We start from the raw sequence: 54343 nt of genomic DNA, 5'->3' as shown, positions 1-54343 counted from the left end.
CGCCGGGCTCTGGGGGCGGCTGATCGCCGGGATGGCGGGCGAGGATTTGCCGGTCATGCCGATCGACCACCCGTTGACGTTCTTCGGGCCGTACGACGCCTTCGCCGGGACGGGGAAGGAGATCGGCTTCCCGCTCCTGCGCGACCAGGGCAATTCCGCCTACATGCGCGACACCGGCGACCCCAGGACCGCCGAGGGCGGGCAGATCGAATGGGGCTACTACGAGGAGGAGACCCCGCGGCTGGTGCATCCGCGCGAGCTGGTCGAGAAGGAGCAGGCGCGGCTGTCGCCTTCGCAACGCGACCTCGACATGGAGCAGGTGCTGGAGCCGCTCGAGCGGGCGATGGAGCTGACGCCGATCCTCGGCGAACTCGGCTACAACGAGGGCCATTCGTTCAACGGCCTGTTGCAGGTGACGACCGACGGCGGCCCGTCGATCGGCGAGAGCCAGAAGGTGCGCGGCCTGTGGTACGCCGTCGGCATCTGGGTGAAGGACGCTCCCGGCATGGGCAAGCTCGTCGCCGACTGGATGACCGACGGCCGCACAGCCATCGACCACGCCCGCATCGACTACGCCCGCTTCAACCCCTTCGCGCTGACCGAGGACTTCATCGCGGCCCGCTGCACCGAGACGGCGCGCAAGGTCTACAACCCGCCCGTCCACCCGCGCGAGCCCTTCGCCGGCGGCCGTGGCATCCGCCGCTCGCCGTTCTGGGCGCGCGAGAAGGAGCTCGGCGGCTATTTCATGGAGCTCGGCGGCTGGGAGCGCGCCCACGGCTACGCCGCCAACGAGCACCTGCTGGAGAAATACGGCGACCGCGTGCCGGTGCGCGCGAACGAGTGGGACAACCGCCACTTCTGGCGGGTCTCCAACGCCGAACAGCTCGCCATGAGCGAGGATTGCGGCCTCATCAACCTGTCGCACTTCCACATCACCGACGTCGAGGGGCCGGACCATGTCGCGCTGATGGAATGGCTCTGCGCCGCGAAGGTCGGGGGCGACGCCAATATCGGCAAGGGCATCTACACCCATTTCCTCGACGACGAAGGCATGGTGCGGGCCGACTTCACCCTGTTCCGCATGGCCGACCGCATCCGCATGGTGAACGGCGCCGACGCCGGCCCCCGCGATTTCCACTACATGCGCCGCGTGGCGCAGGACCGCGGCCTCGACGTGACGATCACCGACGTCGCCGAGAAATACGTGACGATCGGCATCTGGGGGCCGAATGCGCGGGCGAACCTCGCGAGAGTCGTCGAGAACCCGGACGCGCTCTCGAAGGAGAACTTCCCCTTCGCCGCGCTCCGCCCGGTCCGCATCGCCGGCCGCGACGTCCTCGCCTTCCGCATCTCCTATGTCGGCGAGCAGGGCTGGGAGCTGCACATGGCCTACGAGGACGGCCTCGCGGTCTGGGACGCGCTGCGCGCCGCCGGCGTGATCGCGGTCGGCGTCGAGACCTACGCCAACTCCCGGCGGCTGGAGAAGAGCCTGCGGCTCCAGAACGCCGACCTGCTGACCGAGTACAACCTGCTGGAGGCCGACCTCGCGCGGCCCAAGGTCAAGGAGGCGGAGTTCCGCGGCAAGGCGAAGCACCTCGAGCACCGGGCGCGCGAACACCAGCCGGCGATGCTCTGCACGCTGGTGATGACGGACAACGTCGACGCCAGCGGCGTGGCGCGCTACCCGGTCGGCGTCCTGCCGGTGATGGACCCGGACACCGGCGAGACGCTGGTCGACGAACTCGGGCGGCGGTCCTTCACCACCTCGATCGCCTACGGGCCGAGCGTCGGCAGGAACATCGCCCTCGCCTACCTGCCGTGGGCGTACTGCCAGGAGGGGCGCAGGCTCGCGGTCCAGTATTTCGGCGAGACCTATCCGGTCGAGGTCGCGGCCATCGGCTACAGGCCGCTCTACGATCCGGAGAACGTCAAGCCGAGGAGTTGAGGCAAGCGGCCTCATGAGACGACTCGCGGCGCCCTTGACCGTTAACTCTTTTATCGTATGAGTTCAGTGTGTTACCAGGGAAACACGCGTGTTAGCGTGTTACGATGGGTGGCTTGGCAGACTCGCCGGTATGAGGGTTCAGCCTGCCAGCCGCGCCGGCGCGAGCCCCCGCAGCGAGTTGCCGACGAGGAGTTCGCCCCGCGCCAGATCTTCGGGGCGCAGGACCGCCTCGCGCGCGCCTTCGGCGAGCAGGGCCTCGCGCAGCACGCCCGGCAGCAGCCCCGCCGCGACGGGCGGGGTCAGCAGCGCGCCGTCGCGACGGAGGAACAGGTTGGTGATGGCGCCTTCGCAGAGCTCGCCGCGGGTGTTGAGGAAGAGCCACTCGTCGATCCCCTCGGGCAGTTCCGCCCGCGCCCGGTCGTAGCGCGCCCGCGCCGTGGTCTTGACGCGGAGCCACGGGTCGCCGGGGTCGAGCCGCTCCGGGTGGATCGCGACCCGCCACGTCGCGGGCGACGGGCCGAGCGGCCCGGCCGACACCGTGGCGGCGCCTTCCCGGTCGAGGGTGAGGCGCACCCGCGCGGGGTCGTCGGCGACGGTGGCGAGCTTGGCCTTGATGGCGGCGCGGTCGAAGCCGAAGGCGAGCGCCCGCGCCGTCCGTTCCAGCCGGGCGAGGTGGCGGTCGAGGCGGACGAAGCCGCCGTCGCGCCGGGCGAAGGTCTCGATCAGGAGCAGCCCATCGGGAACGGCAGGGCGAAACGGGCTTTCCACAGCGCCTCCTCGTACTCGGCCTCGGCCGTCGAATCGGCGACGATGCCGCCGCCCACGTTCAGCACCGCCGCGCCGTCGGGAAAGAGCGTCAGCGTGCGGATCGCCACGTTGAAGGCGGCGCGGCCGTCGGGCGCGGCCCAGCCGATCGCGCCGCAATAGGCGTCGCGCGGCCACGGCTCGAGTTCGCGGATTATCTCCATCGCCCGGACCTTCGGCGCTCCGGTGACCGATCCGCAGGGAAAGAGCGCGCCGAAGGCGCGGGCGAGCCCGACGCCGGGGCGCAGGCGGCCGGCGACCCGCGAGACCATCTGGTGCACCGTCGCGTAGGTCTCGACCTCGAAGAGCGCCGGGACCGCGACCGAGCCGATCTCGGCGATCCGGCCGATGTCGTTGCGCAGGAGGTCGACGATCATCAGGTTCTCGGCCCGGTTCTTCGCGTCGCGCCGCAGCGCCGCAGCGAGGTCCGCGTCGCGCGCCGGGTCGGGATCCCGCGGAGCGGTGCCCTTCATCGGGCGCGCCGCGATTCCGCCCGCGCCGTCGAGCGCGAAGAACAGTTCCGGCGAGCGCGACACCAGCGCCGTGTCCCCGAGCGCCACGACCGCGCCGAAGCCGACCGGCTGGCGCCGCGCAAGCGTCGCCGCGATCGCGGCCGGGTCGCCGCTCCACTGCCCGTCGAGCGGCAGGGTCAGGTTCATCTGGTAGATGTCGCCGGCGCGGACGTAGTCGGCCGCCCGCGCGAACGCCGTGGCATACTCCGCCCGGCTCCACCGCGGCCGGAGCGCGCCGAGCGCCCCGCCGGGCGTGACCGGAACCGCAGGCCCGGGGCCGCGGGGGAAGACGCCGAAGTCGACGAGCGGCAGGCGCCGCCCCGCCGGCATCAGCGGGGCAAGCCGGGGCTCGAGCGCGTAGCCGGCCTCGTAGCTCGCGTACCCGGCGACCCAATGCCCCGCCGCCAGCGCCGCATCGAGCGCCGCGAGGGCCTCGGGCGCCTCGGCCACGTCCCGGGCGGTGATGCGACCGGCGGGCGCGGCGAAGCGCGCCGGCCGGTCCCCGGGGCCGAAGTCGATCTCGACATGCGTGTCCATCGCGCCCTGCATCGGTGGTGGCGGCGACAATGTCGAGGGCGCGACGCGGCGAGCCTCTGCGGGGCCTTCGGCCAGCCGCTGCGGCAATGCGTCGCGACCGACGCTCCAGAATTGCTCTAGCGGTAGCCGGTGGCGTCGGCCGGCTTGCCTGCATCCTGCACCTCCGAGATATAGCGCCAGGCGTCGGGGCGGGAGCCGTCGAGGTCGGTGAAACCATAGACCTGCGCGAGTCCGCCGCTGGAAAGCGACTGTCCGTTCCAGCGAGCGCGATCCGGGTCTGCGGCGAGCGCGGCCACCGCGCGGCCGACAAGGCGCGGGGTCTCGGAGATCACGAAATGCGGCTCCGTCTTCGTCGCGTTGCGCCAGTTTTCCTCCGTCACGCCGTAGTGATCCAGCATCATCTCGGAGCGCATCCAGCCCGGCGTGATGCAGACGGCGGTTGCGCCGTGCTTTTCCAGGTCCTTTGCGTGCGCCCAGGCCATGCGGTTCGCCGCCACCTTGGCGAGGTCGTAGAACGGCGACACCCGGTAGTGGTCGGCGTTGTATTCGGCCGTGCCGTCCGTCACCTCGACCAGCAGGCCGCCCGGCCGTTCGATCAGCAGCGGGAGCGCGAAATGCGCCGTGATCAGATGCGTGTCGATGCCGAGGCGAAGAAGTCGCAGGCCGTTGTCGAGATCATGGTCCCAGACCGGCTTGTCCCATTCGAACAGCTTCTCGCCGCCCCAGATGTCGTTGACGAGGATATCGAGGCGGCCTTGCTCGGCCCGGATGCGTTCGACGAGCCCGCGCACCTCCTCGGGGACGAGATGGTCGACGCGGACCGCCACGCCCTTGCCGCCCGCGGCCGATACGAGTTCCGCCGTCTCCTCGATCGTCTCGGGCCGGCGGTATTCGGACTGCCGCTCCCGCGTCGTGCGACCGGTGACGTAGACCGTCGCGCCGGCTGCCCCCAGCTCGACTGCGATGCCGCGGCCCGCGCCGCGGGTGGCGCCAGCCACCAGAGCTATGCGTCCCGCCAGCGTCATCCGGCGGGCCGGACGCTGGCGGTGACGTAGTTGACCGAGAGGTCGCGGTCGGAGATGCGCCAGGACCAGCCGAGCGGGTCGAAGACGAAGCCCTTGCGGTCGACCGGGTCGAGGCCGGCGCCGCGGAGCAGGGTGAAAAGCTCGTCGGGGGTGATGAACTTCCGCCAGTCGTGGGTGCCCTTCGGCAGCCAGCGCATGACGTGCTCGGCCCCGACGATCGCCATCAGCCAGGATTTCGGATTGCGGTTGAGGGTGGAGCAGATCATCAGCCCGCCGGGACGGAGCAGGGCGGCGCAGGCGGCGAGGTAGGCGGGCGGGTCGGCGACGTGCTCGACCACCTCCATGTTGAGCACCACGTCGAAGCTCTCGCCCGCCTCGGCCAGCGCCTCGGCGGTCGTGTGGCGGTAGTCGATCGCGAGGCCGGACTGTTCGGCGTGGACGCGGGCCACGGGAATGTTGCGCGCGGCGGCGTCGGCGCCGACGACCTCGGCCCCGAGGCGGGCCATCGGCTCGCACAGGAGTCCCCCCCCGCAGCCGATGTCGAGCAGGCGCAGGCCGGCGAACGGGCGATCGACCTTCGGGTCGCGGGCGAACTCGGCGGCGATCTGGGCGATCACGTAGTCGAGCCGGCAGGGCTGGAGCATGTGCAGCGGCTTGAACTTGCCGTTCGGATCCCACCATTCGGCGGCCATCGCCTCGAACTTGGCGACCTCGGCGGGGTCGACGCTGTCGGCGGTTCGCGTTGCGCTCATCTGTCCAACCTGCGATGCTCTGCCCCGATGTTCTACCCGGCGCGCAGATGAAGGAAAACCTCGGTCAGGTCGGGTCCGGCCCGCGGAGCGCTCTCTATCCGCCGATCGAGCCGTTCCGCCAGCAGCTGCTCGACATGCCGGGCGGCCACCGGGTCTATGTCGAGCAATGCGGCCGGCCCGACGGCGCGCCGGTCGTGGTGCTGCATGGCGGGCCGGGGGGCGGCTGCTCGCCGGGGATGCGGCGGTTCTTCGACCCGAAGCGGTATCGCTCGGTCCTGTTCGACCAGCGCGGCTGCGGGCGGTCGAGCCCGCTTGCGTGCGTCGAGAACAACACGACCTGGGATCTCGTCGCAGATATCGAGCGGATCCGGGTCGATCTCGGGATCGAGCGCTGGGCGGTGTTCGGCGGATCCTGGGGCGCCTGTCTCGCGCTGCTCTATGCGCAGGCCCACCCGGAGCGGGTCGAGGCGCTGGTGCTGCGCGGGGTCTTCACCATGACCCGGGCGGAGCTGGACTGGTTCTATGCCGGCGGCGCCGGGCGGTTCTGGCCGGCGCAGTGGCGCGCCTTCGAGGGCATGGTCCCGGAGGCGGAGCGGGGCGACCTGATCGGGGCCTATCACCGGCGGCTGTTCGGGGACGATCCCGGCGAGCAGGCGCGTTTCGCCCGGGCCTGGGCGGGATGGGAAAGCGCGCTGGCGGTGCTCGACCCGGGCGAGGGGCGGGGGCATCCGCCCTCAGCCTATTCGCTCGCGTTCGCCCGGCTGGAGAATCACTATTTCAGCAACGGCGGCTTCCTCGAGGAGGATGGCCAGGTCATGCGCGACATGGGCCGGATCGCCGGCATACCGGGGCGCATCGTGCAGGGACGCTACGACATGATCTGTCCGCCGCATACCGCGATGGCACTGCACGAGGCCTGGCCCGGGTCGCAGCTGGAAATGGCGCCGACGTCCGGGCACGCGCTGTCGGAGCCGGAGATCAGCGCGGCGCTGGTCGCGGCCATCGACGGGCTGGCCCTTTAGGCGGGATCGTCCCGGGATTGCTGCGGACGACCGGGAAGGGTGACTCATACCGGCGAGTCTGCCAAGCCACCCGTCGCAACACGGGCTAACACGCGTGATAGCAGGGTATCTATCTGAATACACACGATAAAAGTGTTGGAGGTCAAAAAAGGCCCGCGAGTCGTTTCATGAGCCCGCCAGTATCAGGCGCCGCGGGCGGCGAGGGCGGCCTCGCGCATGCCGGTGAGAGTCTGGCGCGGGGTCAGGGCTTCGGGCGAGATGTCTAGGGCGAGGACGGCGCCGGTCCGCGAGGCGCGGGCGCGGGCGAAGGCGGCGGGGAAGTCCTCGGTCCGCGCCACCCGTTCCCCGTGGAAGCCGTAGGCGCGGGCGAGTGCGGCGAAGTCGGGGTTCTGCATCGTGGTGCCGGAGACGCGCCCCGGATAGCGGCGCTCCTGGTGGGCGCGGATCGTTCCGTAGATGCCGTTGTCGAGGACGAGGACGATCGGCTGCGCGCCGGCCTGCATCGCCGTCGCCAGTTCCTGGCAGGTCATCTGGAAGTCCCCGTCGCCGGCGAAGCAGACCACCACGCGGCCGGGACAGGCGATCCGCGCGGCGATGGCCGCCGGCAGGCCGTAGCCCATGGCGCCCGACTGCGGCGCGAGCAGGCGGTTGCCGCGGCCGAAGGGGAAGAACTTGTTCGGCCAGACGGCGAAATTGCCGGCGCCGTTGGTCAGGATCGCGTCGGCGGGAAGGACGTCGCGCAGATGCGCCGTCACCGCGCCCATGTCGACGGGCGAGGGCTGGGGCGGCGCCACGATGCTCGCCTCCCAGGCCGCCCGGCCGCGGGCGCGCCAGTCGGCCCAGCCGCCGCGGACCGGGCGCAGCGCGCGGGCGAAGGCGTTCGGGCCGGCGTGGATCCCGAGCCGGGGCTGGTAGACCTTGCCGATCTCGCGGTCGGAAGGGTGGACGTGGACTAGGGTCTGGCGCGGGACCGGCACGTTCAGCAGCGTGTAGCCGTCGGTGATCATCTCGCCGAAGCGGACGTTGACGGCGAGGATCACGTCCGCCTCGCGGATCAGCGCCGCGACATGCGGCGGCATCCCGACGCCCGCCTCGCCGCACCAGACCGGCGAGTGGTTGTCGAACTGGTCCTGATAGCGGAAGCCCGCGACGACCGGGATGTCGGACGCCTCGGCGAAGGCGCGCAGCGCATCGGCGCCGGCCTCGCTCCAGTTCGTGCCGGCGAGCAGGATCACGGGCCGCTCGGCGGCGGCGAGGAGGGCGAGGGTCTCGTCGACCGCCGCGGCGTCGGGCGCGGCCTCGGCGATGCGCGCGGGGCCGGCGAGCGGCGGCGCGTCCGTCGTGGCGGCGAGCATGTCCTCGGGAAGCGCGATGACCACGGGCCCCGGCCGTCCGGTCGTGGCGGTGGTCCAGGCGCGGGACAGAATCTCCGGCAGGCGCGCGACGTCGTCGATCTCGACCGCCCATTTCGCCATTGTCCCGAACACGGCGCGATAGTCGATCTCCTGAAAGGCCTCGCGCCCGCGCATGTCCGTCCCGACCTGGCCTACCAGCAGCAGCATCGGCGCGCTGTCCTGCATGGCCGTGTGGACGCCGATCGAGGCGTTGGTGACGCCGGGGCCGCGCGTGACGAGGCAGATGCCCGGCTGGCCGGTCAGCTTGCCCCAGGCGGCCGCCATGAAGGCCGCGCCACCCTCCTGCCGGCAGAGCACGAAGTCGAGCCGGCCCCGCGCGTCGTGGAGCGCGTCGAGGACGGGCAGATAGCTCTCGCCGGGGATGCCGAAGGCCCGGGTCGCCCCGAGCGCGATCAGGCTCTCCACCAGCAGTTCGCCGCCGTTGCGCATGCGCCTTCCTCCTCGCCCGGGCCGCGTTGCGGCGCCGCTACCGGCTGATGCCCGCCTGCAACGTCGGCACGTCCAGCGCGGCGAAGCCGTAGTGGCGGAGCCAGCGCAGGTCGCTGTCGAAGAAGGCGCGCAGGTCGGGGATGCCGTATTTCAGCATGGCGATGCGGTCGACGCCGAGGCCGAAGGCGAAGCCCTGCCAGACGTCCGGATCGACGCCGGCCGATGCCAGCACCTTGGGGTGGACCATGCCGGAGCCAAGGATCTCCAGCCAGTCGTCGCCCTCGCCGATCCTGAGCTGGCCATCCTTCCACGAACAGCGGATGTCGACCTCGGCCGAGGGCTCGGTGAAGGGGAAGTGCGAGGCGCGGAACTTGAGCTCGACGCCGTCGACCTCGAACATCGCGCGGCAGAACTCCTCGAGCACCCACTTGAGGTTGGCCATGGTGACGTCCCGGTCGATGGCGAGGCCCTCGAGCTGGTGGAACATCGGCGTGTGGGTCTGGTCGTAGTCGGCGCGGTAGACCCGGCCCGGGGCGATGACGCGGATCGGCACGCCGCCGGCCTGCATGGCGCGGATCTGCACCGGCGAGGTATGGGTGCGCAGCACGTGGGGCGGGCGGTTGTCGCCGCCGGCGCGCGCCATGTAGAAGGTGTCGTGCTCCTGCCGCGCCGGGTGCTCCGGCGCGATGTTGAGCGCGTCGAAGTTGTGCCAGTCGTCCTCGACCTGCGGGCCCTCGGCGACGGCGAAGCCGAGGTCGGCGAAGATCGCCGCCATCTCGTCCATCACCTGGCTGACCGGGTGGATCGTCCCCTGCGCCGCGGGGCGCGGCGGCAGGCTGACGTCGAGCCATTCGGCGGCGAGGCGGGCCGAGAGCGCGGCGTCGGAGAGCGCGGCCCTGGCCGCGGCGAGCGCCGAGACGATCTCGTCGCGAAGCGCATTGAGCGCCGGTCCGGCGACCTGGCGCTCCTCCGGGCTCATGGCCCCGAGCCCGCGCAACGCCAGCGCCACCTCGCCCTTCTTGCCGATCGCGGCGAGGCGGACCTCTTCCAGCGCGGCCTCGTCCCCTGCCGCGGCGATGGCGGCGAGGTGTTTCGCGCGCAGATCGGCGACGTCGTTCATGGGCTCCCTCCGGTGCGGCGGCGAGCCCTACCACACGCCCGACGGATTGCAAGCGGAGGCCCCAACTCAGCCCCGTCTCTGCCCCGCTCGGCCGGGGCTCACGCCCCGATAGGCACGTGCCCCGGCCGGGCCAGCGGGCCGCGCAGGAGGCCGAGCGCGGCGTTGAACGCGCCGGCGTCGCGGATGGATGCGATCTTCGCCGCCAGCGGGCTCCAGTCGTCGTCGCGGGCGATCGCCTCCCACAGAGCCTCGACTTCCTCGATGGTCAGGGTCTCGGGCGGGGTCTCGCCGCGCGGGTGCGCCAGCGCCGCGGCGAGGCCGGGCGCGGGCGGCAGGCGGCGCAGGTCCTCGATCACCTCCGCCCATGCGGCGGTCTCGAACGTCGCGCGGATCGGGCTCGCCCGCAGCCGCGCCGGCTCGCCGCCGCCGAGGAGGTCGTGGAACGCCTGCTGGAACGGCGGCGCGGTCTCCTGCATCGCCTGCCAGAAGCGGTGCATCAGCGGCTGGTCGGCGACCGGATCGGGCGCGAGCCCGAGCCGGCCGAAGGTCTGCGCGGTCATTGCGGCCTGGAACCGGGCCGCAAAGCTCTCGAACGCCGGTTCGATCGCCGGCCGCGCCGAGATCGGGATCAGGCATTCCCCGAGCCGCGCGAGGTTCCAGTTCAGCGCCTCCGGCTGGCGCGCGAAGCAGTAGAGCCCGGTCTGGTCGAAATAGGCGGCGGTGAAGGCCGGGTCGAAGCGATCGAGGAAGCGCCACGGCCCGTAGTCGAAGCTCTCGCCGGTGACGTTGATGTTGTCGGTGTTGAGCACGCCATGGACGAATCCCGCCGCGAACCACTCCGCCCCGAGCCGGGCGCAGGCCCCGACCACCGCGTCGTAGAGCGCCGCTGCCGGGTCCGGGCCTTCCGCGCCCGGCCAGTAGAACTCCAGGCAGTGCGCGACGAGCCGGCGCATCTCGTCCCATTGCCCGAGCGCCGCGAGCCGCTGGAAGGTGCCGATCCGCACATGGCTGTGGCTGAGCCGCACGAGGACCGAGGACCGCGTCGGCGAGGGCTCGTCGCCGCGGGTCAGCGCCTCGCCGGTCTCGACCAGCGAGAAGGTCTTGGAGGTGTAGACCCCGAGCGCCTCGAGCATCTCGGTGGCGAGGATCTCGCGCACGCCGCCCTTCAGCGTCAGCCGTCCGTCCGCCGTGCGCGACCACGGCGTCTTGCCCGAGCCCTTGGTGCCGAGGTCGAGCAGCCGCGCGTCGACGAGATCGCGCAGCTGCGCGAACAGGAACCCCCGCCCGTCGCCGAGTTCGGGGTTGTAGACCCGGAACTGGTGCCCGTGGTAGCGCAGCGCCAGCGGCGGATCGTATCCCCCGGGCAGCGGTTCGAAGCGGCCGAAATGCGCGATCCAGCCCGCGTCGTCGTGCCCGTCGAGCCCGACCCGCGCCGCCCAGCGGTCGTTGCGGAACCGCAGTTCGGTCCGCGGGAACGCCGCCGGCGCGACCTCGTCGTAGAAGGCGGCCCCGAGACCGGCATGGGCCGTCTCCGGCCGATGGGCGAGCGGAGCCATGCGCCGCCCGCCCTCCGCCCTCAGACCGCCGGCTGGCCGGTCATCTGGTGGAGCTGCGCCACGGTCGCGGCGTCGAGCCCGAGCGCCTGGGCCAGCGCGCGCAGATGCGCCCGCTCGGCGTCGGAATCGACCGAGACCGAGACGAGCGAGGCGGCGTAGACCTGCGCCGCCACCGCCGGCGAGGTCGCCTCGCGGGCGAGGGCGGCCACGTCGACCGGCGTCGAGAGCTCGCTCATCACGAAGGCCTTCTCCGCGTCGGTGACGCCGCCCTCGCCGATCTTGCCGATGATCTTCTCCATCTCGGCCTGGTCAATGCTGCCGTCGGCCTTCGCCGCCGCGATCATCGCCCGTACGAGGAGCTTCTCCACGTCGGGATTGGCGACCGCCTGCACGTCGTTCGGATCGAGGTCGATCACGTCGCCCCGCCCGGCAGCGGCGCCGCCGGCCGCCTTCGCCGCATTGGCGTTCTTCAGCGCGCTCAGCGCCATCGTGCCAAGGATGGCGAGCATCCCGCCGCGCGCCGCGCCGCCGACGCCGCCGCCGAGGATGGCGCCCGCGAGCGCGCCGATCCCGCCGATCTGCCCGCCGCTCATCCCGCCGACCTGGTCCTTGGTCATGAAGTCGCGGGCGCGGTCGCCGATCCCGCCGGGCCGCTGCGCCCCGGCGAGCGCGCCCTGCACCTGCGCGAGGATGCCGTCGAGCGGGCCGCCGCCGCCCGAGCCTGCGCCGCCGAGCCCGCCCAGGCTCTGCTGCAACCGCCCGCCCGCCTGGCCGCCAAGCCCCTGCTGGAGCATCTGCCCGAGGATGTTCCCGAAGCTCATGTCCTTCTCCCCCCTTTGGTTTGCGGGCCCGGCGCATTTCGAGCGCGCGACTTCGCCCTGTGGCGAGTATGCGCCGCTTTTTCCTTCGAACAAGGGCGGACATGCTCGCGGGGCCGGCGGCGCCGTGGCCCGACGCACTGCCGAAGCTCCTTCCCGACCGGGTTCAGACGTCCTGCCGGGCGATCTCCGTGATCAACACGTCGCTGACCGGCGTTTCGCCGAAGACCTGGCGCGCAGCGGCGAGCAGCGCGGCGCGCAGGTCCTCCATCTTGCGCCCGGTGGTGAAAGCGCCGTCGAAGCCGCCGGTGTTGGCGTGGCGGAACATCGCGGCGAGGAGCGCGTCGCGCAGCCGCGGCGTCACCTCCTCGACCGCGGTTTCGTGCGCCGCCTGCACTTCGACCGCCACCGAGGCGACGACCATCGCCGTCACCTTCTCGCCCTTGAAGATCGGCACGACGAAGGGCTTCTCGACCGCGACGACGCTCGCTTCCGCATGCTTCGCCTCGTCCGCGTGCTTGGCCGCCGCATGCGGCTCCGGGGCCGCCAGCGGGTCGGGGGCGGGGCAATCCTCGCCCTCGTGGCACTCCGGCGCCGCGGCCACCGCCTCGGGCGCGGGCTTCAGCACCAGACCCGCCCCGACCCCGGCGGCGAGGCCGAGGAGCGCGAGTACGACCGGCATCAGCTTCATCGCCCCACCCTCAGAACGGCAGCACCTTGTCGACCGCCTGCTGTCCCCAGCGCGGCTGCTGCGCCGTGGAGACGGTGCCGCGGCCGCCATACGAGATGCGCGCGCCGGCAATCCGGTCGTAGGAGATCACGTTGTAGCGGCTGATGTCCTCGGGCTGGACGATGCCCACGATCTGCAGATCGCGCAGCTCGTTGTTCACCCGCACCTCCTGATCGCCCTGCACCACCAGATGCCCGTTCGGCAGCACGTCGATCACCGTCGCGGCGATCCTCAGCGTCAGCTTCTCGTTCCGCTTCACGTTGCCGTTGCCGCGGAAGCTCGACTCGCCGCCGACCTCGAGGGTGCCGGTCAGCCCGCCGAGTTCGCGCGGCATCAGCTTGGTGCCCGAGATCCCGAACACTTCGCCGATCTCCAGACCCTCGGAGCCCCGGCGATTGCGCTGCGTCGAGTTCTTCATCTCGGCCTCGTCGTCGATCTCGATCACGATCGTCAGGAGATCGCCGAGGTTCCGCGCCCGCCGGTCGCCGAGCAGGTTGTCCTGCCCCGTGCCCCAGAGCGAGGCCTGCTGGTAGGAGTGCCGCGCCGCCTGCGGCGGCGGCACCGCGATCGCGGCGCGCTCGGCGGTCATGATCGCCGGGGCGCCGGGAACCGCCGAGCCGATCGTCGTCATCGGCGGGGGCTGCCCGATCGGGTTGTCGCCGCCGCAGGCGGCCAGCAGGGCGAGGCCGCCCAGTCCCGCGATCCACGCCTTCATCGTCCGACCTCCACGCTGCCGTTCTCGGCGACCGCCCCGGTCACGATCTGCTTCGAGGCGAGGTTCATAACGCGCACCCGCTCGCCCGGTCCGCCCCGGTCGAGCGCGCGGCCCTCCGCCTCGATGGCGAGGGGGCCGCGCAGATAGGTCATCCGCACCAGCTGGTTGCGCTCCACAAGCGCCGGCGGTCCGAGCTGGCTCGGCAGGATCGGCCGCCCGGTATAGAGCGTCACCTTCGCCTCGAGCCCGGCCGCCTCGTCGATGCTGGCGATCGCGCCCGGGGTGTCCTCGTCGAGGAGCGTCAGGTCCGCGGCGGCGATCACCGTCTGCGCCCGGATCGCGCGCACCGGCGCCACGCTCCCCGCCTGCGCGGGCGCGCCGAGGACCAGCGCGAGGGCCAGGAGCCGCAGCATCAGCGGATCTGCGTCGTCGCGGCGAGCATCTGGTCGGCCGCGGTGATCACCTTGGCGTTGAGCTCGTAGCCGCGCTGCGCCTCGATGAGCCCGGTCAGCTCGCGCACCGCGTCGACGCTGGAATTCTCCAGATAGCCCTGCCGGAACGTGCCGCGCCCGTCCTCGCCGGCCCCGCCGACGTTCGGCGCGCCCGAGGCCTCGGTCTCGCGAAAGAGGTTCGAGCCCATCGCCTCGAGCCCCTTCTCGTTGGTGAAGGTGGCGAGCTGAAACTGCCCGAGGAGCTGCGCTTCCACCTCGCCGTCGAAATAGGCGTAGACCTCGCCGTCGGCGTTGATCGTCACCTGCCGCGCGTCCTCGGGGATGGTGATGTCCGGCACGACCGCGAACCCGTCCGAGGTCACGATCAGCCCCTCGCCGTTGCGCTTCAGCGCGCCGTCGCGGGTATAGGCCGGCTCGCCCGAGGGCAGGGTGATCTCCAGGTAGCCCTGGCCCTCGATCGCGATGTCGAGCGCTCCGCCGGTTTCGGCGAGCGTCCCCTGCTCGACCTGCACCGCGACCGCCGTCGAGCGCACCCCGAGCCCGAGCTGCACGCCGGCGGGCAGCACCGAGCCGTCGGCGGAGTTGATCGTGCCGGGCCGGTCCACCTGCTGATAGTGCAGGTCGGCGAACTCCGCCCGCCGGGCGCTGTAGGCCGTGGTGTTCATGTTGGCGAGGTTGTGCGAGATGACCTCGACCCGGGTCTGCTGGGCCGCCATCCCGGTCGCCGCGATGTTGAGCGCGCGCATGACTTACTCCTTCAGGGCCGGGCGCCGAGCGTGCGCACCACGAGGCGGATGCGCTCGTCCTCGCCGTCGGAGAGCTTCTGGCCGTATTCGTAGGCGCGCTGCACCTCGATCATCCGCGCCATCTCGGCGACGGGGTTGACGTTGGACTGTTCGAGGAAGCCCTGCACGATCCGCCCGTCGAAGAGCGGCACGGCCCCGTCGGCCGAGAAGAGCGTGCCGCCCTCGCGCGTCAGTTTGGTCCGGTCCTCGACGGTGACGAGCCCGATCTTCGCCGCGGGTTCGCCGTTGACGCTCAGCGTCCCGTCCGAGGCGACGCCGACGTGCCTGGCCTCGAACGGGATCACGATCGGCCCGCCGCCCTCGTCGAGCAGCCGGTTGCCCGCCGGATCGACCACCTCGCCGTCGGCGTTGCGGGTGAACGCCCCGGCGCGGGTCAGCCGCTCGCCGGCGGGCGTCATCACGGTGAAGAACCCCTCTCCCTCGATGGCGAGGTCGAGCGTGCCGCCGGTCTCGACCAGCGCGCCCTGCAACTCGTCGGTGAAGCGCCCCCGCGCCGCCGTCATGGCGACCGACCCGCCCTCGGCGGGCAGCGCCTGCACCATCTCGGCGAAGACGACGCCCTCGCGGCGGTATCCGGTGGTGGAGACGTTGGCGATGTTGTTGGCGACGGACTGCATCTCCTTGAGCAGCCCCGACGCCCGCGTCAGCGCCACATAGCCGGGAAGATCCATCGCCGCTCCTCGCATCCTGCGATCGGCGCCCGATGGCGCCCGTCGCCGCGAGCCTTGGCGGGGGTTGGTAAAGATTCGGTCAAGGGCGGGAGGGGCTGCCTCCGGGCCAGTCCGACCCGGTGGACGTGACGCCGAATATGATATACATAGCCGATAACAGACATCAGGTAGACAGGCGATGCGCACGCTGGTGGATCTCGTGGATACTCAGGTCCGGGCGCTCGACCGACTGGCGAAGCGGCAGGAGCGGTCGCGGGCGGCGGTCATTCGCGAGGCTGTGGACGCCTATCTCGATCGTCACGGCCTCGCCGACGGCGACGAGGCCTTCGGGCTCTGGGGAAGGGACGTGGACGGGCTGGCCTACCAGGAGCGGGCCCGCAGCGAATGGTGAGGCCGCTCTTCGACACCAACGTCCTGATCGACTACCTCGCCGGCGTCGTCGCCGCGCGTGACGAACTGGCCCGCTACGAGGATCCCGCGATCAGCGTCATCTCATGGATGGAGGTGCTGGTCGGCGCGCACCCCGAGGTCGAGCCCGCCACCCGCCGCTTCCTCTCCCGCTTCGCCCTCGTCGAGATCGACGCGGCCATCGCCGAGCGCGCCGTCACGATCCGCCGGGGCCGGCGCATCCGTCTCCCGGACGCGATCATCCAGGCTTCGGCCGAGACCCGTTCCCTGTTGCTCGTCACCCGAAACACCCGCGACTTCGACCCGGCCTCGCCCTCGGTGCGCGTTCCCTATGTGCTCTGACTGTCGAGGACTTGGCCAAGGCGTGGACTCGAGAAGGGTAGCCACCAAGAGGACTGCATCCGATGCATGATAGCGATATAGTGCGCGACCTCAAACAGAAGCGCCTCCACATTGATTTCATCAGCATGTCACTAGAGCAGAATAAGGACAGTGACGATAAGGTAGTATATAAAGGTCCTGGCTATATAGAGCAATCAGACTCGGATACTATTTCATTCAAGTTGTATGCAATAGAAGCGCATACCAACATCGAGTTCTTTGATAGGCTAAATGCCAACTGGCGAATAAAGAAAGGCGAAATCTACCCAGAGCAGTCATACTATACTCTAACTGGAACTAGCCTGGATGGAAGCAAGTGGAAATCAGAGCGCATAATTCCATACATAAACTTGAATATCTCCCAAAAAAACTCTGTCGTCCATGGCGAGATATCTTCGATAACGTGCGTTGACATGCACGATAGCTCTACAAGAACTAAGATTCATTTCTTTGAAAAAAAATTAGACTTCCAATGTCTGGTCAAGAGATGCAGGTTTCCACATCCGGGTACGACTTTCATATAGAGCAGCTAGTGGACGGTTTTACCGTCAACGTGTCGTCGAACTCACCGCTTCCAGACGACCTTACCATGCGGGTCGAAGAGGCGCTTTGCTTCATGCTTGCGCAACCCGTCTTGCCCCGCGTCATCGCTCAAGCGACCGGTACCCGGCTCAAATCAACTACATTGAGATCGAAGGAGGTGCGTTTGCAGCCACCGATCTCAGGGAAGTGCTCGGAAGACCATTCTTGGAAGATGTTTGAAAAGTACTTTTCCTATGTGACGGAGAACGCCACGACGGGGCTATGGCATTTGTGATCAGCGCATTTACACATGGCGCAAGCGGCCAGTGCAAACTCCCTAGACGCATGGAGTATAGGCCTCAGTGTAGCTGTAGAGGGATTGGCTAGTCTCATTAAAATTGAGCAGGATGAGGCGGAAAGGCGGAGGCTCAAGGATCTCCAAAGGCACGTTCTGAGCGAAGTTCGCTCCCACGAAGAGTTTAGAGGGTTTGCCAATAGAGTGCAAGGTTGCCTCAGCGGACTTGATAAAGTGAGGCCCGCCGACAGACTTAACTGGCTCGTGAAATTGGGTATCACAGAGCAGAGACTTGTTAGAACTTGGAGAACGCTTCGCAACAGCAGCGTACACCCCGTCGATGCCGGCGACATGGACCTAGCGTCAGCTAGTTTCCAAAATAAAATAGACGAGATACATTCTGTAGTTACATTAATGTACCAAATAGTATTCTACTTGATTGGATACGAAGGGCCATATACGGACTACTCCCAAAGAGGCTATGCAACGAAAGATTTTCACGGCGCCACTAAACTAGCGTAAAAGGTGTTGGCATGGATGGCCCTACCTCGTCCCCACCATAGCGATGATCTGGTCCTGATAGAAACGCACCAGCGTCTGCCCCGAGAAGCTCATGGTGATCCAGAACACCACGAGGATCGCCCCGAGCTTGGGGACGAAGGTCAGGGTCATCTCCTGAACCGAGGTCAGCGCCTGCACGAGGCCGATGGCGAGGCCGACGACCAGCGCGACGGCGAGGATCGGGGTCGAGACCACCAGCGCCACCCACAGCGCCTGGCGCAGGATGTCGAGGACTGCGGCCTCGGTCATCGGAGCGACCCTGTGGATAACTCTGATGGCACGGAATATCCTAGCAAAAACAATTGCATGATCCGCGTACCACTGTGATACGGGATCAGACGGGCATCCGCAGGATCTCCTGGTAGGCCTCCACCACCTTGTCGCGGACCGCGACGGCGGTCTGCACGGCGAGCTCGGTCGCGGCCAGCGCCTCGACCACCGCCTGCGGGTCGGCGCGGCCGGCGAGCCCGGCCTTCACCGTCTCCTCGCTCGCCCGCATCGTGGCCATGAAGTCCTGGGCCGCGGCGGCGAAGGCCTCGCCCGGCCCCTTTGCGGCCACCGGCTCCGGCCGGGCGGCGACCTGCGCCGCTCCGTAGACCTGCGCCGCCAGCGTCGATCGAATATCCATTCCCGCGCCCTCCGTCAGCGCCGCAGCAGATCAATGAGCGAGCCCGCCATCTGCCGGGCCTGCTCGAACATCTTCAGGTTCGCCTCGTAGGAGCGGTTCGCCTCCCGTGCGTCGGCGATCTCGATCATCATGTTGACGTTGGACGCCTCGCGATAGCCGTCGTCGCCGGCGAGCGGGTGGTTCGGGTCGTGGATGCGCTGGACCTCGGTCCGGTCGAGCCGCACCGGCCCGGTCGCCACCGCCCGCGTGTCGCCGGCGATGACCTCCTCGAAGCTGACGAGCTTGCGGTGGTAGCCGGGCGTGTCGGCGTTGGCGATGTTCTCGCTCGAGAGCCGCAGCCGCGCCGCCTGCGCCGCCATCCCGCTCGCCGAGGCCTGCATCGTTCTCGCGATGTCGTTCATGGCGCTCAGCCCTTGCCGATCGAGGTGCGCAGGATGTCCATCGTCTTGCGATAGACACCGAGCGCCAGATCGTGGCTCTGCCGCACCTCGGCGCCGCGGACCATCTGGTCCTCGAGGCTCACCGAGTTGCCGTTCGGCGTCTCCGCCCCGAAGGCCGCCGCCTCGCGCGCCTCGAACCGCGGGTCACCGTCGACGAGGTCCATGTGCCCCGCCCGCGTCGTCTTCGCCGCAAAGCCCGCGCCCTCCTCCAGCGTCGTGGCGAAGTCGACCACGTCGCGGGTGCGGTAGCCCGGGGTGTCGGCGTTGGCGATGTTCTCGGCGACGAGACCCTGCCGGGCGGTGGCGTGGGCGGCAAGCGAACTCGCCAGCCGCAGGAGCGTCAGGTTGTGGTCCATGCTCGGGCTTCTCCCGTGATGTCTCGCAACCCGGCCTTAACGATCGTTGGTTGAGAAAGCGTAATCGAGAAAGCCGGCAGGAACTGCGAAATGCTCAACGACTTTTCCGCGCTTCGCCAGGAGATCGGCCGCATCCGCAACCATGTCCGCGTCGGCCGCGTCGTCGCGATCGGCCAGGCGTCGCTCGAGATCGCGGGGCTGACCCATCAGGCGCGGATCGGCGACCAGGTCTCGATCGCCGCCAGGGGCGGCGGTGTCCTCGGCGGCGAGATCGTGGCGCTCTCGGGCGACACGGCGCGGGCGATGACCTACCAGCCCCTCGACGGCGCGGCGGTGGGCGACGCGGCGACGCTGCTCGGCGCCGCCGAGGCGCATCCCTCGACCGACTGGACGGGCCGCATCGTCGACGCCTTCGGCGCGCCGCTCGACGGCCGGCCGCTCAAGCCCGGCCCGGTCGCCGCGCCGCTGCGGCGCGCGTCGCCGGCAGCGGCGTCGCGCAAGGGGCTGGGGGCCCGGCTCGCCAGCGGCCAGCGCGTCTTCGACACCATGCTGCCGATCGCGCGGGCGCAGCGGATCGGCATCTTCGCGGGTTCCGGCGTCGGCAAGTCGATGCTGCTGGCCGGCCTCGCCCGCGGCATCGAGGCCGACATCGTCGTGCTCGGGCTGATCGGCGAGCGCGGACGCGAGCTTCGCGACTTCACCGAGCACGCCCTCGGCCCCGAGGGCATGGCGCGCGCGGTGGTGATCGCGGCGACCTCGGACCAGGCCCCGCTGATCAAGCGCCGCGCCGCCTGGATGGCGATGGCGACGGCGGAGGTGTTCCGCGACCAGGGCCGCCACGTGCTGCTGATGCTCGACAGCCTGACCCGGTTCGCCGAGGCGCATCGCGAGATCGCGCTGACGGCGGGAGAGGCGCCGAGCCTGCGCGCCTACCCGCCCTCGACCGCCAACATGATCGCGGCGCTCTGCGAACGCGCCGGGCCCGGGCCATGGGGCAAGGGCGACATCACCGCGATCTTTAGCGTGCTGGTCGCCGGGTCGGACATGGACGAGCCGGTCGCCGACATCACCCGCGGCGTCCTCGACGGCCACGTCGTTCTCGACCGCGGCATCGCCGAGCGCGGCCGGTTCCCGGCCGTGGACGTGCGCCGGTCGGTCTCGCGCAGCCTGCCCGGCGTGGCCAGCGAGGCGGAGAACGCGCTCCTCGCCCGGGCGCGGCGGGTGCTCACCACATACGAGAACGCGGCGCTGATGATCCAGACCGGGCTCTATGCCGCCGGTTCCGACGGGGCGATCGACGAAGCGATCGCGCTTTGGCCCGGCCTCGACGCCTTCTTCGCCGAGACCGCTCCGGACGGACCGGAGGCGAGCTTCGCGCGCCTGCGCGCCGTGCTCGGCGGCTGACGGGCGCTCGGGAACCAACCGCCGGTTGCGGGGTTTATCCTGCACGAGGCGCGAAAAGCCGCCTTGCCCGAATTCCGGAGGCAATCCCGATGAAACGCTACCTCGCAGCCGCATCCGCGGCGATGATCTCGCTTGCCCTCGCGGCGCCCGTCGCCGCCGAGGACCTGGCTCTCAAGCAACTCCAGGACAGCGCCATGACGTCGATGGCGCAGCTGAACATGGACACGTCGATGGTTGACGTCCTGACGCTGGAAGAACTGACCCGCATCCAGGGCCTAACCTCGGGCGCCCTCTCGCCGTCCGAGAAGGTGGCCCAGATCGAGGCCGTCCTGCGCGACGCCGATGAGCGCATCGCGACAGGTGGCGCCGTGATCCCGTCCGGCCCCCCGGGCGACATCACCACGGGCGATCTCGATGGCATCACCGACATCCGGCACGGCGTCCGCGCCGAGATCGCCAAACTCGGCATGAACTCCGAGGTCGACGTCGACACGCTGACCGACGACCAGCTCATGCGCATCCATCTGGTCACGCAGAGCGTGTCCAATGAGGGGGCGCAGAAGATGCAGATAGAGAAGATCGTCACGGACTGACGAACTCTCGCCCGCACCCGGAGGCCGCCCCCTCGCCGGGGGGCGGCTTTCCGGGTTCCAGGACACCTTTATACCGGCGAGTCTGCCAGGCCACCCGGCGCAACACTGGCTAACACGCGTGATAGGTAGGATAACTACCTGAATACACACGATAAAAGTGTTAAGGCTCAAAAAGGTCCGCGAGTCGTTTCAGGAGCCCGCCGGTATTACCTCAGCGACGAGAGCAGGTTCACCAGGCCCGAAGAGCCGCGCGCGTTTTGCAGCAGCGTCAGCGCCGCCGCCCCCGGCGCGGTAAGGGAGGGCCCGGCCTCGATCTGCGCGCGAGCTAGAAACCGGGTGATGACCTTTTCCACGTTCTCCGCCTCGGCGAAGGCCGAGAGGTTCGACGTGCCGAAGAGCGCCGAGGTCTTGTCGCGCAGGATCTCGCGTTGCCGGTCGACGTCGAGCTTGCCGAAGGACGACGGCAGGCCATAGGCTTTCTCGAACACCTCGCGCAGCGGCGAGGAACCGATCACGCTGTACCAGCTGCCGCCGTCGGCGCCTGCCGACAGGTCGGCGATCTCGCGGCGGAAGTTCATCGCCAGCCGCAGGTCGTTGTTAGTCTCGCCCACGGCGGCCTCGAAGGCGCGGGTCTTGTAGGCCTCGACGATCCTGTCGGCGAAGCCGGCCGCGGCCGTCTGCGCGCCCGTGGCATTGCCGAAGCCGAAAGCGCCGGCGAGCTTCTTGAACCCGGGCGCGGTCAGCCGGCTCGCCAGCGCCTCGGGGTTCTCGGTTCCGCCCTCGAGCACCTTGCGCACGAAGGCCTTCTTGTCGATCTCGCCCCCGAGACCGAAGGCGCCGAGCGCGACCTTGAGCAGGCGCCGGTCGGCGACCAGAGCCTCGGCCGTCGTCGCCTTGCCGATGTTCTCGCGGAAGTAGTCGAGCTCGCGCTGGAGCGCCGGCCCCTTCTCGAAGGCCGCCTTCTGCGCGCTCTCGGTGCGTTCGAGGAAGCGCCATCCGGCGAGGCCGGCGAGCGGGATCTGGGGCGTGAAGGCCATGGCGCTGCGCTCCCGGTCAGTCCGGCGTGCTGCCGAGCAACCGCATCTCGCGCGGCATCAGGTTTCGGAGCGCCCGCATCGCCTGGTAGAAGCGGCCCTCCGACGTCGCTGCGGTCGCGGCGGTCAGGTGGGCGCGGCTCTCCGGGTCGGTGAAGACCTGGGAGAGCTGTTCGATCCCGCGCAGCACCTGGCGGCGCCCCTCCTCGGGATCGGCCTCTCCGGCGAGGACGAGCTGGGCGACGTATGCTACCCGACGAACCGGCGTGTTCGCCTCGGAGGGATGGATCGCATCGCGCAGCCGCAGGACGTTCGCCTCGGGCGTCAGGATGTTCAGGCGCGCCCGGCGCTCGCCGTTCTGCATGACGACGCCGTTGATCATGATGCGCTCGTGCGGTCCGAGCTTGAGGACGAGGCCGCTCATGACGTGGCCTCCGCCTGGCCGCGCAGGCCCCGCATGATCGAGGTGTTGATGTCGACGAGCGGCGCGACCGAGGCCTTGCCGGCGAGCACGCGCAGCGTGTGCTTGCGGACGAACTCGGCGAGGCCGACGAGCTGGCCGCGCAGCGCGGCGGGGAGCGCGTTGCCGGGAGACATAAGATCCTCGGCGAGGGTGCCCCACAGCCGCTGGTTGTCGGCGACGGCCGCGGCGAGGGCAGGGAAGGCCGCCCGGTCGGTCTCGTCCACCGCGCTCATGCGATGGGTGACGCGGGCGAAGACGGCGTATTCCGTGTCGCGCTCGGACCTTACGGGAGCGGCGGCGCTGGCGTAGCCGGTGCGGGCATGGGCGTTCAGGTTCATCGTCAAGCCTCGTGGGGGCCCGGGCCGCGCGGGGCCGGGAGGATCGGGCGATGGAGCGAGGGAGGGCGGGGCGGGCCGTCAGGCCCGCCCCGCCGGGACCGCTATCAGCGGAAGAGCGACAGGATGCTCTGCGGCGCCTGGTTGGCGATCGACAGCGACTGGATGCCGAGTTGCTGCTGCGTCTGCAACGCGGTCAGCCGGGCCGAGGCCTCCTCCATGTCGGCGTCGATCATCGCGCCGGAGGCGTTCTTGATCGCGTCCATCTGCTTGCCGAGGAAGCTGTTCTGCGCGTCGATCCGCGCCTGCGCCGCGCCGAAGGCCGCCGCCGCGTCGATGGCCGCCTGGAGCTGGGTCTCCACCGCATCGAGATCGGATTCGTCGGTGGCGTCGGCGACGAGCGTCACGTCCGCCGCCGCGTCGGTCACGAGGTCGACGCCGTCCACCGCGAGCACCTCGAGGCCCACGCTGCCGGCGCTGGCGCGGGTCAGCGAGACGGTGAAGTTCTGCGTGGTGGTATTGTCGACCATGTTGATGCCGTTGACCTGCGCCGAGGCGCCGATCGACTGCATCGTCGCGGTGTAGGTGTCGACGTCGGCCTGGAGCTTGGCGAGGTCGGCGCCGGGCTTCTTGGCCTCGACGACCTTGGCCTGCACGAGCTTCAGCGTGTCGACCATCTGCTCCGCCGCGTTGCGGGCGACGCCGATGGTCTCGGAGGCCGCGGTCAGCGACTCCGACATCTTCTTGTAGGCGCCGACGTCCGAGGTCATCGTCGCGGCGATGGCCCAGGTCGAACTGTTGTCCTTGGCGGTCGCGATCTTCAGGCCGGTCGAGATCTCGTTCTGGACCTTGCCGAGGTTCGAGTTGATCGACTTCAGCGTCTGCAGGGCGACGAGCGAGGAGGAGTTGGTGAGGATCGAGGACATAGGTCGGTTTCCCTTCGAGGCGCGAGGCTTTCGACCCCGCTGGTTGACTGGACGACCCCGGTGCGGGGCCGCTGACCGTCCTTCTGACTCTGCGGCGTCGGGACTGGTTTCGCGCCCTGCCGCGCCGACCGTTTCGGGCCGCGTGGTGGCACATTCCACGAGCATCGCTAAGAAGGGGCTAATGGGGCGAAACTATCTTGGTTGACATATGGTTAGCGTCGTTGCAGCGCGCGCTGGTTCTCGCCGCCGCGCTCCTCGCGCCCGTAGCCGCGCGCGCCGACCCGCCCGCCGCCTATGGTGCGCGCCGCGCCGCCGAGATCACCTTCCGGGACTGGCGGCTCGCCTGCCTCGGCGACGACTGCGTGATCCGCTCGGCCGTTCGCGCCGCCGACGGCGCGCCCGTGCTCGGTCTGGAGGCGGGGCCCGGGGGGCTCGTCCTGTCGACCGCGCTGCCGCTGTTCCTGCCCGACGGGCTGTCGCTGGCGATCGGCGACGAGCCGCTGCGCGAGGTTCCGTGGCGGACGTGTGATCGCGACGGGTGCGAGGCGCTCGCACCCATGGACGCCGATTTCCTCGACGGCCTGAAGCGCGAGCGGGCCGTGGACGTGACGCTGACCCTGCTCGAAGGGGTGCGCGTGCGCCTGCCGGTTTCGCTGCTCGGGTTCACCGCCGCGTGGGACGTGCTCGCCGCGCGGGTTCCGCCTGCGCCTGCGCCGCCGCCTGCGCCCGCGCCGCGGCCTGCGGACGGTCCCGGCTCCGCCGTCACTCCGCCTTGATGCGCCGCCCGTAGAGTTCGAGCCGGTGATGGACGATCTCGTAGCCGAGCCGGGTCGCGATCTCCTGCTGGATCGCCTCGATCCGGCTTGACGCGAACTCGATCACCTCGCCGGTGTCGATGTCGATCAGGTGGTCGTGATGCGCCTCGGGCGCCTGCTCGAAGCGGGCAGGGCCGTGGCCGAAGGCGTGGCGCTGGATCGCGCCGGAGTCTTCCAGCGCCCGCATCGTCCGGTAGACCGTGGCGAGCGAGATGCGGCTGTCCATGGCCACCGCCCGCTCGAAGATCTCGGCGGCGTCGGGGTGGCCATGGGCGCTGTGCAGGATCTCGAGGATGATCCGGCGCGGCTTCGTGATGCGCAGTCCCGCGTCGCGCAGGATCGCCTCGTAATCCGCCGTCTTGCCCGGGACCGTCATCGGGGCCGACCTTAGCCGAGACGCCATACTCGCGCCAATCGCAGTTTTTGCGAACGATTAGCATTTGCGCTGCTCCGGCGATCCGATATGCTCGCCCGCATCCCGCGCTCCGGAGTGCCCATGTCGCGTCTTGTGCCGAGTGTCGCCCTCGCCTTCCTGCTCGCGCTGCCCGCGAGCGCAGGGGACAGGCTCAAGGTCGCCACCACCTTCACCATCGTCGCCGACATGGCGCAGAACGTGGCCGGAGACGCCGCCGAAGTGGTTTCGCTGATCCCGGCGGGGGCGGAGGTCCACAACTTCCAGCCCACGCCCTCCGACATCCGGGCCGCGTCCGACGCCGACCTGATCCTGTGGAACGGCCTTGGACTCGAGGCCTGGTTCGAGCGGTTCTTCCGCAACCTGCGCGACGTGCCCGCGGTCGTCGTCACCGAGGGGATCGAGCCGATCGAGATCGCCGAGGGGCCCTATGCCGGTCGCCCGAACCCCCACGCCTGGATGTCCGTCTCCGACGCGATGATCTACGTCGAGAACATCCGCGCCGCCCTCGCCGAGGCCGACCCGGAGAACGCCGCGACCTACGAGGCGAACGCCGCGGCCTACGCCGCCGAGATCGAGGCGCTGGCCGCGCCGATCCGCGAGCGCCTCGCCACGATTCCCGAGGAGCGCCGCTGGCTCGCCACCTCCGAGGGCGCGTTCTCCTATCTGACCCGCGAGTTCGCGCTCGGCGAGATCTACATCTGGCCCATCAACGAGGCCAACACCGGCACGCCCCAGCAGATCCGCCGCGCCATCGACCTCATCCGCGCCCACAACGTCCCGGCGGTGTTTTCCGAATCGACCGTCGACCCCCGCTCCGCCCAGCAGGTCGCGCGCGAGACCGACGTCGCCTATGGCGGCGTCCTCTACGTGGACAGCCTCAGCGAGCCCGACGGCCCGGTGCCTTCCTATCTCGACCTGATGCGGGTCACCACGACGACGATCGCAGCGGCGCTGGCGCCATGAGGCCGGGCCTCGTCGTCCGCGACGTCTCTGTCACCTACCGCACCGGCCTGACGGCGCTCGACGACGCGACCTTCACGCTGCCCGAAGGCTCGATCACGGCGCTGGTCGGCGTCAACGGTTCGGGGAAGTCGACGCTCTTCAAGGCGATCATGGGCTTCGTGCCGCTGCGCGCCGGCTCGGTCCAGATCCTCGGGATGCCGCGCGACGCGGCGCTGGACCGCAACCTCGTCGCCTACGTGCCGCAGGCCGAGGAGGTCGACTGGACCTTTCCCATCGTGGTGCGCGACGTGGTGATGATGGGCCGGTACGGACACATGGGCTGGCTGCGCCGTGCGAGTCCGCACGACCGGGCGCTCGTGGAGGCCGCCATGGAGCGGGTGGGCGTCGCGACGCTGGCCGACCGCCAGATCGGGGAGCTGTCCGGCGGGCAGAAGAAGCGCGTCTTCCTCGCCCGCGCGCTCGCGCAGGAGGGCAGGGTGATCCTGCTCGACGAGCCGTTCACCGGCGTCGACGTCACAACCGAGGACGCGATCGTGGCGCTCCTCAAGGACCTGCGAGACGAGGGGCGGGTGATGCTGATCTCGACCCACAACCTCGGGTCGGTGCCCGATTTCTGCGACCGCGCCGTGCTGATAGACCGGCGCATTCTCGCCGCCGGCCCGACGGCCGAAGTGTTCACCCGGGAGAACCTCGAGCGGGCCTTCGGCGGCAGGCTCCGGCATTTCGTCCTCGGCGGCCGCGACCTCCACGACGACGCCGACGAGCGTCGCGTGACGGTCCTGACCGACGACGAGCGCCCCTTCGTCATCTACGATGCCGGCCCCGACGCCGAGACCAGGGCCGAAGCCGCCGCCCGGGAGGTGCAGTGATGGCCCGGCGAGACTCCGCGCGGGCGCCCGTCCGCGCCAGGTGCGCCGGGGCAGCATGACAACGCTCCTCGAGCCGTTCGGCTACGGCTACATGGTCAACGCCATCTGGGTCTCCGCCCTCGTCGGCGCGCTCTGCGCCTTCCTCTCGGCGTTCCTGATGCTGAAGGGCTGGAGCCTCGTCGGCGACGCGCTGAGCCACGCGGTCGTGCCCGGAGTCGCGGGGGCCTACATCCTCGGCCTCCCCTTCGCCATCGGGGCCTTCGTCTCCGGCGGCCTCGCCGCGGGCGCGATGCTGTGGCTCGGCTCGGCGACCCGCCTGCGACAGGACGCGGCCATCGGTGTGGTCTACACCGGGTTCTTCGCGCTCGGCCTTTTCATGATCTCCATCCGGCCGGCCTCTGTCAGCTTGCAGACCATCATGCTCGGCAACGTTCTCGCCATTACGCCCATCGACACGCTCCAGCTCGTCCTGATCGGCGGCGTCGCCCTTGTCGTCCTGACCCTGAAATGGCGCGATTTCCTAGCGGTGTTCTTCGACGAGATGCACGCCCGCACCGTCGGCCTGCGCCCGGACGGGCTGAAGGTCGTGTTCTTCGCGCTGCTCGCCCTCGCGACGGTGGCCGCGTTGCAGACCGTCGGGGCCTTCCTCGTCGTCGCGATGATCATCACCCCGGGCGCGACGGCCTACCTGCTCACCGACCGATTCGGCCGCGTGATCGTCATCGCCGTCGCCATCGGCGCCGGCTGTTCGGCGGTCGGCGCCTATCTGTCGTACTTCGTCGACGGCGCGACCGGCGGGCTCATCATCGTCCTGCTGACGACCCTCTTCCTCGCCGCCTTCCTTCTCGCGCCGAAGCACGGCCTCCTTGCGACGTTGGCCCGCCGCCGTGCCTGAGTTGCTCCTCCCGTTCCAGCTCCCCTTCATGCAGACGGCCTTCGCCATTGCAGTCGCCGTCGCCATCCCCATGGCGCTCCTTTCCTGCTTCCTCGTCCTGCGCGGCTGGGCGCTGATGGGCGACGCGATCAGCCACGCCGTGCTGCCCGGCGTGGTTCTCGCCTATGCCGCGGGACTGCCCATCGCGGTCGGCGCTTTCGTCGCCGGATTCGCCTGCGCGGCCGGCACCGGCTGGCTCAAGGACAACAGCCGCATCAAGGAGGACACCGCCATGGGCGTGGTGTTCTCCGGCCTCTTTGGCCTCGGCCTCGTGCTCTACGCGAGCCTGCCCACCACGCTTCACCTCAGCCACCTGCTCTTCGGCGACATGCTCGGCGTCGTCTGGGCCGACGTCGCCTGGTCTGCCGCCGCGGGGGGCGTCGTCGTCGTGGCGATCCTCGCCTTCCGCGCCGATTTCGCCGCGCAGATCTTCGATCCCACCCACGCCCGCGCCATCGGCCTGCCCGTCCGGGCCCTCCACTACGGCCTGCTCGCGCTCGTCGCCCTGGCGGTCGTGGGCGCGCTACAGGCCGTCGGCATCATCCTCGCCATCGCGCTCCTGATCACCCCGGGCGCGACCGCGCTGCTCTGGGCCCGCCGGCTCGGGCCGATGCTCGCCGTGGCGACCGTCCTCTCGGTCGGCGCGGCTGTCCTCGGCGTCTATGCGAGCTTCTGGGTCGACGCCGCTCCGGCGCCGACCGTCGTGCTGACGCTCACGCTCGCATTCGTGGCGAGCCTCCTCCTGGCGCGCCGCGGCGAGCGGCGGGCCCGCATGGCGCCGGTCAAGCGACCCTGACGCCGCGACGCCGCGCCCGCGCGCGCATCGCCGCAAGAACCTGTCGCGCCCGGGCTTGCCGCAGGCGCCCTTGGCCGGTATTCCGGGCCAACCGCCGCCCAGCCCGAAAGGCGCCGCATGAGCACCAGCGACCCGCAGCTCCTCGTCTCCACCGAATGGCTGGCCGCCCATATCGGCGCCCCCGACCTGCGCGTGCTCGACGCCTCCTGGCACATGCCGGACTCGGGGCGCGACGCGAAGGCCGAGTTCATCGCCGGCCACATTCCGCGCGCCCGCTTCTTCGACATAGACGAGATCTCGGACGACCAGTCCGACCTGCCGCACATGGCCCCCCCGGTGGAGAAGTTCGTCTCGCGGATGCGGGCCATGGGCGTCGGGGACGGGCACCGCGTGGTGGTCTACGACAGCGCCGGGCTGTTCTCGGCCGCGCGGGTCTGGTGGCTGTTCCGGCTGTTCGGCAAGACCGACGTGGCCGTGCTCGACGGCGGCCTGCCGAAATGGAAGGCCGAGGGGCGCCCGCTCGAGGACGGCTGGCCGATCCTGCGCGACCGCCACTTCACTGCGCGCCGCAACGCCGCGCTCGTGCGCGACGTCACCCAGATCGCGGCTTCGGCCAAGCTCGCCGACACCCAGATCGCCGACGCCCGCTCGCCCGGCCGCTTTCGCGGCGATGAGCCCGAGCCGCGGCCCGGCCTGCGCTCCGGCCACATCCCGGGCGCGCGCAACGTCCACTATGCGACGCTCATCAATCCCGACGGCACCATGAAGGATCCCGCCGCGCTCCGCGCCGCCTTCGAGGCAGGCGGGATCGACGTGGAGAAGCCGGTTATCACCTCCTGCGGCTCGGGGATCACCGCGGCAATCCTCAGTCTCGCGCTCGAGCGCCTCGGCAACAACCGTCATTCCCTCTACGACGGGTCGTGGGCGGAATGGGGGGCCTATCCCGACCTCAAGGTCGAGAAGGGTTGAGAGGGGCGAAACGATGATCCACCTCGCGGGGGAGCGGGTCGAGTATGTCGTGACCTTCCTCGAGATGGACCGCCGGCCGAGCTATCCGCGGCCGCCGATGCCGCTCGGACCCGCCTCTGCCCTCCTCGCCGCGGAGCAGCCGCCGGTGTGGTGGTTCCTCGCGCTCTACGACGCCGTCGGCTCCGAGTACGAGTGGACCGACCAGCGCGACAGGCCACGCGCCGAGCTCGAGGCGTTCCTCGCCGACCCTGCCGTCAGTCTCCACACCCTGATGCGCGGCGGCTGGCCGCACGGGTTCTTCGTGCTCGACGGCCGCGAGAAGGGGCTCTGCGACCTCACCTATTTCGGCCTGCCGCCCGAGGCGATCGGCCGGGGGCTCGGGCGCTTCCTGGTCCAGACCGCCGTCCACGCCGCCTGGGACCGGCCAGGTGTGGCGCGTGTCACCGTCAACACCAACTCGCTCGATCATCCTCGGGCGCTCCCCATCTACCAGAAGGCGGGCTTCGCGCCGGTCCGCCGCGAGACGCGCAGCCGGGTGCTGACGCGCGACCGCGATTCCGTCGGCGACTGACCCAACGAGGAACCAGATGCTCGAAACCCTCGAGAACCAGCCGGCAGACAAGATCATCGCGTTGATCGCGCAGTTCGCGGCCGACCCGCGCACGGACAAGGTCGACCTCGGCGTCGGCGTCTACAAGGATGCCGAGGGGCGCACGCCGGTCATGCGTGCGGTCAAGGCCGCGGAGCGCCGCCTGCTCGACGCCCAGACGACCAAGTCCTACGTCGCCCTGCTCGGCGATTCCGCCTTCAACGAGGCGATGGCCGATCTCGTACTGGGGGCCGACCGCCCGCGCGACCGCATCGCCATGTCGCAGCAGGTTGGCGGCACCGGCGCGGTGCGCCAGCTCTTCGATCTGGCGCGGCGGGCCAATCCCGACGTGACGGTGTGGCTGCCCGACCCGACCTGGCCGAACCATGCCGCGATTCTCAAGGGGACCGGCATCCCGTTTCGTGCTCACCGCTATTTCGACCCGGCCACCCGCGGCGTCGATTTCGACGGCATGATGGCCGACCTCCGCGGCATGAAGGCCGGCGACGTCCTGCTGCTGCACGGGTGCTGCCACAACCCGACGGGGGCGAACCTGACCCTCGCCCAGTGGGACGCCCTGGCCGACCTTCTCGCCGAGACCGGCGCGATCCCGATGGTCGACCTCGCCTACCAGGGCTTCGGCGACGGGCTCGAGGAGGACGCAGCCGGTCTTCGCCGTCTCGCCGCGCGCTGCCCGGAGTTCCTGCTCGCCGCGAGCTGCTCCAAGAACTTCGGCCTCTATCGCGACCGGGTCGGCCTCTCGCTGGTGATCGCCCGAAACGCCGCCGAGGCCGACCGTGCCCGGCAGAACCTCTCGGCGCTCAACCGCCTCAGCTTCTCCTTCCCGCCCGACCATGGCGCCAAGGTCGTCGAGATCATCCTCAACGATCCCGAACTGCGCGCCGACTGGAAGGCCGAGCTCGAGGGGATGCGCAGCGGGATGCTCGAGATGCGCCAGGCCTTCGCCGAGGCGCTGCGCCGGGCGACGAACTCCGACCGCTTCGACTTCATCACCCGGCATCGCGGCATGTTCTCGCTCCTCGGCGCGACGCCCGAACAGGTCCAGCGCATTCGCGACGAGCACGGGATCTACATGGTCGGCGACAGCCGCATCAACGTGGCGGGCCTGCCGGCCAAGGGACTCGACCGGCTCGCGGCGGCCATCGCGGCCTCGGGATTCTGAGCGCCATGCCCGCGGTTCCGGCAATGGCGGCCGCCGAAGTCGTGTCGTCGGAGCGCCGCGAGCCGCGCAAACTGCGACACAATCCGCACGGAGCGCTGGACCAGTTGGGAGAAGCGGTCTAGACGGATTTTACCTTCCGGGACCGCGACCAGCGGGACCGACCGAGCAACGCAGGCCCGGCCGGGCGGCTGTCAGGAGTGATATGGGGTGGCCCACGCAGCAAACGAGCACGAAGGCGGCACCCGCCGAGAGTTCCTCTACGTAGCGACGGCGGCGGCGGGCGCCGTCGTCGGCGGTGCAGCGGTCTGGCCGCTCGTCAATCAGATGAACCCGAGCGCCGACGTTCAGGCGCTGTCCTCGATCCGTGTCGATGTGAGCACGGTCGAGGAGGGCACGCAGCTGACCGTCAGCTTCCTCGGCAAGCCGGTCTTCATCCGGCGCCGCACCCCGGACAACATCACCGAGGCCGAGGCCGAGCCGATCGACCAGCTGCCCGACCCGATCGCGCGCAACGCCAACCTGCCGCCCGATTCGCCGGCGACGGACGCCAACCGCTCCTCGCTCGACCCGACGGGCGTCTGGCTGGTGATGACGGGCGTGTGCACGCATCTCGGCTGCGTCCCGCTTGCCGACGCGGGCGACTACGGCGGCTGGTTCTGCCCCTGCCACGGCTCGCACTACGACACCGCGGGCCGCATTCGCAAAGGCCCCGCCCCGGAGAACCTCCCCATCCCAGTCGCGTCCTTCGTCTCCGAAGGCGTCCTCGAGCTCGGCTAAGGAGAGTTCCGATGAGCGGAATCCCGCACGATCACTACGAGCCCAAGACCACCGCGGAGAAGTGGATCGAATCCCGCATCCCGGTCCTCGGCCTCGCCTATACGACGCTGATGATCCCCACGCCCAAGAATCTCAACTGGATGTGGATCTGGGGAATCGTGCTGACCTTCTGCCTCGCGTTGCAGATCGTCACCGGCATCGTGCTCGTCATGCACTACACGCCGGACACTACCCTCGCCTTCCGCTCGGTCGAGCACATCATGCGTGACGTCAACGGCGGCTGGGCCCTGCGCTACATCCACGCCAACGGCGCCTCGCTCTTCTTCATCGCCGTCTATGCCCACATCTTCCGCGGCCTCTACTACGGCTCGTACAAGGCCCCGCGCGAGATCACCTGGATCATCGGGATGCTGATCTACCTGGCGATGATGGCGACGGCCTTCATGGGCTACGTGCTGCCCTGGGGCCAGATGTCGTTCTGGGGCGCGACGGTCATCACCGGGCTCTTCGGCGCGCTGCCCGTCGTCGGCCACGACATCCAGACCTGGCTCCTCGGCGGGCCGGCGGTCGGCAATCCGACGCTGACGCGCTTCTTCTCGCTGCACTACCTGCTGCCCTTCGTCATCGCGGGCCTCGTGGCCGTGCATATCTGGGCCTTCCACACGACGGGCAACAACAACCCGACGGGCGTCGAGGTCCGCCGCGGCTCCAAGGCCGAGGCGCAGAAGGACACCCTGCCGTTCTGGCCCTACTTCGTGATCAAGGATCTGTTCGCACTCGCGTTCATCCTGATCTTCTTCGCCGCGATCGTCGGCTTCATGCCGAACTTCCTCGGCCACCCCGACAACTACCTCGAGGCGAATCCGATGGTGACGCCGGCGCATATCGTGCCGGAATGGTACTTCCTGCCGTTCTACGCGATCCTGCGCGCCATCACCTTCGACATCTTCTTCATCGACTCGAAGCTCGGCGGCGTGCTCGCGATGTTCGGCTCGATCATCATGCTGCTGCTGGTGCCGTGGCTCGACACCAGCCGGACCCGCTCGGGCCGCTACCGGCCGATGTTCAGGTTCTGGTTCTGGGGCCTCGTCCTCGACTTCTTCGTGCTGATGTGGTGCGGCGGCATGCCGGCCGAGCAGCCTTACGTCATCATCAGCCAGCTCGCGACGCTCTACTGGTTCACGTTCTTCCTGGTGGTGCTGCCGCTCCTCGGCGTGATCGAGACGCCGAAGACGCCGCCCGCGACCATCCAGGAGGATTTTGACGCCCACTACGAGGCGCCGGCGCCCGGCGCGGGCGCGGCCCGTCCGACTCCGGCCGAATGAGGAAGACGCCAATGATCCGGAAGCTCATCCTCTCCACGGCGGTGGCGCTCGGCCTCGGGGCCGGCGCCGGGCTCGCGGCCGAGACCGGCGCCCATGTCACCGACTTCAGCTTCTCCTTCGAGGGGCCGTTCGGCAGCTTCGACCAGTCGCAGCTCCAGCGCGGCCTGCAGGTCTACACCGAGGTCTGCGCCGCCTGTCACGGGCTGAGATACGTCGCCTTCCGCAACCTGCACGACGCCGGCGGACCGGCGCTGTCCGACGAGCAGATGCGCGCCTACGCCGCGCAGTTCGAGTTCGAGGATCCCGAGACCGGCGAGATGCGCCCGGGCACGCCGCCCGACCACTTCCCGCCCTCGGCGATCTCGAACGCGCCCGACCTCAGCCTGATGGCCAAGGCGCGGGCCGGGTTCCACGGGCCGGCCGGTCTCGGCATCAACCAGATTATGCGCGGCATGGGCGGGCCGGAATACATCGCCTCCTTCGTCACCGGCTTCACCGGCGAAGAGCGCGAGGAGGCCGGGACGCTCCTCTACGAGAACTCCGCAAAGGGCGCCTTCGTGGCGATGAACCCGGTGCTCTCGGCCGACCTCGTCACCTACGAGGACGGCACTCCGGCGACCGAGGAGCAGATGGCGAAGGACGTCGCCGCCTTCCTCATGTGGACCGCGGAGCCGAAGATGATGGCGCGCAAGCAGGCCGGCCTGACAGCGGTCCTGTTCCTCGTCGTGCTGACGGTGCTCCTGTACTTCACCAACAAGAAGATCTGGTCGACCCAGAAGGGCGAGAAGAAGAAGCACGCCTGATCGCGGGGCCCCGGCCGCGGCAGGCCGGGGCCTCGGCCTCCGAAGACCCACAGGGACGCCCCATGGCCTACGCCTACGACGACCAGAACATCTTTGCGAAGATCCTGCGGGGCGAGATCCCGAACCGGACGGTCGCTGAGACCGAGCACTCGCTGGCCTTCCAGGACATCCGCCCCCAGGCGCCGGTGCATGTCCTGGTGATCCCGAAGGGGGCCTATGTCAACTTCGACCACTTCGCCGCCGAGGCGAGCGATGCGGAGATCCTCGATTTCAACCGCCTCGCCGCGCGTCTCTGCGCCGAGCTGGGGGTCTCGCCGGGGGCGGGCGACGCCGGGTATCGGATGATCGCAAACTCCGGCCAGCACGGCGTGCAGGAAGTGCCGCACTACCACGTGCACATCCTCGGTGGCCGCGTTCTCGGGCGGATGCTGTCGCGGGATTGACGCCGATCCCCGATTTTTCGCCGGTGCGGGGCCCGCGGTCCGGCGAACCGGACCGCGGATGCGAGGTCCGTCAGGCGTGAATGGCGCCGTCGCCGCAGGCGAGCGCGGCTTCGCGCACGGCCTCGGAGCAGGTCGGATGGGCGTGGCAGGTTCGGGCCACGTCCTCGGCGGCGGCGCCGAATTCCATCGCGACGCAGACCTCGGCGATCAGCTCGCCGGCTTGCGGGCCGATGATGTGGCAGCCGAGGATGCGGTCGGTTTCCTTGTCGGCCAGCATCTTCACGAAGCCGTCGCCCATCAGGTAGGACTTCGCCCGTGCGTTGCCCATGAACGGGAACTTGCCGACCCTGTAGGCGCGGCCCGCCGCCTTCAGGCTCTCTTCCGTCTCGCCGACCGAGGCGACCTCGGGGGAGGTGTAGATCACCCCCGGGATCACCCCGTAGTTCACGTGTCCGTGCCGGCCGGCGATGGTTTCGGCCACCGCCATGCCCTCGTCCTCGGCCTTGTGGGCCAGCATCGGTCCGGCGATTGCGTCGCCGATGGCGTAGATGCCGGAAACGTTCGTCCGCCAGTGCGCGTCCGTCCTGATCTGCCCGCGCTCGGTCATCTCCACGCCGACGGCTTCGAGGCCGAGCCCGGCGACGTAGGGCCTGCGGCCGGTCGCCACCAGCACCACGTCCGCCTCGACCGAGCCGGCGCTGTCGTCCTTGCGTAGCCTGTAGTCGACGGTTACGCCCTTCCCGCCTTTGGTCGCGCCCTGCACGGCGGCGCCGAGGATGAAGGTAAGGCCCTGCTTTGCCAGCGATTTCTGCAAGGCCTTGCAGACCTCGAGGTCCATGCCCGGGGTGATCTGGTCGAGGAACTCGACGACAGTCACCTCGGAGCCGAGCCGGGCGTAGACCGAGCCGAGCTCGAGCCCGATCACGCCTGCGCCGATCACCGCCAGCCGCTTCGGTACGGCGCCGAGGGCCAGGGCGCCGGTCGAGGTCACGATCACCTTCTCGTCGACCTCGACGCCCTTGAGCGCCGAGGGCTCGGAGCCGGTGGCGATGATGATGGACTTCGCCTTGTGGACGGCGTCGCCGACCTTGACCTCGCCCGGCGCGGTGATTGCGCCCCAGCCCTTGAGCCAGTCTATCTTGTTCTTCTTGAACAGGAATTCGATGCCCTTGGTGTTGCCGTCCACGGTGGACTGCTTGTAGGCCTGCACGCCCGGCCAATCGAAGGACGGCTTTTCGACCTTGAGGCCCATCTTCGGGAAGTCATGCCCGGCGGCGTGATAGAGTTCCGAGGCGTGGAGCAGCGCCTTGGACGGGATGCAGCCGATGTTGAGGCACGTCCCGCCCAGCGTCTCGCGCCCCTCGACGCAGGCGGTCTTCAGCCCGAGCTGCGCGCAGCGGATGGCGCAGACATAGCCGCCGGGGCCCGCCCCGATCACGATCACGTCGTAGTCAGCCATCCCATTCCTCCGTCAGGATTTTTCCGATGCACAGGGCATATGATTTCCATGCACAATCCATGCGCATGTTTCGTGCGCAAGGTCATGCGATCAGGGCCGCCAGCAGCATGACCATCGTCGCCGTCGCCCCCACCGCGAAGATCGCCGAGCGCCACGGCGACCAGCCGAAGGCGTAGGCCGGAACGTAGAGCACGCGCGCCGCGAGGTAGACCCAGGCGCAGATGGCGGTCAGCCCGCTCGCCTTGCCCGAGAGTGTCACCACCATCACCGCGACGGTGAAGAGCGCCAGCGCCTCGAAGTGGTTCGCGACCGCCCGCCGGAGCCGCCCGGTCAGGGGCGAAAGCTCCGCCGGCGCGTCGCGCGGGCTGGCGTTGTACGCGAAGCCCGCGTCCCGGTTCATCGCCGCCCCGGCCAGCAGGATCTGCGCCGATTGCAGGATCGCTGCGAGCGTCAGGGCGACGAGCTCGGGGGTCATGCCGTTCGGCTCAGAGGTCCAGCAAGAGCCGCCGCGGGTCCTCCAGCGCCTCCTTGACGCGGACGAGGAAGGTCACCGCGCCCTTGCCGTCGACGATGCGGTGGTCGTAGCTCAGCGCCAGATACATCATCGGCCGGGCGACGATCTGGCCCTTGATGACCATCGGCCGCTCCTGGATCTTGTGCATCCCGAGGATGCCCGACTGCGGCGGGTTCAGGATCGGCGAGGACATCAGCGAGCCGTAGACGCCGCCGTTCGAGATGGTGAAGGTGCCGCCCTGCATGTCGGCCATGGAGAGCTTGCCGTCGCGGGCGCGCAGGCCGAGCTCGGCGATCTTCTTCTCGATCTGGGCAAAGGACATCTGGTCGGCGTCGCGCACCACCGGGACGACGAGGCCCGTCGGTGTGCCGACGGCGACGCCCATGTGCACGAAGTTCTTGTAGACGACGTCGGTCCCGTCGATCTCGGCGTTGACCTCCGGCACTTCCTTGAGCGCGTGGCAGCAGGCGCGCGTGAAGAAGGACATGAAGCCCATCTTGACGCCGTGCTTCTTCTCGAACTGGTCCTTGAACTCGTTGCGCAGGTCCATGATCCCGCCCATGTCCACCTCGTTGTAGGTGGTCAGCATGGCGGCGGTGTTCTGCGCCTCCTTGAGCCGGCGCGCGATGGTCTGGCGCAGGCGGGACATCTTCACCCGCTCCTCGCGGGCGGCGTCCTCGGCGGCCACCGGCGCGCGCGGAATCGGCGCGGGGTCGGCCGGGGAGGGGGCGGCCGGGCGCGGCTCGGCGCGGAGCGCGTCCTCCTTCATGACCCGCCCGTCACGCCCCGTCCCGGTGACGTCGGCGGCGGTCAGGCCCTTTTCGGCCATGACCCGCTTCGCCGAGGGCGCGTCCTCGACGTCGCGGGGGTGGATGTCCTCCGGGCCGGCCTTGATCGGCTTGGCGGAGCCGGGGCTCGCGGCCGCCGCGGCTTTGGCCGGCGCGGCCGCGCCGGAGGAGATCGTGCCGAGCTTGCCCCCGGCCGAGACCGTTGCGCCGGCGGGTGCGAGGATTTCGCTCAGCACGCCGGCCGACGGGGAGGGCACCTCGACGGAGACCTTGTCCGTCTCAAGCTCGCACAGGAGTTCATCCTGCGCCACCGCGTCGCCGACCGCCTTGAACCAGACGGAGACGGTGGCCTCGCTGACGCTTTCGCCGAGCGTCGGGACCATCACGTCGACGGACTTCCCGGCGGCTGCCGGCTGTTCGGCTGCGGGCTCGGCGGCGGGCCTCGAGGCCTTGGTGGCGGGCATGGCGTCTGCCTTTTCGTTGATGGTGGCAAGCAGGGCGTCGACGCCGACGGTCTGGCCCTCGGCGGCGACGATCTCGGCGAGGACGCCCGATGCCGTGGCCGGGACCTCGACCGTCACCTTGTCGGTCTCCAGCTCACAGAGCATCTCGTCGACCGCGACCGCATCGCCCACCTTCTTGAACCAGGTGGCGACCGTCGCCTCGGTCACGCTCTCGCCGAGCGTGGGCACGCGAACTTCGATCATGTCAGGCGTCCTTCGGGACCGTCAGGGCTTCATCGACGAGGTTCGTCTGCTGTTCCTTGTGCTGGCGGGCGAGACCCGTGGCGGGCGAGGCGGAGGCGGGTCGGCCGGCATAGGCGGGCCGGCCATGCTTCGCGCCGATGCGGCCGAGCACCCATTCGAGATTCGGCTCGACGAAGAACCAGCCGCCCTGGTTCTTCGGCTCCTCCTGGCACCAGACGATCCGCGCCTCCTTGAACCGCGACAGCTCCTTGGTGAGGCTGAGCGCCGGGAACGGATAGAACTGCTCCAGCCGGAGCAGGTAGACGTCGGTGATGCCGCGGGCGTCGCGCTCCTCGAGCAGGTCGAAGTAGACCTTGCCCGAGCAGAGCACCACCTGGCGGATCCGCTCGTCCGGCACGAGCTCCGTCGTCGAGCTGCCCAACTCGGCGTCGTCCCACAGCACGCGGTGGAAGCTCGATCCCTTGGCCATGTCCTTGAGCGTCGAGACCGCGAGCTTGTGGCGCAGCAGCGACTTCGGCGTCATCAGGATCAGCGGCTTGCGGAAGGTGCGGTGGATCTGCCGGCGCAGGATGTGGAAGTAGTTCGCCGGGGTCGTGCAGTTGGCCACGATCCAGTTGTCGCCGGCGCAGAGTTGCAGGAACCGCTCCGGCCGCGCGCTCGAATGTTCCGGCCCCTGGCCCTCGTAGCCGTGAGGGAGCAGCATGACGAGCCCGGACATCCTGAGCCACTTCGACTCGCCCGACGAGATGAACTGGTCGATCATGATCTGGGCGCCGTTGACGAAGTCGCCGAACTGCGCCTCCCACATCGTCAGCGCGTTCGGCTCCGCCAGCGAATAGCCGTACTCGTAACCGAGCACCGCATATTCCGACAGCATCGAGTCCACCACCTCGTAGCTCGCCTGCTCCGAGGCGATGTGGTTGAGCGGGTAGTAACGCTCCTCGGTGTTCTGGTCGACGATGCCGGAATGGCGCTGGCTGAAGGTGCCGCGGGTGCAGTCCTGGCCGGACAGCCGGACCGGATAGCCTTCGATCAGCAGCGTCCCGAACGCCAGCGCCTCGGCGGTCGCCCAGTCGATGCCCTGGCCGGTCTCGATCATCTGCCGCTTGGCGTCGAGCATCCTGAGCACGGTCTTGTGGGCCTGGAAGCCTTCCGGCAAGCGGGTGAGGGCTTCTCCGACCTTCCTGAGCCGCGAGATCTCCACGCTGGTCTTGCCGCGCTCGTACTTGCCGTCCTGCCGGCCGAGCCCGGACCAGCGGCCGTCGAGCCAGTCCGCCTTGTTCGGGCGGTAGTCCTTGCCGGCCTCGAACTCCTGGTTCAGGTGGGCCTGGAACGCCGCCTTCATGTCCTCGATCTCGCCCTCGGGGATCAGGCCGTCGGCGACCAGCCGGTCGGTATAGAGCTGGAGCGTGGTCTTGTGCTGCTTGATCGTCGCGTACATCAGCGGCTGGGTGAACATGGGCTCGTCGCCCTCGTTGTGCCCGAACCGGCGATAGCAGAAGATGTCGAGCACGACGTCCTTGCCGAACATCTGCCGGAACTCGGTCGCAACGCGGGCGGCGTGCACGACCGCCTCCGGGTCGTCGCCGTTGACGTGGAAGATCGGCGCCTCGACCATCAGCGCGATGTCGGTCGGGTAGGGCGACGAGCGCGAGTACATCGGCGCGGTGGTGAAGCCGATCTGGTTGTTGACGACGATGTGGATGGTGCCGCCCGTCCGGTGCCCCTTCAGCCCCGAGAGGCCGAAGCATTCCGCGACGATGCCCTGGCCGGCGAAGGCCGCGTCGCCGTGGAGGAGGATCGGCAGGACCTTCTTGCGGTCGGGGTCGTTCTTCTGCGCCTGCTTGGCGCGGACCTTGCCGAGGACGACCGGGTCGACCGCCTCGAGGTGCGACGGGTTGGCGGTCAGCGACAGGTGGACCACGTTGCCGTCGAACTCGCGGTCGGAGCTAGCGCCGAGGTGGTACTTGACGTCGCCCGAGCCCTCGACCTCGTCGGGCTTGAAGCTGCCGCCCTGGAACTCGTTGAAGATCGCGCGGTAGGGCTTGCCCATGACGTTGGCGAGCACCGAGAGGCGGCCGCGGTGCGGCATCCCGATCGCGATCTCCTCAACGCCGAGCGCGCCGCCGCGCTTGATGATCTGCTCCATCGCCGGGATCAGCGCCTCGCCGCCGTCGAGGCCGAAGCGCTTGGTGCCGGTGTACTTGACCTGGAGGAACTTCTCGAAGCCCTCGGCCTCGACCAGCTTGTCGAGGATCGCCCGGCGGCCGCGCTGGGTGAAGGTGATCTCCTTGCCGTAGCCCTCGATGCGCTCCTTGAGCCACGCCGCCTGGGCCGGGTCGGAGATGTGCATGTACTGGAGCGCGAAGGTGCCGCAGTAGGTGCGCTTCACCAGCGCGAGGATCTCGCGCAGGTTCGCCGTCTGGAGGCCGAGGACGTTGTCGATGAAGATCGGCCGGTCCATGTCGGCCTCGGTGAAGCCGTAGGTCTTCGGGTCGAGCTCGGGATGCGGCTGCGGGTCGGCGAGGCGCAGCGGGTCGAGATCGGCGACGAGGTGGCCGCGAAAACGGTAGGCGCGGATGATCATCAGCGCGCGGAGCGAGTCGAGCACCGCCTGCTGGACCTGCGCCTCGGTCAGGGTGACGCCCTTCTCGGTCGCCTTGGCCTTGACCTTGTCGCCGATGGCGCGGGCGGGCTCGGCCCATTGGCCGTCTAGCGCGGAGATCAGCTCGCCGGTGGGGGCGGGGGGCCAGTCGGCGCGCGCCCAGCTCGGGCCTGTCGGCGCCCGCTCGTCGCCGAGCGAGCGGAAATACTCGGCCCAACTCGCGTCCACGCTCGCCGGGTCGGTCTCGTAGCGCGTGTGCAGCGCGTCGACATAGGCCGCGTTCACCCCGTTCAGGAACGACGCGGAGTGGAAAAGGGCATTCTGGGACTGTTCGGTCATCGGTGCGACGGGCTGTTACCCGCTCCCTCCCTGCGGCCCCCGCCTTTCGGAGACCGCGACGCTTGCGGCGTCGGTGCGCCGTATCCGTTATCCGGCGGCGCTCAGCGGCCGATGGCCTTGAGCACCGCCTGGCCGAGGCCGGCCGGGCTGTCGGCGACGACGATCCCCGCGGACTTCATCGCCTCGATCTTCGATTCCGCGTCGCCCTTGCCGCCGGAGACGATGGCGCCGGCGTGGCCCATCCGCCGGCCCTTGGGCGCGGTGCGGCCGGCGATGAAGCCCGCTGTCGGCTTGGCGCGGCCCTTCTTCGCCTCGTCCTTGAGGAACTGCGCGGCGTCTTCTTCGGCCGAGCCGCCGATCTCGCCGATCATGATGATCGAGGTCGTCTCCGGGTCGGCGAGGAACCACTCCAGCACGTCGATGTGCTCGGTGCCCTTGATCGGGTCGCCGCCGATGCCGACGCAGGTGGACTGGCCGAGCCCGGCGGCGGTGGTCTGGGCGACCGCCTCGTAGGTCAGCGTTCCGGAGCGGCTGACGACGCCGACCGAGCCGCGCTTGTGGATGTGGCCGGGCATGATGCCGATCTTGCAGGCGTCCGGCGTGATGACGCCGGGGCAGTTCGGGCCGATCAGGATCGACTTCGAGCCCTGAAGGGCGCGCTTGACCTTCATCATGTCGAGCACGGGGATGCCCTCGGTGATGCAGACGATCAGCGGCAGATGGGCGTCGATCGCCTCGAGGATCGCGTCGGCCGCGAAGGGCGGCGGCACGTAGATCGCCGTCGCCGTGGCGCCGGTCGCCTCGACCGCCTCGCTCACCGTGTCGAAGATCGGCAGCCCGATATGGCTTCCGCCGCCCTTGCCGGGCGTGACGCCGCCGACCATCTTCGTCCCGTAGGCGATCGCCTGCTCGGAGTGGAAGGTGCCCTGCGAGCCGGTGAAGCCCTGGCAGATGACCTTGGTGTTCTCGTCGACGAGGATCGCCATCTCAGTTGTCCCTCCGAACGCTGAGCGAGATTCCGGAGCCCGGGCCTTCGCCCGAGCTACCGCCGCCCAGCACATACATCACAAGGGAAGCGCCCTGCCCGGGCACTACCCACGATCTCGATCCGTCATGTCCCGGCGCCGTCGTCCATCTCCCCGCGAAGCCGCGGTTGAGCTGTTCTTCGAGGAGGGCTTGCGCCACCGGCGCCGGCACGTCTTCGCTCATCACCGTGCACCCGGGCGAGTTGAAGCTGTCGCCGGTGTTGATGAACACGTTGACCTTGCCCTTGCGGGCCTCGCTCTCGGTTGCGCTGGCGCCCGGGCCGGTCTGCCAGCCGCGGGCGGACAGGCTGGCGGCGACGCCGGCGAAGTCCGGCAGCCCGGCAAGGCAGCCGCTCGCCAGACCCTCCCGCGCCGTCGCCTCGTCGGCCATGGCCGGGACGCCGGCGAGGAGCGTGATCGCCACCAGCATCAGGCGCATCGCCTCAGCCCTTCACCGCCTTAACGATCTTCTCCGCCGCGTCCGACAGGTCGTCGGCGGCGATGACGTTCAGCCCCGATTCGCGGATGATCTTCTTGCCGAGCTCGACGTTCGTTCCTTCGAGCCGGACGACCAGCGGCACCTTCAGCCCGGTCTCCTTCACCGCGGCGATGACGCCCTCGGCGATGATGTCGCAGCGCATGATCCCGCCGAAGATGTTGACGAGGATGCCCTTCACGTTCGGGTCGGAGGTGATGATCTTGAACGCCTCGGTCACCTTCTCCTTGGTGGCGCCGCCGCCGACGTCGAGGAAGTTGGCCGGCTCGGACCCATAGAGCTTGATGATGTCCATCGTCGCCATGGCGAGGCCGGCGCCGTTGACCATGCAGCCGATCTCGCCGTCGAGCGCGATGTAGTTGAGGTCGAACTTCGAGGCGGCGAGCTCCTTGGGGTCTTCCTCGGTCTCGTCGCGCAGCTTCATGATCTCGGGCTGGCGGTAGAGCGCGTTGCCGTCGAAGCCCATCTTGGCGTCGAGGCACTTGAGGTCGCCCGCCGTGGTGACGATCAGCGGGTTGATCTCCACCATCTCCGCGTCCTTCTCGACGAAGAGCTTGTAGAGCTTGCCGATCATGTCGACGCATTGCTTGACCTGCTTGCCCTCGAGTCCGAGCGCGAAGGCGACCTTGCGGCCGTGGAAGCCGGAGATGCCCGAGGCCGGGTCGACGGTGAAGGTCAGGATCTTCTCCGGCGTCTTCGCCGCCACCTCCTCGATGTCCATGCCGCCCTCGGTGGAGCAGACGAACGAGACGCGCGAGGAGCCGCGGTCGACGAGCAGCGCGAGATAGAGCTCGCGGGCGATGTCCGAGCCGTCCTCGATGTAGACGCGGTTCACCACCTTGCCGACAGCGCCGGTCTGGTGGGTGACCAGCGTTCGGCCGAGCATCTTCTGGGCCTCGTCCGCCGCGTCGGAGACGGACTTCGTGATGCGGACGCCGCCCTTCTCGCCGGCGGTGGCTTCCTTGAACTTGCCCTTGCCGCGGCCGCCGGCGTGGATCTGGGCCTTGACCACCCAGATCGGGCCGTCGAGTTCGCTCGCCGCGCTCTTGGCCTCGTCCGCCTTCTGGACGACCCGGCCGCCGGAAACGGGGAGCCCGTACTCCTGCAGGAGTTGCTTCGCCTGGTACTCGTGGATGTTCATCCGCAGCCTCACGACCGAGGGCGCGCCCGGCGCCGATCCCCTTGCTGCCAGCGCTTCTAGGCCGACAAGAATTGCGACACAACGAAATTTGCTTGCGAGCGAAACGCCGGATCGGAAAAAGCGACATCTGTGATCACAAGAAAAAAGACTGTGATCACAGATGCTCACAGGGACGCCCCGGACGTGCCGGAAACCGATTCGCGGAGCCGTCCGGGACACTTGGCGTCGCGCCGGTTTCGGGGGGAAATCCCCGTCGGGCGCTCCGGGAGGGGAGGGGGCAGGCGCCGGCGCGACCCGCCGGCGCGGCCCGGGGAGGTCAGGCGAGGGTGGCGTCGATGCCCTTGCAGGCCTCGACGAGGCCCTTCACCGCGTCGACCGACTTGTCGAACATCGCCCGCTCGGCCTTGTCGAGCCGGATCTCCACCACCTTCTCGATGCCGGCGGCGCCGATCACCGTCGGGACGCCGACATAGATGTCGTTGAGCCCGTACTGGCCGCTCAGGTGCGCCGCGCAGGGCAGGACGCGCTTCTGGTCCTTCAGGTAGGCCTCGGCCATCTCGATGGCGGACGCCGCCGGGGCGTAGAACGCCGATCCGGTCTTGAGCAGGGCGACGATCTCGGCGCCGCCGTCGCGGGTTCGCTGCACGATGGCGTCGAGTTTCTCCTGGCTGGTCCAGCCCATCGCCACGAGGTCGGGCAGCGGGATGCCGGCGACGGTGGAATAGCGGGCCAGCGGCACCATGGTGTCGCCGTGGCCGCCGAGCACGAAGGCGCTCACGTCCTTGACCGAGACGGCGAACTCCTCGGCGAGGAAGTGGCGGAACCGCGCCGAGTCGAGGATGCCGGCCATGCCGCAGACCTTGGCATGGGGCAGGCCGGAGAACTCGCGCAGCGCCCAGACCATGGCGTCGAGCGGGTTGGTGATGCAGATCACGAAGGCGTCCGGGGCGTTGTCGCGGATGCCCTCGCCGACCGACTTCATCACCTTGAGGTTGATGCCGAGCAGGTCGTCGCGGGACATGCCCGGCTTGCGCGGCACGCCGGCGGTGACGATGCAGACATCCGCCCCGGCGATGTCGGCGTAGCTGTTCGCGCCCTTGAGGTTGGCGTCGAAGCCGTCGACCGGCGCGCTTTCGGCGATGTCGAGCGCCTTGCCCTGGGGGGTCCCTTCGGCGATGTCGAAGAGGACTACGTCGCCCAGTTCCTTGAGCGCGGCGAGGTGGGCGAGCGTGCCCCCGATCTGCCCGGCGCCGATCAGCGCTATCTTCGGTCTTGCCATTTGCCGTCTCTCCCGCTCAGGTGCGAAAATCGGCCCTTGGGCTAGCCCCTCGCGCTGCACAAAGCAAGCGGTCCCCCGCGAGGCCCGATGGAACTCACCCCGCTGTTCTTCGCTGCCGCCGTCCCTGCCGTGCTGCTCGCCGGCATTTCGAAAGGCGGGCTCGAGACCGCCGGCGGGATCGCCGCCGCGCCGCTCCTCGCGCTGGTCATCGAGCCGCGCCTGGCGGTGGGGGTGATGCTGCCGCTGCTGATGCTGATGGATGTCGCCTCGCTGCGCGCCTACTGGCGCAAGTGGAACTGGGCCGACGCGCGGATGCTGATGGCCGGGGCGATCGCCGGGGTTCTCGTCGGCTGGGCGGTGTTCGGCGCCGTCAGTTCCGACGCGGTGCGGCTGATCATCGGCTGTCTCGCCGTGGGCTTCGTGATCTGGTCGGTGGGGCGCAGGCTCGGGTGGATCCCGCTCGGCCGGCCGCAGCCGCCGCGCGCCGGCCTGTTCTGGGGCTCGCTCGCCGGCTTCACCAGTTTCGTCGGCCATGCCGGCGGGCCGCCGGCGGCGGTCTACCTGCTCGGCCGCCATCTCGGGAAGACGCCGTTCCAGGCGACGAACGTGGTGACGTTCTGGTGGATCAACCTGATCAAGTTCCCGCCCTATGTCGCGCTGGGGATGTTCACCGCCGACACCGGCAAGGCCGTCCTCGCGCTGGCGCCGGTCGGGATCGTCGGGGTGCTGATCGGCGCCTGGGCGCACCGGCGCGTCAGCGATGCGTGGTTCTTCGGGCTGACCTACGTCGTTCTGGCCGCCACGGGGCTGAAGCTCATCCACGACGCCATCGTCTGATCGCCGTTCGCGCAGGCTTCGAGCGTTTCCGTCCATCGGCAGCGGGCCGTGCAGATGCGGCCGGCCTGGGCGATCGCGGCGCCGGGCGAGGCGGCGAGGGTCGCGAGGACGACGACGCGAAGGCAGGCGAGGGCGCGGGGCATGGGCGGCTTCCTGTCAACGGGCCGGGAGCGGGTCGTCCCGGGCCGGGGTTCAGCTTTCGCGCCATCGCTCAACCGGCCGTTAACCCTGCGGACGCTGGCGCGCCTCGTCGCGCAACGCTTCGTCGGTTCGGGCGGCGGTATCGCAAGATTCGTGCTTGTGTTTCGCGCGCGAGCGCCCTAGCGGTTGGTGCGGTGCAGCACAGGCGGGGTCCCATGGAGCACGGCGAACAGCCCTGGCGGTCGGTTCTCTACATGCCGGGTTCGCGCGAGCGGGCGCTGGAGAAGGCCCGGACCATTGCTGCGGACGCGCTGATCCTCGACCTCGAGGATGCCGTCGCGCCCAGCGAGAAGGAACGCGCCCGCGATCTCGTCGCGCAGGCGGTGACGGCCGGTGGTTATGGCGACCGGCGGCTCCTCGTGCGGGTCAACGGGCTCGATACCGAATGGGGCCGCGCCGACGTGATGGCCGCGGCGGCGGCCGCGCCCGACGCGGTGCTGATCCCGAAGGTCGAGCGCCCGGCCGACATCGGCTGCATCGCCGATCTTCTCGCGGAAGCGGGCGCCGCCGAGCGCGTCACGATCTGGGCGATGATGGAGACGCCGCGCGGGATGCTGAACGCTGCCGCGATCGCGGCGAGCCATCCGCGCCTACAGGGCTTCGTCATGGGGACGAACGACCTCGTGAAGGATCTCGGCGCCGCCCACACGCCCGAGCGCCTGCCGCTGGTCGCGAGCCTCGGGCTGTGCCTGCTGGCCGCCCGCGCCGAGGGGCTCGTCTGCGTCGACGGCGTCTACAACGCCTTCCAGGACGCCGAGGGTTTCCGCGCCGCCTGCGCCCAGAGCCGCGACTTCGGCTTCGACGGCCGCACCCTGATCCACCCCGATCAGGTCGCCATCGCCAACGAGGCCTTTGCGCCGTCGCCCGAGGAAGTCGCTTTGGCCGAGGCGCAGGTCGCCGCCTTCGAGGCCGCGCAGTCCCGCGGCGAGGGCGTCGCGGTCGTGAACGGCCGCATCGTCGAGAACCTGCACGTGGTCACGGCGCGCAAGCTGCTCGCGCGGGCCTCGGCCATCTCGGGGCGCGCGCAATGACGCTGCTCATCCTCGGCGTCGCGCTCTGGTGGGGCGCGCATCTCGTCAAGGCGCTCGCGCCCGGATTGCGGGCGGGCATCGCCGACCGCCTCGGCGCCGGGCCGTCGCGCGGGCTCTTCGCGGCGCTGATCGCGCTTTCCGTCGTCCTGATGGTGGTGGGTTTTCGCGCCGCGCCCGTTGTCGAGCTCTGGGCGTCGCCGCCGTGGACGCGCCACGTCAACAACCTCCTCATGGCGATCGCGGTCCTCGCCTTCGCCACATCGCATTCGAAGAGCCGCGCCCGGGCCTGGTTCCGGCACCCGATGCTGCTCGGCGTCCTCCTCTGGGCGGCCGCGCATCTGCTCGTGAACGGCGACCTCGGCTCGGTCGTGCTGTTCGGCGCGCTGGGGGTCTGGGCGCTGGTGGAGATGGCGGCGATCAACGCGCGTGACGGCGACTGGGTCCGTCCGACGGGCGGCACGCTCGCCGGGGACATCCGTCTCGTGGCGATCTCCGCCGTGGTCTTCGTCGTGATCGCCGCCGTCCACGCGTGGCTCGGCTATCCGGCGCTGGGGTAAGGGATACGATGCTCGCCTACCGCTACCTGACCGAGGCCGACACCGCCGTCTTCTGCCACAAGGTCACGCGGGCGCTGTCGCAGGGCTGGTCGCTCTATGGCGAGCCTTCCTACGCCTTCGACGCGGCCGAGGGCGTCATGCGCTGCGGCCAGGCCGTGGTGAAGGAGGTCGACGCCGAGTATTCCCCCGAACTCAAGCTGTCGGACCTGTGATGTCGAAGACCTTCGCCGGCAACTTCTTCGAGGACTACCGCGTCGGCCAGACGATCGCTCATGCCGTGCCGCGCACCGTCACCGCCGGCGAGCGCGCGCTCTACACCGCGCTCTATCCGACGCGGCTGCCGCTCTATTCCTCCGACGAGTTCGCCCGCTCCTGCGGCCTGCCGGCGAGCCCGCTCGAGGACCTCGCGGCCTTCCATGTCGTCTTCGGAAAGACCGTGCCGGACGTGTCGCTGAACGCGGTGGCGAACCTCGGATACGCCGAGGGCCGCTTCCTCGCCCCGGTCTACCCGGGCGACACGCTGAGTTCGACCTCCGAGGTGATCGGGCTCAAGGAGAACTCCAATCGCCAGTCGGGCGTCGTCTACGTGCGCTCGACCGGGCGGAACCAGCACGGCGCGCCGGTTCTCGAGTACGCGCGCTGGGTTATGGTGCGCAAGCGCGACCCCGAGGCCCCGGTCGCCGATCCGGTCGTGCCGAAGCTCGCCCCGGCCGTCGCCGCGGCCGACCTCGTGCTGCCCCCCGGTCTCGACTTCAGCCGCTACGACTTCGCGCTGGCGGGCGAGCCGCACCGCTGGGGCGACTACGCCATCGGCGAGAAGATCGACCACGTGGATCGCGTCACCATCGAGGAGGCCGAGCACATGCTCGCCACCCGGCTGTGGCAGAACACGTCGAAGGTGCATTTCGACGCGACCGCCCGGCCCGACGGCCGCCGGCTGATCTATGGCGGCCACGTCATCTCGATGGCCCGCGCGCTCTCCTTCAACGGTCTCGCGAACGCCGCCGCCATCGTCGCCATCAATGCGGGGGCCCATGCCAACCCGTGCTTCGCCGGCGACACGATCTCGGCCTGGTCCGAGGTGCTCGACAAGGCCGACACCCCGGCGCCGGGCGTCGGCGCCCTGCGGCTGCGGCTCGTCGCGACCCGCGCCGGCGCGCCGGCGCTCGGGCTCCGCGGCGAGGACGGCAAGTACCTGCCAGACGTGCTCCTCGACCTCGACTATTGGGCCGTGGCACCGAAATAGCCATGCGACAACAGTGTGATCACAACAATTACGGCTGTGATCACAACATGGAAGCCGCTTGCATTCGCCCCCCGAACGGTGTTGTAACCGCTAGGCGCGGGGGGATCGCGCGACCGACCGGCCGCAGGCGTTCCCACTGGAAGCTGGACCCGACGAGGCCGTCGCCGCGTCTCTCGGGCAGGGGTAGGGCGGCGGCACGGAGGCGTCGATGGCCGATGTAAACCGGGGCGACCGCCCCTTGTCCCCCTTCATGCTCGGGCAGTTCTACCGCTTCCAGATCTCATCGGTCATGTCGGTCCTGCACCGGATCACCGGGGTCGGAATCTCGATCGGCGCCGTGCTCGGGGTGTGGTGGTTCCTCGCGGCCGCCTCGGGCCCGGGCTACTTCTCCGTCGTCGACGGTCTGCTGACCTCGTGGATCGGCGGGCTGGTGATGCTCGGGATGCTGATCTCGCTCTGGTACCACTTCTGCAACGGCATCCGGCACCTCGTCTGGGACGCGGGCTTCGGCTTCGACCTCGACTCCGTGCGCAAGTCCGGCCTCGTCGCCGGCGGCGCGGCGGTGGCGCTGACGCTCCTGACCCTGATCGTCGCGTGGTGAGGGAGGGCAGGATGGATTACCGCACCGACCGCTCCCGCGTCACCGGCCTCGGCTCGGCCAAGTATGGCACCGGCCACTGGTGGAGCCAGCGCATCAGCTCCGCCGCGCTCGTGCCGCTGACGCTGCTCTTCATCTTCCCGTTCGTGTCGAGCCTCGGCTCCGAGCACGCCGACGTCATCGCCACCTACGCCAACCCGTTCAACGCCATCGTGGCGATCCTCTTCATCGTCACCACCTTCATCCATGTCCGGCAGGGCATGCAGGTGGTGATCGAGGACTACGTCCACGACAAGCCGATCCGCACCGCAGCGCTTCTCGCCAACACGCTGCTCTGCTGGGCCTTCGGCCTCACCGGCGTCTTCGCCGTCGCCAAGATCGCCTTCACCGCCTGAGGAACGCCCCATGGCAGCCTACACGTTCACCGATCACGTCTATGACGTCGTCGTCGTCGGCGCCGGCGGCTCCGGCCTGCGCGCCACGCTGGGCATGGCCGAGCAGGGGCTCAAGACCGCCTGCGTCACCAAGGTCTTCCCCACGCGCTCGCACACCGTCGCCGCCCAGGGCGGCATCGCCGCCAGCCTCGGCAACATGGGGCCCGACAGCTGGCAGTGGCACCTCTACGACACGGTCAAGGGCTCCGACTGGCTCGGCGACACCGACGCCATGGAGTACCTCGCCCGCGAGGCCCCCAAGGCGGTCTACGAGCTCGAGCACTACGGCGTGCCGTTCTCGCGCACCGAGGACGGCCGCATCTACCAGCGGCCCTTCGGCGGCCACACCACCGAGTTCGGCGAGGGCCCGCCGGTGCAGCGCACCTGCGCCGCCGCCGACCGCACCGGGCACGCGATCCTGCACACGCTCTACGGCCAGTCCGTGAAGCACAATGCGCAGTTCTTCATCGAGTACTTCGCCATCGACCTCATCATGACCGACGACGGCGAGGTCCAGGGCGTGCTGGCGTGGAAGCTGGACGACGGCACGCTGCACCGCTTCAACGCCAAGATGGTCGTGCTCGCGACCGGCGGCTACGGGCGCGCCTACTTCACCGCGACCTCGGCCCATACCTGCACCGGCGACGGCGGCGGCATGGTCGCCCGCCAGGGTCTGCCGCTCCAGGACATGGAGTTCGTGCAGTTCCACCCGACCGGCATCTACGGCGCCGGCTGCCTGATCACCGAGGGCGCCCGCGGCGAGGGCGGCTATCTGACCAATTCCGAGGGCGAGCGCTTCATGGAGCGCTACGCCCCCACCTACAAGGATCTGGCCTCGCGCGACGTGGTCTCGCGCTGCATGACGATCGAGGTCCGCGAGGGCAGGGGCGTCGGGGCGCACAAGGATCACATCCACCTGCACCTCAACCACCTGCCGCCCGAGGCGTTGCACGAGCGCCTGCCCGGCATCTCGGAGAGCGCCAAGATCTTCGCCGGCGTCGACGTGACCAAGGCCCCGATCCCGGTCTCGCCGACCGTCCACTACAACATGGGCGGCATCCCGACGAACTACTGGGGCGAGGCGCTCAACCCGACCGAGCACAATCCGGACCGCATCCTGCCCGGACTGATGGCGGTCGGCGAGGCCGGCTGCGCCTCGGTGCACGGCGCCAACCGCCTCGGCTCCAACTCGCTGATCGACCTCGTCGTGTTCGGCCGCGCCGCCGCGATCCGCGCCGGAGAGGTCGTCGAGCGCGGCACGCCCAACCGGCCGCTCAATCCGGTCTCCGTCGAGGCGGCGGTCGACCGCTTCGATCGCCTCCGCCACGCCGACGGGTCGCGCCCGACCGCCGAGATCCGCGCGGCGATGCAGCGCGCCATGCAGGTCGACGCGGCGGTGTTCCGCACCAACGCCTCGCTCGCCGAGGGCGTCGAGAAGGTCACCGAGATCGCCCGCTCCATGGCCGACATCAAGGTCACCGACCGGTCGATGATCTGGAATTCGGATCTGATGGAGACGCTCGAGCTCACCAACCTGATGCCGAACGCGCTCGCCACCATCGTCTCGGCCGAGGCGCGCAAGGAAAGCCGCGGGGCGCACGCCCACGAGGACTTCCCCAACCGCGACGACGAGAACTGGCGCAAGCACACGCTCGCGCACGTCCACCCCGACGACACGGTGACGCTCAGCTATCGCCCGGTGCACCTTGACCCGCTGACGACGCAGGAACATGGCGGCATCGACCTGAAGAAGATCGCGCCCAAGGCGCGGGTGTACTGAGGAGGCTCCGATGGTCGAATTCACCCTCCCCCGGAACTCGCGCGTCGTTGTCGGCAAGACCTGGCCGAAACCGGCCGGAACCAACGTCCGCGCGTTCAAGATCTACCGCTACGACCCGGACACGCCGGAGAATCCGCGGATCGACACCTATTTCGTCGATCTCGACACCTGCGGGCCGATGGTTCTCGACGCGCTGATCAAGATCAAGAACGAGATCGACCCGACGCTGACCTTCCGCCGCTCGTGCCGCGAAGGCATCTGCGGCTCGTGCGCGATGAACATCGACGGCGGCAATCACCTCGCGTGCATCTACGGCATGGACGAGATCAAGGGCGACGTGACGATCTACCCGCTGCCGCACATGCCGGTGATCAAGGACCTGATCCCCGACCTGACGCATTTCTACGCCCAGCACGCCAGCGTGAAGCCCTGGCTGGAGACCGCCTCGGCCGAGCCGAACACCGAGTGGAGGCAGTCGATCGACGACCGCCGCAAGCTCGACGGGCTCTACGAGTGCATCCTCTGCGCCTGCTGCTCGACCTCGTGCCCGTCCTACTGGTGGAACGGCGACCGCTATCTCGGTCCGGCGGCGCTCCTTCAGGCCTATCGCTGGTTGGCGGACAGCCGCGACGAGGCGACCGGCGAGCGGCTCGACGACCTCGAGGATCCGTTCAAACTCTATCGCTGCCACACGATCATGAACTGCGCCCGGACCTGTCCGAAGGGGCTGAACCCGGCCAAGGCGATCGCCTCGATCAAGCAGATGATGGTCGATCGTCGCATGTGACGGCCGTTCGGCCGCGCGCGGCCGCAAGTCGAGATTCTGCGGAGTGGGCCGTCCTCGTCGGGCGGCCCTCGTTGTTCGCCGCTGGCGCGAATCGCGAAGTTGCGTTAATCTCCAAGCGTAGATTTATACCGGCGGGCTCATGAAACGACTCGCGGACCTTTTTCGACCTTTAGGTTTTTTTCGTGTGTATTCAGGTAGTTACCCTATCTATCACGCGTGTTAGCCCGTGTTGCGCCGGGTGGCTTGGTAGGCTCGGTATTACAGCCTGATTGCCGCCTCATTTCGGCGGCGCTGACTTGCCGAATCCGTCTGTACCCCGGTTCCGACCGCATTCGTTCGCCGTTTCGTCCCGTCAACGCTCACCGGAGACGCATTGCCATGCCGACGAGTCCCGACCGATCCCTGACCGAAGCCGACTACCAGAGCGCCGCGCGCGACCTCGGGGTCGACGTCGCCGTCATCCGCGCCGTCACTGCTGTCGAGGCGCGGGGACGTGGCTTCATCGACGGCACCGACCTGCCGCTCATCCTGTTCGAGGGCCACCACTTCCACCGCCTGACCGGGGGCCGCTATGACCGCGACTTCCCCGGCATCTCCTATCCGCGCTGGGACAAGTCGAAGTACAAGGGCGGGCGTGGCGAGTACGACCGCCTGCGCCAGGCGATCAAGGTCCACGATTCGAAGCCCGAGCCGGCGTTGATGTCGGCCTCCTGGGGCATGTTCCAGATCATGGGCTTCAACCACGCGAAGGTCGGCTACGGCTCGGTCGTCGACTTCGTCAACGCCATGGCCGAAAGCGAGCGCAACCAGCTCCAGGCCTTCGTCGCCTTCGTGCGCGCCGCCGGCCTCGCCGACGAACTCAAGCGGCAGGACTGGGCCAACTTCGCCCGCGGCTACAACGGCCCGGGCTACAAGGCGAACAAGTACGACGCCAAGCTTGCCGCCGCCTTCGCCCGCGAGCGGGTCCGCCGGCAGGACGACATGGCCGGCCTCGCGCCGGAGCCGGAGCGCGCGGAGGCGGTCGCACTTCAGGTCGCGCTCAACGCCGCACTTGGCGACGCGCTGCCCGAGAAGCTCGCCACCGACGGATGGGTCGGCGAGAAGACCATCTTCGCTACCCGCCTGTTCCAGCGACAGGTGGGCCTGCGTGACACCGGCGAGGCCGACGCCGCCACCCTCGCCGCCCTCGGGCTCGGGGTCGAGCCCACCGTCCCGCAACAGAAGGTCGCCTGACATGCCCGCGCCCCTTCTCATGTCCGCCGCCATCGCCATCGCCAACGAGTTCCTGCCGGACCTTGCGGGAGCCCTGAAGCGGCCCGGCGGCCGCGCTTTGGCCGCCACGGTAGTCGACGCCGCGGCGGCGGCCGCCGGCGTCTCGCCCGAGAGCGACCCCAGGCAGATCATCGCGCGCGTCAAGGAGAACCCGACCGCGCTGGACGACCTCCGCCTCGAGCTCGAGCAGCTCAACGCCGAAAAGGAGATCTACCTCGCCGAGATCTCCGACCGCGGCAGCGCCCGGCAGGCCGAGATCGCGCGCGGGGGCGACGGCCGCATGCGTGGCAACCTGATGATCGCCGCCGTGGCGATCGGTCTCGCCTTCTGCATCTACGCGGCGATCAAGGGCATGGTCCCGGGCGCCAATGGCCAGGGTCCGACGCTCGACGCGGGCGTCCTCGCCCTCATCACCACCGTCGCCGGCGCGCTTCTCAAGATGCTGAGCGACGCGTTCGCCTACGAGTTCGGCAGCTCGCGCGGGTCGAAGGAAAAGACCGAGGACCTGATCGCGATCAACGAGGCCAACCAGGCGGCCACCGCCCGCGCCGTCAAGACCGCCCAGACCCAGGCCGCCACCGTCGCGGCGCGCGTCGTCCAGGAGACCAAGGCGGCGGTCACGACCGGGGCCGCGACCGCCACGGCCGTCGCCGAGACGCTTGCCAATCCGAAGCCTCGCGACTTCGTCGGGCAACTCGTGCGGGGCGAGAT

General features: G+C 69.5%; 59 protein-coding genes (1 of these 59 cut by a window edge). 29 read left to right on the top strand and 30 right to left on the bottom strand.

Features of this window, described 5'->3' with window-relative positions:
* On the top strand, positions 1-1945 hold the 3' portion of the coding sequence (locus KBA23_RS01800; RefSeq protein ID WP_290736059.1) for an FAD-dependent oxidoreductase. 617 nt of this gene lie to the left of the window's left edge; the window shows 1945 of its 2562 coding nt (coding positions 618-2562); its start codon lies beyond the left edge, outside the window; it ends in the stop codon at positions 1943-1945.
* Between the two features lie 138 nt (positions 1946-2083).
* On the opposite strand, the gene KBA23_RS01795 is transcribed toward KBA23_RS01800, so the two are convergent.
* The 4 genes from KBA23_RS01795 to ubiG form a co-directional block, all read right to left on the bottom strand.
* Positions 2084-2713, bottom strand: coding sequence for an aminotransferase class IV (locus tag KBA23_RS01795; RefSeq protein ID WP_290736056.1), 630 nt, complete (start codon positions 2711-2713; stop codon positions 2084-2086).
* Positions 2668-3798 carry an aminodeoxychorismate synthase component I gene (locus KBA23_RS01790; RefSeq protein ID WP_290736053.1) on the bottom strand — a complete coding sequence of 377 codons (1131 nt, stop codon included), beginning with the start codon at positions 3796-3798 and terminating at the stop codon, positions 2668-2670. Before KBA23_RS01790 ends, KBA23_RS01795 begins: the two co-directional genes overlap by 46 nt.
* A gap of 116 nt (positions 3799-3914) precedes the next feature.
* Positions 3915-4796, bottom strand: a complete 882-nt coding sequence (locus tag KBA23_RS01785; protein WP_290736050.1) for an SDR family oxidoreductase — start codon at positions 4794-4796, stop codon at positions 3915-3917.
* Between the two features lie 23 nt (positions 4797-4819).
* The gene (gene ubiG, locus KBA23_RS01780) at positions 4820-5575 is read right to left on the bottom strand and encodes a bifunctional 2-polyprenyl-6-hydroxyphenol methylase/3-demethylubiquinol 3-O-methyltransferase UbiG (protein WP_290736047.1); all 756 of its coding nucleotides are present in this window, start codon (positions 5573-5575) and stop codon (positions 4820-4822) included.
* A gap of 47 nt (positions 5576-5622) precedes the next feature.
* Here ubiG and pip point away from each other — a divergent pair, with 47 nt between their 5' ends.
* Positions 5623-6597, top strand: coding sequence for a prolyl aminopeptidase (pip, locus tag KBA23_RS01775; protein WP_290736044.1), 975 nt, complete (start codon positions 5623-5625; stop codon positions 6595-6597).
* 182 nt (positions 6598-6779) lie between these two features.
* On the opposite strand, the gene KBA23_RS01770 is transcribed toward pip, so the two are convergent.
* The 9 genes from KBA23_RS01770 to KBA23_RS01730 form a co-directional block, all read right to left on the bottom strand.
* Positions 6780-8441: a thiamine pyrophosphate-dependent enzyme gene (locus KBA23_RS01770; RefSeq protein WP_290736041.1), complete on the bottom strand. Its 1662-nt coding sequence runs from the start codon at positions 8439-8441 to the stop codon at positions 6780-6782.
* 37 nt (positions 8442-8478) lie between these two features.
* A complete protein-coding gene (gene pheS / locus KBA23_RS01765; RefSeq protein ID WP_290736039.1) occupies positions 8479-9561 on the bottom strand; it encodes a phenylalanine--tRNA ligase subunit alpha in 1083 nt (360 codons plus the stop codon).
* Positions 9562-9659: 98 nt separating this feature from the next.
* The gene (locus KBA23_RS01760) at positions 9660-11117 is read right to left on the bottom strand and encodes a protein adenylyltransferase SelO family protein (RefSeq protein ID WP_290736037.1); all 1458 of its coding nucleotides are present in this window, start codon (positions 11115-11117) and stop codon (positions 9660-9662) included.
* Positions 11118-11137: 20 nt separating this feature from the next.
* Positions 11138-11938 (bottom strand): tellurite resistance TerB family protein, encoded by an 801-nt coding sequence (locus KBA23_RS01755; RefSeq protein ID WP_290736035.1) that lies wholly within the window; start codon positions 11936-11938, stop codon positions 11138-11140.
* A gap of 163 nt (positions 11939-12101) precedes the next feature.
* Positions 12102-12626 (bottom strand): flagellar basal body-associated FliL family protein, encoded by a 525-nt coding sequence (locus tag KBA23_RS01750; protein WP_290736032.1) that lies wholly within the window; start codon positions 12624-12626, stop codon positions 12102-12104.
* Between the two features lie 10 nt (positions 12627-12636).
* Positions 12637-13380, bottom strand: a complete 744-nt coding sequence (gene flgH, locus KBA23_RS01745) for a flagellar basal body L-ring protein FlgH (protein ID WP_290736030.1) — start codon at positions 13378-13380, stop codon at positions 12637-12639.
* On the bottom strand, positions 13377-13793 hold the full coding sequence (gene flgA, locus KBA23_RS01740; protein WP_366935287.1) for a flagellar basal body P-ring formation chaperone FlgA: 417 nt from the start codon (positions 13791-13793) through the stop codon (positions 13377-13379). The genes flgH and flgA overlap by 4 nt, the downstream gene beginning before the upstream one ends.
* Positions 13793-14578: a flagellar basal-body rod protein FlgG gene (gene flgG / locus KBA23_RS01735; RefSeq protein ID WP_290736027.1), complete on the bottom strand. Its 786-nt coding sequence runs from the start codon at positions 14576-14578 to the stop codon at positions 13793-13795. Before flgG ends, flgA begins: the two co-directional genes overlap by 1 nt.
* 11 nt (positions 14579-14589) lie before the next feature.
* Complete coding sequence (locus tag KBA23_RS01730) at positions 14590-15309, bottom strand: flagellar hook-basal body complex protein (protein ID WP_290736024.1); 720 nt, start codon at positions 15307-15309, stop codon at positions 14590-14592.
* A gap of 178 nt (positions 15310-15487) precedes the next feature.
* Between KBA23_RS01730 and KBA23_RS01725 the strand changes: the two genes are divergently transcribed.
* Positions 15488-15700: a ribbon-helix-helix protein, CopG family gene (locus KBA23_RS01725; protein WP_290736021.1), complete on the top strand. Its 213-nt coding sequence runs from the start codon at positions 15488-15490 to the stop codon at positions 15698-15700.
* Positions 15694-16059 carry a type II toxin-antitoxin system VapC family toxin gene (locus tag KBA23_RS01720; RefSeq protein ID WP_290736017.1) on the top strand — a complete coding sequence of 122 codons (366 nt, stop codon included), beginning with the start codon at positions 15694-15696 and terminating at the stop codon, positions 16057-16059. Before KBA23_RS01725 ends, KBA23_RS01720 begins: the two co-directional genes overlap by 7 nt.
* A 1399-nt stretch (positions 16060-17458) precedes the next feature.
* Here the strand turns inward: KBA23_RS01720 and KBA23_RS01715 are convergent.
* The 4 genes from KBA23_RS01715 to KBA23_RS01700 all read right to left on the bottom strand — a co-directional run bounded on the left by KBA23_RS01715 (position 17459) and on the right by KBA23_RS01700 (position 18900).
* A complete protein-coding gene (locus tag KBA23_RS01715) occupies positions 17459-17725 on the bottom strand; it encodes a flagellar biosynthetic protein FliQ (RefSeq protein WP_290736014.1) in 267 nt (88 codons plus the stop codon).
* 85 nt (positions 17726-17810) lie between these two features.
* On the bottom strand, positions 17811-18104 hold the full coding sequence (gene fliE / locus KBA23_RS01710) for a flagellar hook-basal body complex protein FliE (RefSeq protein WP_290736011.1): 294 nt from the start codon (positions 18102-18104) through the stop codon (positions 17811-17813).
* 14 nt (positions 18105-18118) lie between these two features.
* Positions 18119-18505, bottom strand: coding sequence for a flagellar basal body rod protein FlgC (gene flgC, locus KBA23_RS01705; protein ID WP_290736008.1), 387 nt, complete (start codon positions 18503-18505; stop codon positions 18119-18121).
* Between the two features lie 5 nt (positions 18506-18510).
* On the bottom strand, positions 18511-18900 hold the full coding sequence (locus KBA23_RS01700) for a FlgB family protein (RefSeq protein WP_290736005.1): 390 nt from the start codon (positions 18898-18900) through the stop codon (positions 18511-18513).
* A 90-nt stretch (positions 18901-18990) separates the two neighbouring features.
* Between KBA23_RS01700 and KBA23_RS01695 the strand changes: the two genes are divergently transcribed.
* Positions 18991-20304 (top strand): FliI/YscN family ATPase, encoded by a 1314-nt coding sequence (locus KBA23_RS01695; RefSeq protein ID WP_290736002.1) that lies wholly within the window; start codon positions 18991-18993, stop codon positions 20302-20304.
* A gap of 89 nt (positions 20305-20393) precedes the next feature.
* Complete coding sequence (locus KBA23_RS01690; RefSeq protein ID WP_290735999.1) at positions 20394-20897, top strand: hypothetical protein; 504 nt, start codon at positions 20394-20396, stop codon at positions 20895-20897.
* A 206-nt stretch (positions 20898-21103) separates the two neighbouring features.
* Here the strand turns inward: KBA23_RS01690 and KBA23_RS01685 are convergent, their stop codons facing one another.
* The 4 genes from KBA23_RS01685 to KBA23_RS01670 form a co-directional block, all read right to left on the bottom strand.
* Entirely contained in the window at positions 21104-21934 is an 831-nt protein-coding gene (locus KBA23_RS01685) for a DUF1217 domain-containing protein (RefSeq protein WP_290735997.1), read from the bottom strand.
* 16 nt (positions 21935-21950) lie between these two features.
* The gene (flbT, locus tag KBA23_RS01680) at positions 21951-22355 is read right to left on the bottom strand and encodes a flagellar biosynthesis repressor FlbT (RefSeq protein WP_290735994.1); all 405 of its coding nucleotides are present in this window, start codon (positions 22353-22355) and stop codon (positions 21951-21953) included.
* Positions 22352-22732 carry a flagellar biosynthesis regulator FlaF gene (gene flaF / locus KBA23_RS01675; RefSeq protein WP_290735991.1) on the bottom strand — a complete coding sequence of 127 codons (381 nt, stop codon included), beginning with the start codon at positions 22730-22732 and terminating at the stop codon, positions 22352-22354. Before flaF ends, flbT begins: the two co-directional genes overlap by 4 nt.
* A gap of 104 nt (positions 22733-22836) precedes the next feature.
* Positions 22837-23655, bottom strand: coding sequence for a flagellin (locus tag KBA23_RS01670; protein ID WP_290735988.1), 819 nt, complete (start codon positions 23653-23655; stop codon positions 22837-22839).
* Between the two features lie 221 nt (positions 23656-23876).
* Between KBA23_RS01670 and KBA23_RS01665 the strand changes: the two genes are divergently transcribed.
* Positions 23877-24431, top strand: coding sequence for an invasion associated locus B family protein (locus tag KBA23_RS01665; protein WP_290735985.1), 555 nt, complete (start codon positions 23877-23879; stop codon positions 24429-24431).
* Here KBA23_RS01665 and KBA23_RS01660 read toward each other — a convergent pair.
* A complete protein-coding gene (locus KBA23_RS01660) occupies positions 24418-24846 on the bottom strand; it encodes a Fur family transcriptional regulator (protein ID WP_290735982.1) in 429 nt (142 codons plus the stop codon). The genes KBA23_RS01665 and KBA23_RS01660 overlap by 14 nt on opposite strands.
* A 114-nt stretch (positions 24847-24960) precedes the next feature.
* On the opposite strand from KBA23_RS01660, the gene KBA23_RS01655 reads away from it, so the two are divergent.
* From KBA23_RS01655 to KBA23_RS01605, 11 genes are all read left to right on the top strand, one after another.
* A complete protein-coding gene (locus KBA23_RS01655) occupies positions 24961-25848 on the top strand; it encodes a metal ABC transporter substrate-binding protein (RefSeq protein ID WP_290736102.1) in 888 nt (295 codons plus the stop codon).
* A complete protein-coding gene (locus KBA23_RS01650; RefSeq protein WP_290735980.1) occupies positions 25845-26717 on the top strand; it encodes a manganese/iron ABC transporter ATP-binding protein in 873 nt (290 codons plus the stop codon). Before KBA23_RS01655 ends, KBA23_RS01650 begins: the two co-directional genes overlap by 4 nt.
* A 55-nt stretch (positions 26718-26772) precedes the next feature.
* Positions 26773-27612: a metal ABC transporter permease gene (locus KBA23_RS01645; protein WP_290735977.1), complete on the top strand. Its 840-nt coding sequence runs from the start codon at positions 26773-26775 to the stop codon at positions 27610-27612.
* Positions 27605-28447, top strand: a complete 843-nt coding sequence (locus KBA23_RS01640) for a metal ABC transporter permease (protein ID WP_290735974.1) — start codon at positions 27605-27607, stop codon at positions 28445-28447. The genes KBA23_RS01645 and KBA23_RS01640 overlap by 8 nt, the downstream gene beginning before the upstream one ends.
* A 117-nt stretch (positions 28448-28564) precedes the next feature.
* Positions 28565-29416 carry a 3-mercaptopyruvate sulfurtransferase gene (sseA, locus tag KBA23_RS01635; protein WP_290735971.1) on the top strand — a complete coding sequence of 284 codons (852 nt, stop codon included), beginning with the start codon at positions 28565-28567 and terminating at the stop codon, positions 29414-29416.
* A 13-nt stretch (positions 29417-29429) separates the two neighbouring features.
* Positions 29430-29987 (top strand): GNAT family N-acetyltransferase, encoded by a 558-nt coding sequence (locus tag KBA23_RS01630; protein ID WP_290735968.1) that lies wholly within the window; start codon positions 29430-29432, stop codon positions 29985-29987.
* A 16-nt stretch (positions 29988-30003) separates the two neighbouring features.
* Positions 30004-31188 (top strand): amino acid aminotransferase, encoded by a 1185-nt coding sequence (locus KBA23_RS01625; protein ID WP_290735964.1) that lies wholly within the window; start codon positions 30004-30006, stop codon positions 31186-31188.
* Positions 31189-31395: 207 nt separating this feature from the next.
* Entirely contained in the window at positions 31396-31965 is a 570-nt protein-coding gene (petA, locus tag KBA23_RS01620; protein WP_290735961.1) for a ubiquinol-cytochrome c reductase iron-sulfur subunit, read from the top strand.
* An 11-nt stretch (positions 31966-31976) separates the two neighbouring features.
* Entirely contained in the window at positions 31977-33290 is a 1314-nt protein-coding gene (locus KBA23_RS01615) for a cytochrome b N-terminal domain-containing protein (protein WP_290735959.1), read from the top strand.
* An 11-nt stretch (positions 33291-33301) separates the two neighbouring features.
* Positions 33302-34093, top strand: a complete 792-nt coding sequence (locus KBA23_RS01610; RefSeq protein ID WP_290735957.1) for a cytochrome c1 — start codon at positions 33302-33304, stop codon at positions 34091-34093.
* A 62-nt stretch (positions 34094-34155) separates the two neighbouring features.
* Positions 34156-34536, top strand: a complete 381-nt coding sequence (locus tag KBA23_RS01605; protein ID WP_290735954.1) for an HIT domain-containing protein — start codon at positions 34156-34158, stop codon at positions 34534-34536.
* A 70-nt stretch (positions 34537-34606) separates the two neighbouring features.
* On the opposite strand, the gene lpdA is transcribed toward KBA23_RS01605, so the two are convergent.
* The 8 genes from lpdA to mdh form a co-directional block, all read right to left on the bottom strand.
* Entirely contained in the window at positions 34607-35995 is a 1389-nt protein-coding gene (gene lpdA / locus KBA23_RS01600) for a dihydrolipoyl dehydrogenase (RefSeq protein WP_290735952.1), read from the bottom strand.
* An 82-nt stretch (positions 35996-36077) separates the two neighbouring features.
* Positions 36078-36470: an MAPEG family protein gene (locus KBA23_RS01595; RefSeq protein WP_290735950.1), complete on the bottom strand. Its 393-nt coding sequence runs from the start codon at positions 36468-36470 to the stop codon at positions 36078-36080.
* A 10-nt stretch (positions 36471-36480) separates the two neighbouring features.
* Positions 36481-38004: a 2-oxoglutarate dehydrogenase complex dihydrolipoyllysine-residue succinyltransferase gene (gene odhB, locus KBA23_RS01590; protein WP_290735947.1), complete on the bottom strand. Its 1524-nt coding sequence runs from the start codon at positions 38002-38004 to the stop codon at positions 36481-36483.
* Between the two features lies 1 nt (position 38005).
* Positions 38006-40948, bottom strand: a complete 2943-nt coding sequence (locus KBA23_RS01585) for a 2-oxoglutarate dehydrogenase E1 component (RefSeq protein WP_290735944.1) — start codon at positions 40946-40948, stop codon at positions 38006-38008.
* Between the two features lie 101 nt (positions 40949-41049).
* Positions 41050-41934: a succinate--CoA ligase subunit alpha gene (sucD, locus tag KBA23_RS01580; protein WP_290735941.1), complete on the bottom strand. Its 885-nt coding sequence runs from the start codon at positions 41932-41934 to the stop codon at positions 41050-41052.
* 1 nt (position 41935) lies between these two features.
* Positions 41936-42412, bottom strand: a complete 477-nt coding sequence (locus KBA23_RS01575) for a hypothetical protein (RefSeq protein WP_290735938.1) — start codon at positions 42410-42412, stop codon at positions 41936-41938.
* 4 nt (positions 42413-42416) lie between these two features.
* Positions 42417-43610, bottom strand: a complete 1194-nt coding sequence (sucC, locus tag KBA23_RS01570; protein WP_290735935.1) for an ADP-forming succinate--CoA ligase subunit beta — start codon at positions 43608-43610, stop codon at positions 42417-42419.
* Between the two features lie 316 nt (positions 43611-43926).
* Positions 43927-44889, bottom strand: a complete 963-nt coding sequence (gene mdh / locus KBA23_RS01565) for a malate dehydrogenase (protein WP_290735932.1) — start codon at positions 44887-44889, stop codon at positions 43927-43929.
* 87 nt (positions 44890-44976) lie between these two features.
* Here mdh and KBA23_RS01560 point away from each other — a divergent pair, with 87 nt between their 5' ends.
* The 11 genes from KBA23_RS01560 to KBA23_RS01510 form a co-directional block, all read left to right on the top strand.
* Complete coding sequence (locus KBA23_RS01560; RefSeq protein WP_290735929.1) at positions 44977-45726, top strand: sulfite exporter TauE/SafE family protein; 750 nt, start codon at positions 44977-44979, stop codon at positions 45724-45726.
* Between the two features lie 356 nt (positions 45727-46082).
* The gene (locus KBA23_RS01555) at positions 46083-46958 is read left to right on the top strand and encodes a CoA ester lyase (RefSeq protein ID WP_290735926.1); all 876 of its coding nucleotides are present in this window, start codon (positions 46083-46085) and stop codon (positions 46956-46958) included.
* Positions 46955-47515 carry an NnrU family protein gene (locus KBA23_RS01550; RefSeq protein ID WP_290735923.1) on the top strand — a complete coding sequence of 187 codons (561 nt, stop codon included), beginning with the start codon at positions 46955-46957 and terminating at the stop codon, positions 47513-47515. Before KBA23_RS01555 ends, KBA23_RS01550 begins: the two co-directional genes overlap by 4 nt.
* 8 nt (positions 47516-47523) lie before the next feature.
* Positions 47524-47727, top strand: a complete 204-nt coding sequence (locus KBA23_RS01545) for a DUF1737 domain-containing protein (protein ID WP_290735920.1) — start codon at positions 47524-47526, stop codon at positions 47725-47727.
* A complete protein-coding gene (locus tag KBA23_RS01540) occupies positions 47727-48761 on the top strand; it encodes a MaoC family dehydratase (protein WP_290735917.1) in 1035 nt (344 codons plus the stop codon). Before KBA23_RS01545 ends, KBA23_RS01540 begins: the two co-directional genes overlap by 1 nt.
* Before the next feature lie 208 nt (positions 48762-48969).
* A complete protein-coding gene (gene sdhC, locus KBA23_RS01535) occupies positions 48970-49362 on the top strand; it encodes a succinate dehydrogenase, cytochrome b556 subunit (RefSeq protein ID WP_290735913.1) in 393 nt (130 codons plus the stop codon).
* 11 nt (positions 49363-49373) lie between these two features.
* Positions 49374-49754 carry a succinate dehydrogenase, hydrophobic membrane anchor protein gene (sdhD, locus tag KBA23_RS01530; protein ID WP_290735910.1) on the top strand — a complete coding sequence of 127 codons (381 nt, stop codon included), beginning with the start codon at positions 49374-49376 and terminating at the stop codon, positions 49752-49754.
* 10 nt (positions 49755-49764) lie between these two features.
* A complete protein-coding gene (gene sdhA / locus KBA23_RS01525) occupies positions 49765-51573 on the top strand; it encodes a succinate dehydrogenase flavoprotein subunit (protein ID WP_290735907.1) in 1809 nt (602 codons plus the stop codon).
* Between the two features lie 10 nt (positions 51574-51583).
* Positions 51584-52360: a succinate dehydrogenase iron-sulfur subunit gene (locus tag KBA23_RS01520; protein ID WP_290735904.1), complete on the top strand. Its 777-nt coding sequence runs from the start codon at positions 51584-51586 to the stop codon at positions 52358-52360.
* Positions 52361-52738: 378 nt separating this feature from the next.
* Positions 52739-53593, top strand: a complete 855-nt coding sequence (locus KBA23_RS01515; RefSeq protein WP_290735901.1) for an N-acetylmuramidase domain-containing protein — start codon at positions 52739-52741, stop codon at positions 53591-53593.
* A gap of 1 nt (position 53594) precedes the next feature.
* On the top strand, positions 53595-54343 hold a 749-nt coding region (locus KBA23_RS01510), incomplete at its 3' end, for a hypothetical protein (protein WP_290735898.1).

It is taken from the genome of Amaricoccus sp. (assembly GCF_017995835.1).
Classification (GTDB): Bacteria; Pseudomonadota; Alphaproteobacteria; order Rhodobacterales; family Rhodobacteraceae; genus Amaricoccus.
This window is presented reverse-complemented; position numbering and strand designations above follow the sequence as displayed.

Coding starts and splice junctions, on each gene's coding strand:
- KBA23_RS01790 (WP_290736053.1), bottom strand. CDS start 3,798: ATGGACACGCATGTCGAGATCGACTTCGGCCCCGGGGACCGGCCGGCG.
- ubiG (WP_290736047.1), bottom strand. CDS start 5,575: ATGAGCGCAACGCGAACCGCCGACAGCGTCGACCCCGCCGAGGTCGCC.
- pip (WP_290736044.1), top strand. CDS start 5,623: ATGAAGGAAAACCTCGGTCAGGTCGGGTCCGGCCCGCGGAGCGCTCTC.
- KBA23_RS01770 (WP_290736041.1), bottom strand. CDS start 8,441: ATGCGCAACGGCGGCGAACTGCTGGTGGAGAGCCTGATCGCGCTCGGG.
- pheS (WP_290736039.1), bottom strand. CDS start 9,561: ATGAACGACGTCGCCGATCTGCGCGCGAAACACCTCGCCGCCATCGCC.
- KBA23_RS01760 (WP_290736037.1), bottom strand. CDS start 11,117: ATGGCTCCGCTCGCCCATCGGCCGGAGACGGCCCATGCCGGTCTCGGG.
- KBA23_RS01755 (WP_290736035.1), bottom strand. CDS start 11,938: ATGAGCTTCGGGAACATCCTCGGGCAGATGCTCCAGCAGGGGCTTGGC.
- KBA23_RS01750 (WP_290736032.1), bottom strand. CDS start 12,626: ATGAAGCTGATGCCGGTCGTACTCGCGCTCCTCGGCCTCGCCGCCGGG.
- flgH (WP_290736030.1), bottom strand. CDS start 13,380: ATGAAGGCGTGGATCGCGGGACTGGGCGGCCTCGCCCTGCTGGCCGCC.
- flgA (WP_366935287.1), bottom strand. CDS start 13,793: ATGCTGCGGCTCCTGGCCCTCGCGCTGGTCCTCGGCGCGCCCGCGCAG.
- flgG (WP_290736027.1), bottom strand. CDS start 14,578: ATGCGCGCGCTCAACATCGCGGCGACCGGGATGGCGGCCCAGCAGACC.
- KBA23_RS01730 (WP_290736024.1), bottom strand. CDS start 15,309: ATGGATCTTCCCGGCTATGTGGCGCTGACGCGGGCGTCGGGGCTGCTC.
- KBA23_RS01725 (WP_290736021.1), top strand. CDS start 15,488: ATGCGCACGCTGGTGGATCTCGTGGATACTCAGGTCCGGGCGCTCGAC.
- KBA23_RS01720 (WP_290736017.1), top strand. CDS start 15,694: ATGGTGAGGCCGCTCTTCGACACCAACGTCCTGATCGACTACCTCGCC.
- KBA23_RS01715 (WP_290736014.1), bottom strand. CDS start 17,725: ATGACCGAGGCCGCAGTCCTCGACATCCTGCGCCAGGCGCTGTGGGTG.
- fliE (WP_290736011.1), bottom strand. CDS start 18,104: ATGGATATTCGATCGACGCTGGCGGCGCAGGTCTACGGAGCGGCGCAG.
- flgC (WP_290736008.1), bottom strand. CDS start 18,505: ATGAACGACATCGCGAGAACGATGCAGGCCTCGGCGAGCGGGATGGCG.
- KBA23_RS01700 (WP_290736005.1), bottom strand. CDS start 18,900: ATGGACCACAACCTGACGCTCCTGCGGCTGGCGAGTTCGCTTGCCGCC.
- KBA23_RS01695 (WP_290736002.1), top strand. CDS start 18,991: ATGCTCAACGACTTTTCCGCGCTTCGCCAGGAGATCGGCCGCATCCGC.
- KBA23_RS01690 (WP_290735999.1), top strand. CDS start 20,394: ATGAAACGCTACCTCGCAGCCGCATCCGCGGCGATGATCTCGCTTGCC.
- KBA23_RS01685 (WP_290735997.1), bottom strand. CDS start 21,934: ATGGCCTTCACGCCCCAGATCCCGCTCGCCGGCCTCGCCGGATGGCGC.
- flbT (WP_290735994.1), bottom strand. CDS start 22,355: ATGAGCGGCCTCGTCCTCAAGCTCGGACCGCACGAGCGCATCATGATC.
- flaF (WP_290735991.1), bottom strand. CDS start 22,732: ATGAACCTGAACGCCCATGCCCGCACCGGCTACGCCAGCGCCGCCGCT.
- KBA23_RS01670 (WP_290735988.1), bottom strand. CDS start 23,655: ATGTCCTCGATCCTCACCAACTCCTCCTCGCTCGTCGCCCTGCAGACG.
- KBA23_RS01660 (WP_290735982.1), bottom strand. CDS start 24,846: ATGACGGTCCCGGGCAAGACGGCGGATTACGAGGCGATCCTGCGCGAC.
- KBA23_RS01650 (WP_290735980.1), top strand. CDS start 25,845: ATGAGGCCGGGCCTCGTCGTCCGCGACGTCTCTGTCACCTACCGCACC.
- KBA23_RS01645 (WP_290735977.1), top strand. CDS start 26,773: ATGACAACGCTCCTCGAGCCGTTCGGCTACGGCTACATGGTCAACGCC.
- sseA (WP_290735971.1), top strand. CDS start 28,565: ATGAGCACCAGCGACCCGCAGCTCCTCGTCTCCACCGAATGGCTGGCC.
- KBA23_RS01630 (WP_290735968.1), top strand. CDS start 29,430: ATGATCCACCTCGCGGGGGAGCGGGTCGAGTATGTCGTGACCTTCCTC.
- KBA23_RS01625 (WP_290735964.1), top strand. CDS start 30,004: ATGCTCGAAACCCTCGAGAACCAGCCGGCAGACAAGATCATCGCGTTG.
- KBA23_RS01615 (WP_290735959.1), top strand. CDS start 31,977: ATGAGCGGAATCCCGCACGATCACTACGAGCCCAAGACCACCGCGGAG.
- KBA23_RS01610 (WP_290735957.1), top strand. CDS start 33,302: ATGATCCGGAAGCTCATCCTCTCCACGGCGGTGGCGCTCGGCCTCGGG.
- KBA23_RS01605 (WP_290735954.1), top strand. CDS start 34,156: ATGGCCTACGCCTACGACGACCAGAACATCTTTGCGAAGATCCTGCGG.
- lpdA (WP_290735952.1), bottom strand. CDS start 35,995: ATGGCTGACTACGACGTGATCGTGATCGGGGCGGGCCCCGGCGGCTAT.
- KBA23_RS01595 (WP_290735950.1), bottom strand. CDS start 36,470: ATGACCCCCGAGCTCGTCGCCCTGACGCTCGCAGCGATCCTGCAATCG.
- odhB (WP_290735947.1), bottom strand. CDS start 38,004: ATGATCGAAGTTCGCGTGCCCACGCTCGGCGAGAGCGTGACCGAGGCG.
- KBA23_RS01585 (WP_290735944.1), bottom strand. CDS start 40,948: ATGACCGAACAGTCCCAGAATGCCCTTTTCCACTCCGCGTCGTTCCTG.
- sucD (WP_290735941.1), bottom strand. CDS start 41,934: ATGGCGATCCTCGTCGACGAGAACACCAAGGTCATCTGCCAGGGCTTC.
- KBA23_RS01575 (WP_290735938.1), bottom strand. CDS start 42,412: ATGCGCCTGATGCTGGTGGCGATCACGCTCCTCGCCGGCGTCCCGGCC.
- sucC (WP_290735935.1), bottom strand. CDS start 43,610: ATGAACATCCACGAGTACCAGGCGAAGCAACTCCTGCAGGAGTACGGG.
- mdh (WP_290735932.1), bottom strand. CDS start 44,889: ATGGCAAGACCGAAGATAGCGCTGATCGGCGCCGGGCAGATCGGGGGC.
- KBA23_RS01560 (WP_290735929.1), top strand. CDS start 44,977: ATGGAACTCACCCCGCTGTTCTTCGCTGCCGCCGTCCCTGCCGTGCTG.
- KBA23_RS01555 (WP_290735926.1), top strand. CDS start 46,083: ATGGAGCACGGCGAACAGCCCTGGCGGTCGGTTCTCTACATGCCGGGT.
- KBA23_RS01550 (WP_290735923.1), top strand. CDS start 46,955: ATGACGCTGCTCATCCTCGGCGTCGCGCTCTGGTGGGGCGCGCATCTC.
- KBA23_RS01545 (WP_290735920.1), top strand. CDS start 47,524: ATGCTCGCCTACCGCTACCTGACCGAGGCCGACACCGCCGTCTTCTGC.
- KBA23_RS01540 (WP_290735917.1), top strand. CDS start 47,727: ATGTCGAAGACCTTCGCCGGCAACTTCTTCGAGGACTACCGCGTCGGC.
- sdhC (WP_290735913.1), top strand. CDS start 48,970: ATGGCCGATGTAAACCGGGGCGACCGCCCCTTGTCCCCCTTCATGCTC.
- sdhD (WP_290735910.1), top strand. CDS start 49,374: ATGGATTACCGCACCGACCGCTCCCGCGTCACCGGCCTCGGCTCGGCC.
- sdhA (WP_290735907.1), top strand. CDS start 49,765: ATGGCAGCCTACACGTTCACCGATCACGTCTATGACGTCGTCGTCGTC.
- KBA23_RS01520 (WP_290735904.1), top strand. CDS start 51,584: ATGGTCGAATTCACCCTCCCCCGGAACTCGCGCGTCGTTGTCGGCAAG.
- KBA23_RS01515 (WP_290735901.1), top strand. CDS start 52,739: ATGCCGACGAGTCCCGACCGATCCCTGACCGAAGCCGACTACCAGAGC.